The following is a 54,595-nucleotide window of genomic DNA, read 5'->3' on the forward strand; positions in this document are numbered from 1 at the left end:
CCATAGCGTTTTGGACCCACCTGATTTCCATGCCGAACTCAGAAGTGAAACGAAATAGCGCCGATGGTAGTGTGGGGTTTCCCCATGTGAGAGTAGGACATCGCCAGGCTTTAGTTTTATTTTCACTTTTTCGAAAAGTGAAGACAAAAGCGGACGCTTGCTTATTAAAGCGAGTGATACCACTGCGGAGTGGTAGTTCAGTTGGTTAGAATACCGGCCTGTCACGCCGGGGGTCGCGGGTTCGAGTCCCGTCCACTCCGCCACTTATTTGAGCGTCGTCTCAATAAACACGAATTACAGGGGTGTAGCTCCAATTGGCAGAGCAGCGGATTCCAAATCCGCGTGTTGGGAGTTCGAATCTCTCCACCCCTGCCATACTTTAAAGCCTCAGCAGTAATGCTGGGGCTTTTTTGCATCTGAAGAAAAGAGAAGCTGACTAGTTGGAAGAGTTGTCGATTCCTCTGATACCAAAGTATCGGGGGGATTGAAAGCTCATATCTCCGGGATATTGGTCCACTTCACCTATCCCCCCATATTCATAAGCTCTGGCTTAGGTCAGGGTCTCTTTTATTCCTAACGTATAGTTTCGATGTCAGGTGTATGTTTATCCAACGAATATGGCATACCTTTGCTTCAGATAGTTTTATTTTCTAGTAATGTAATTACTAAATGTTGATGTATCGCTTTGCTCTTTCTGTTTTACCTTCGAATTTCATAACACTTTTTCTTCGTTATCGAGCACATCTGATTCACAATCTATTGAAAGGTCAGTGGTTACATTGGCTTGGATGATTACTGACTTGGTTCCTGTTATCATCATGCATTAATGCTAATAATTAGGAAGTAAGTTTATGCCACATTTTCGATTCCGTGCTGTAGAGCCACAAGCTGTTCAGGCATTATCAAAACCTCTTACGGATGAACTTCAGCCTCTAATGGACTGTCCGCGTGAGGATTTTACTTTTGAGTATATCTACACTACGTTTTTCAATGAGGGTGAGGTGAGTGCTGCATATCCTTTTGTCGAAGTGCTTTGGTTCGACCGTGGCCAGGAAGTGCAAGATGAAGTTGCCAAGCTTATTACGCAACAAGTGCGCGGTATCGCTGGTGCCGATATTGATGTTGCGGTTATCTTTTCCGCCTTATCTCCTAAAGCTTATTACGATAATGGCGAACACTACTAAAGGTTAAAGGCTATGAGGCTGAGTTTCATTGTAACTTTGGGTTTATGTTTCTCAGCTTCAGTATGTTCTACTCCTTGGGAGTCTGCGGTTAATCCTACCCGAAACTCTTCCTCCTCTATTGGTAGTTATGCTAACGGTTGTTTAGATGGTGCATTACCCTTGCCTCTCGATGGCGTTGGTTATCAAGTCTTACGTAGTAAAACGAAGCGCTACTATGGGCACCCTAAAACGATAGAGTTTATTGAAAATCTGGCGCTTAAAGCTCATCAAAATCTCAACACCACTCTGCTAATTGGTGATTTGTCTTTACCTAGAGGTGGAAGGTTCTCCTCTGGTCATTCTAGTCATCAAACCGGGTTAGATATCGATATCTGGTTAAGACTTGCTGACCAACCGCTTTCTTATAACGAATTACAACTTCCTAAACCCATGAGTGTGGTGGATTTAAAAGGTTATTCCATACTTAATCATCGCTGGGAAGAACGGCACTTTAAGCTAATTCGGTACGCTTCAAAAAGTAAGGATGTTGCACGAATTTTTGTACATCCTGTTATTAAGGAGCAACTTTGCTTGCAAGAAAACGGCAAAGATCGTTCTTGGTTACGTAAAGTACGTCCATGGTGGGGGCATCATTACCACTTTCACGTCAGGTTATCTTGTCCTGATTCGAGCGACTATTGTGTTGATCAAGCACCACCTCCAGTAGGTGATGGTTGCGGTGCTGAGCTTGCAAGTTGGGCCCCAAAAGCAAAACCTACTGATACCCCTCAACGGGTAAAAACAACCTCTAAGCCCAAACGAAAAAAAGTCGTTCCACCTCAATGCTTGCCGCTTATCAATCCTAATTAGTGTTACTCTTCAGGTTTATCTGTACTTGGTGATCTCTTTTATGAAACTGGAGAAACATCATACTTTTGTCTACATTGAATAGTACCAATACAAAAACTAACCCAATCAGTTTTGGGGACATATTATAGAAATCTAAATTAAACAAAGAGTTGTAGTATGGGTAAGTTGTAACTTCTCTGTTTAGAAAAAGATCTTTCGTCACGATACTCTGGTTTCTTAGCAATATGTCTGTCAGTTGGCTAAAAAGCGATAACAACGCAGACAAGTGTGTAAGGCAGGGATATACCCTTTTCCTGTTAGAAGAGTAAATCAAGGACAAAACCATGACTATGATTTGTGCAAAAGAATTTGCAGAGTGGTTAAGACACAGATTTAGCAGTGATACTAAAGGAGTCTCTTTGACTCGAGAGGATGTGAATCACCTGACTGGGCGTCAACGCCTTGATCCGGGTTTTGTTAATGATGTGCATTATGAGCTGATGCAATATGGAATGGCTTTCGTTACTGATACGAGCCGAGAAAACTTTTATTTAATACCTGTTTCTCAAGCGGAAAATTGGCGTGAGAGACTAGAGTATCATTTTGAAAAAGAGCTGTTCTGCAATATTATCCCTATTGAAAAATCAGGTTGAGAAAAGGTTCAACTTTGATGTCAAAGTTGAACCTAATTGCTCTTATGCTAACCCTTGAATAATCACGAATTTTTCAAGCAACTGCTCTTCAGTTTCGACATGGTTCGGATCAGTGATTATGCATTTTGTAATTGGACACACTGACTGACAGGTCGGCTTTTCGTAATGCCCCTTACACTCTGTACATAGCGCTGGATCAATTTCGAAAATGCTCTCTCCCATACTGATTGCCCCATTGGGGCATTCGGGATCACACATGTCGCAGTTGATGCATTTGTCAGTAATGAGCAAGGCCATGATTACTTACCAGTCGGGTTACGGGTGTCCTGCCCTGAGTTCAAGTTACGCATCAATAGACCGTATTCTAAATCTAGATCTGCTGGTACTGGAATGAAGACGAAGTGACCATTCCCTTTGGCATCCTCAATAGACTCTGACTTACGGTTTTCCATCGCTTCTAGCGTGAAAACAACATTACCTTTTGGCGTCATTAGCTCAAGACTATCACCGACAAGGAATTTGTTTTTCACTTCTACTTCAGCCATATCGCCACGACGTTTACCAGTGAACTCACCAACAAACTGTTGAGCATCAGAGACTGAGTAACCGTAATCGTAGTTTTGGTAAGTATCGTGTGTATGACGGCGTAGGAAGCCTTCAGTGTAGCCACGGTGAGCTAGGCTTTCTAGTGTACCCATTAGGCTTTCATCGAATGGTCGACCTGCTACAGCATCATCAATCGCTTTACGATAAACTTGAGCGGTACGTGCGCAGTAGTAGAACGATTTAGTACGACCTTCAATTTTCAATGAGTGAACACCCATCTTAGTTAAGCGTTCAACGTGCTGAACCGCTCGTAGGTCTTTAGAGTTCATGATGTAAGTACCATGCTCATCTTCGTAAGCCGCCATTTTTTCTTCTGGACGGTGCGCTTCAGAAAGCAGAACGACTTCATCTGTTGGTTTGCCGCGACCAATTGTGGTTTCAGGGCGCTCGTCTTGTACTTCGACAGGCTGTGCTTCAGTCGGGTCGAATTTCTCTACGATATCACCAGCGTCGTTTTCTTTACCCTCTTCAACTTTGTATTCCCAGCGGCATGCGTTAGTGCAAGTGCCTTGGTTAGGGTCACGTTTGTTGATATAGCCAGAAAGTAGGCAACGACCTGAGTAAGCCATGCATAATGCACCGTGAACGAATACTTCAAGCTCAGTTTCAGGGCAATGCTCACGAATTTCTTCGATTTCTTCTAGAGACAGCTCGCGAGAAACGATCACACGTTCCACGCCATTCGCTGCCCAGAACTTAACGGTCGCCCAGTTTACAGCGTTTGCTTGTACAGAAAGGTGAATTGGCATTTCTGGGAAAGCTTCACGAACCATCATAATTAGGCCTGGATCTGACATGATCAATGCGTCAGGACCCATCTCTACGATTGGCTTAAGATCACGGATGAACGTTTTTAGCTTCGAGTTGTGTGGTTGAATGTTACATACCACATAAAGCTTTTTGCCTAGGGCGTGGGCTTCATCGATACCGATTTTTAGGTTCTCGTGGTTAAACTCGTTGTTACGTACGCGAAGGCTGTAGCGAGGTTGGCCTGCGTAAACTGCATCTGCCCCGTAGGCGAATGCGTAACGCATGTTTTTCAGGCTGCCCGCTGGAGATAGTAGCTCAGGCACGAATGCTTTCTCAGTTGTCATTGCTCAATTCTCTTTTATCTGATCACAAGTCAGGCCAATTCCACCTAATGGAAATGGGGCGCAAATTTTACGTCAAAATGTGAACTGTGACTAGGGTAATTGTGCTTCAGATAGAAAAACGCCCTCAAAAAAAGTGAGGGCGTTATGGTTAACCTTTATACAAAATTAAGCGTTAGGATTCGGTAAGCCGCCTAGCGCATCGTATAGGTTGGGAAGGAAAGCACTGAACTCTCCACACATTAGAGAGAAGTCTGCATCAAATCGAGCTGCTTGATCTTCACGTGGAATATCATCGTTTTGATCTTTCAATTCATCAGAGAATTTTAGACGTTTGATGCCTGCATCTTCCGTCATAATGAACTCAATACGATCTTGCCAATTAAGCGCAAGTTTCGTCACGACTTTATCCGCAGCGATGTGGTTGCGGATTTCATCAGTGGTTAGCTCTTGCTTCTTACAGCGAATCACACCACCTTCTTCAAGTACGGATTTTAGCTCAGCTTCGTCCATCATGCTGATACCTTGAGGTGTGTCACCGCTTTTCACCCACTCGGTTAGCGTAGTTTCAATCGCCACTTCTGGAATAGCAGGAACAACAGGTAAACTACCCATGGTTTTACGAAGCAATGCTAATACATCTTCTGCTTTTTTATAGCTGCTTGCATCAACAAGGATAAAACCTTCTTTTGGCATGATGAGCACGTGAGTGTGGCTGCTGCGGCTGAATGCGCGCGGCAGTAAATCCATTACGATGTCATCTTTCAGGTTGTCTTTCTCTTTCTTCTTCAGAGGACGACCTTCTTGCGCTTCCATTGCTTCTACTTTTGCATTCAATGATTCTTTGATCACAGAGGCAGGTAGCATTTTCTCTTCTTTCTTGGCGCAAATCAGAATGCGGTTTTCTGACACGTGAGTCATCATATCGCCATGTCTACCCATTGCACTGACCCAGCCAAATTTCTGTTTGTCTTGACTGCCACACGGGGTGAATTGGAATTCAGACAGCTGAGTTTCTAGTTGTTCGGCGTTAAAAGTAACCTCGCGGTTAACGCGGTATACCAGACAGTTTTTAAACCACATAAATCTTCTCTAGGCTTGATGACAAGGGACTAATCATAGGGAATTTTTGTGCTGATGTCTTAATAGAAATGAAAAATATCCGAATGAACCTCAAAAGAAAGTTATATGAAAATTTGTTTTCAAAGGTCACAAAAGTGTCATAATTGGTAGTGATAATGCTTATGCAAAGAGAGGCACTTTGTCTCTTAAATTCATTAGCTCAACGAACATAAGGTTACTCAATTATGTCTAGAAGGATTCTGGTTGTTGAAGACGAAGCTCCTATTCGCGAAATGCTGTGCTTCGTACTTGAGCAGAAAGGTTACCAAGCGGTAGAAGCGGAAGATTACGATACTGCAGTAACCAAACTGGCTGAACCCTTCCCTGATTTAGTTTTACTGGATTGGATGTTACCAGGCGGTAGTGGCATTAACTTCATCAAACATATGAAGCGAGAGGAATTAACGCGCAACATTCCAGTTGTGATGCTTACCGCTCGTGGTGAAGAAGAAGATAAAGTGCGTGGTTTAGAAGTTGGTGCGGATGACTACATTACTAAGCCATTCTCTCCTAAAGAGTTGGTTGCACGCTTAAAAGCGGTCATTCGTCGCGTTACTCCGACTGCACTAGAAGATGTAATTGATGTACAGGGATTGAAGCTTGACCCTGTATCGCACCGTGTTACGGCTAATGATGCGCCATTAGACATGGGCCCTACAGAATTTAAGATGCTTCATTTTTTCATGACGCATCAAGAACGCGTATACAGCCGTGAGCAGCTATTAAACAATGTTTGGGGCACCAACGTGTATGTCGAAGACCGTACAGTCGATGTTCACATTCGCCGCCTGCGTAAAGCATTGGAAGCTGCAGGGCATGATAAGCTGATCCAAACTGTTCGTGGTGCTGGATACCGCTTCTCGACGAAGGCATAAATTAACACGCAGCTTATCGGTACCATTTCTGGAGTTATGAGTGGTTGAAAGATTAACGTGGAAAAAGCTGGCCTGGGAGCTGGCTTTTTTTTACACCCCATGGGTGATAGTAGGTTGGATATTCGGTTATATGCCGTGGTTGCTTTTGGCTGCTACGGCATTGCAGCTTGTGTGGCATTTGCATAACCAAGTACGTTTATCTTCTTGGTTATGGGATGAAAAACGCCTCACGCCACCATCTGGTAGCGGTAATTGGGAATCTTTGTTCAATGGGTTGTATCGCTTACAACAGCGCCAACGCCGCAAACGAAAAGAGCTTACTAATCTTATTCGTCGATTCCGAAATGGTGCAGAATCGCTACCCGATGCGGTAGTGGTATTCCGTGCTGAAGGCAATATTGTTTGGTGCAACAAGCTGGCTCAGCACTTACTGGGCTTCCATTGGCCAGAAGATTCAGGTCAACCTATCTCCAATCTCATTCGTACACCTGATTTTATCAAGTACCTCAACAAGAAAGACTTTTCAGAGCCATTAGAAATGCGTTCACCACTCAATGTCGAACGCATGCTAGAACTACGTATCGTACCGTATACCGAAGGTGAACATTTGATGGTGGTGCGTGATGTTAGCCAGTTAAAACAACTTGAGGGAATGCGTCGCAACTTCTTTGCCAACGTATCTCATGAACTGCGTACACCAATGACGGTGCTACAAGGTTATCTTGAGATGACAGAAGATCCTGATATGGTCGTGGGTCCTATGTGGAGCAAAGCTCATGGTGTCATGACGGAGCAGCTTAACCGCATGAACAGTTTGGTGAACCAACTACTGACACTATCTAAAATTGAAGCGGCACCTATGCATGAGCTTGAGGAAGTCGTGAATGTGCCCGCGATGCTTGAAGTGTTAGAAAAAGAGGCGGTTAGCCTTAGTGGGGACAACCAACATAAATTGAAATTTGATGTTGATGCTAGCCTACGCGTGCTGGGCGATGATGACCAGTTACGTAGTGCTATCTCTAACCTCGTTTATAATGCCGTCAAATACACACCGCCTGGTGCGAACATTAATGTTCGTTGGTTCCAGACCTCTCAAGGCGCATGCTTAGAGGTGGAAGATAGTGGTGATGGTATTGAACCTCAGCACCTCCATCGACTTACTGAGCGTTTTTATCGAGTGGATAAAGCAAGATCACGTGATACTGGTGGAAGTGGTTTAGGGCTTGCCATTGTAAAACACGCGCTGAGTCACCATGACTCTCATTTAGAAATTCACAGTGAAGTAGGCGTGGGTAGTAAGTTTTCTTTCGTATTGCCTGAGCGTTTGGTGGTGAAATAATGGCTTTACGATTAGCAAAAACATTCAGTTTATTCGCGCTTGTTTGTTCTTTTATGGCTGCCGCTCAAGATAAACCATTGCCGAGTTATCATAAAACGACGGGGATTGTCGGGAACTTGCTCTCTGTTGGCTCCGATACACTTGCGGGTATGACAACGCTTTGGGTTGAAGAGTTTAAATCCATTTACCCGAATATTAATGCGCAAGTCCAAGCGTCTGGCTCTTCTACTGCCCCTCCAGCATTGACCGAACAAACAGCTCAGTTTGGTCCCATGAGCCGCCCTATGCGTTTAAGAGAGGTTGAAGCGTTTGAACGTGAACATGGCTACAAGCCAACTGCGCTCAGGGTCGCCATCGATGCAATCGGTATTTTTGTTCATCAAGATAATCCAATTCAAGGGCTTAACTTTAGTCAGTTAGATGCTTTGTTTTCTGCCACGCTGCGCTGTGGTGAAAGTCAATTTGTCACAAACTGGCAGCAACTCGGTCTTGAATCACAGTGGGCAAAGCGAAACGTCCAGTTGTTTGGTCGTAACTCCGTTTCTGGAACTTACGGTTACTTCAAAAGCAATGCTTTGTGTGGCGGGGATTTCAAGACCCGAGTTAACGAGCAGCCAGGCTCCGCGTCAGTTGTGCAAGCTGTAGCGTCAACCATCAGTGGAATTGGTTATTCCGGTGTCGGTTATCGAGTGGCAGGCGTGCGCTTAGTCCCTGTGGCTAAAATGGGAAATGACTACGTGACTCCAACGCGAGAACATATTGTTAGTGGTAAGTACCCACTATCACGTTACTTATATGTTTACGTGAATAAGCACCCTGATTACCCATTAACACCAATTGAAGCTGAATTTATTCGCTTTATCTTTTCTGCTCAGGGACAAGCGTTGGTTGAGAAAGATGGTTATGTGCCCATTACGGCAGACTTTGCAGAAGAAGAGTTAAAAAAAGTCGGCCTGTAAGCCGACTTTTTATTTAGGTATGGACAGTACGAGATCAGAAAGTGAGTGTCCACTTCGCGATGTCCCAACGTTCTTGTTCTTCCTGTAAATCCGCGTGAAGTAATTTATTGTTTTCTAGCCATGCTTCATCTGTGCAGGTGAGAATCCATTCGTCATTTTTGATAGATAAGGTGATATCAGGCAATGGATCTTCATTACGCTGCCCATTTAATACGATAGAAAGTCGTAATATTTTGATGAGGCTTATAACGTCACTCTGTTTATAGAGGTTGAAATCTGGTAGTTCTTGCAATTTGAGCGCTTTACGCTGGAAGCGAGCTAATGTTGCAAGCACTAATTGCTGCTCACGGTTGAAGCCTTGTAGGGTGGAGTGCAACAGAATATAAAAAGAGTGGCGATGGAAACTACGCAAGTTGATACTTAATCCGACTTCATGAAGCAACGCTGCCCACTCTAGTAAGTCAAATAATTCACTCTTTTTCTTAATGCCTAGTTCAGAGCGTACCTGACATAACATCTCACGTGCATGCCCCTTAACACGAGCGGCATGCTCTAAGTCGACTCGGTGCTTGTTGGCTAAATTTTCTGTGGTGCGCATGCGAATATCGGAGCGTGCAAAACGTTCTTCCATTTCGTACAACAGGCCTTCGCGTAGAGCACCATCGGAGAAAAACATTTGCTCAATGCGAAGCGCTTTGAAAATCGCGGACAAAATCGCTACGCCTGCTGCGAATACGGGTTTACGTTCTTCTGTTAGACCCGCCAGCTCAATATCTTCAATGGAATCAAATTTACACAGAGTTTCGATAAGTGTATCTAGTCGACTCGCTGTGATCAGGCCATCTTCAAAACCTAATCCTACTAGCACTTCTTGAATCGCTTTGATGGTTCCTGATGAGCCGAGAGCAATATCCCAGCCCTTTTTACGATATGTTGAAGCAATGGACTCGAGTTTTTGTTCGGCCGCTAACATCGCCTTACTGAAGTTTTTGCCTGATAGTTTGCCGTTTTTAAAGTACTGTTCTGTAAAACTGACGCATCCCATCTGTTTACTGTTGAGAAGCTCAGGCTCAAATTCTTGTCCAATAATCATCTCGGTACTGCCGCCTCCGATATCGATGACTAGTTTGGAGTTGGATTCTACTTGAGTGTGCGCGACGCCTAAGTAAATCAGGCGGGCTTCTTCTTCTCCAGGGATAATTTCTATTGGGAAAGGCATCACTTCTTTCGCACGCTCGATGAAAAGGTGGGCATTTTTAGCGCGTCTTAGTGTGTGTGTGGCGGCGATACGTACATTTGACTCATCAAGCCCTTGCAGCCTCTCAGCGAACATGGCTAAGCATTCTAGCGCACGCTCCATTGCGGCGTGACTTAAGTTCAATTCACTGTCGAGTCCTGATGCTAAGCGAACACGTTGTTTATGACGACTAACCAGTTGTAGGTCACTGCCAACAACTTTGGCCACCACCATATGGAAACTGTTTGAGCCGAGGTCTATCGCGGCAATGTAGCGAGTATCTTGTTCAAGTATTTGAGGCATCTGAATTTTGTTTTCTAGTTTGCTTTTCTATATTTTTAAGATAGTCATAGATAGCGATTTGAGAGCGAACTTTTTTGCGATTACCTCGTGGTACGTAAGCGTTACTCATTTCTTTATCTATTAAACGAGCCTTTACTGTATCGGTAAAATGGATATTCGTTATATCAATAATTCTCTGTTTCAAACGTGGATCACGGACTGGTACTGCTACCTCGATACGGTGATCAATATTTCTTGTCATCCAGTCTGCGGAGGAGATATAAACTTGCGGATCGCCATCATTGTGGGTGATCACCACGCGAGGGTGCTCAAGAAAGCGGTCAACAATACTGATGATGCGAATATTGTCGCTGATCCCCTCAATGCCCGGTACTAATGAGCACATGCCTCGAATGATCATGTTTATTTTTACACCGGAAGTACTTGCTCCATAAAGCTTATTGACGATGCCTTTATCGACTAGGTTATTGACCTTGATCGTAAGAGCGGCTTTTTTCCCTAGCTTGGCATTCGCAATTTCATTATCAATTAAGCGGTAGATTTGGGTTCGAGAATTACGAGGAGATACCATAAGGTGATTGAACTTCACTGGTCGGTATGGATTCTCAATGTAACCGAAGACATTACGGACTTCATTAGTAATTTCTTGATCTGCCGTAAGTAGGGAGAAGTCGGTATAAATTCGTGCCGTCTTCTCATGGAAGTTGCCTGTGCCGATGTGTGCGTAACGAATAATTTCTTCACCTTCGCGGCGGCTAATCATCAATAGCTTTGAGTGAATCTTAAGGCCAGGCGCACCAAAGATGACGTGCACACCCGCTTCGGTTAATACTTTTGACCATTCGATATTGGCTTCTTCATCAAAGCGAGCTTGCAGTTCGACGACCACAGTGACATTTTTGCCGTTGTGCACCGCATCAATTAAAGAGTTCATCAAGCGAGAATCTTTCGCGACGCGATAAATGTTAATCTTGATACTAAGTACTTTGGGATCGAAGGAGGCTTGGCGCACTAACTCACTAATGTGGTCAAAAGTGTGGTAGGGATAATAGAGCAGAATATCTTTCGCTTTAATCGCGTCAAAGCTGTTGGCATAACCTTCGAAATCGGCACATTTCATTGGCGGGAGAGGTTTATTTTCAAGATATTCTCGTCCAACATTTGGAAAGCCGATGAAGTCTTTAAAGTTGTGATAGCGTCCGCCGGGGATAAGGTTATCGTAGTTAGAGATATTAAGTTTGTTACACAGAAACTCTAACATTTGAGGCGGCATATCGCGTTCGTAGACGAAGCGAACGGGCTTTGCTGTCAGTCGCTGATTTACACCCTCTGACATTTGTTCAAGCAAGCTGTACTCGATTTCATTGCGTAAATCGTATTCAGCGTCACGCGTCATTTTCATCGCATAGCCGCTAAGCTCATCATAATCAAAAAAGCCTTTGAACAGCTCGTCCAAACAGTGGCGGATAATATTATCAAGTAAGATGATGGTTTTTCGACGCTTTCCTTTCTGTTCTGGTACCATCACAAAGCGGGGAAGGTGATCGGTTGGAATTTCGATCAGAGCGTATTGGTAATGTTCTTCTTTACGCAGCTCTACGGCGATGTAAGCGTACTCGTCTTTGAGAAATTGCAGAACATCGATCTCGTCTTTCATTAGGAGGGGAGTGATATGCGGCATTACCTCTCTACGGAAGTATTTTGCGATCCACTTTTGTTGCGATTCATCCAGTTGTTGTTCGTTGACCAAGAAAATGCGACGTCGCGCCATTTCTCGAATCAATTCGCTGTAAAGCTCATCAAATTGTTCGTTAAGCTTTAGTGCTTTCGACTGCATTTTGGTTAACAGTCGTTTAGGGCTATCACTGCCACCGCGCTCTTGGCTGATTAGGATTCTGCGCTTCACGTCCGCAAAGCGTACTTTGTAAAATTCATCTAAATTGTTGGAAAAGATCCCAAGAAAGCGAATACGTTCGATCAAAGGGACGGTTTTATCGGCAGCTTCTTGTAATACTCGTTCGTTGAAAGACAACCAACTCAGTTCTTTTTCTATATAGAGTTTTTCTGCGCTCATAACCTTACCTAGCCAAAAGTGAAGTAATACGTACTCATCTTGGAAAAATGGATGAGTGAGAACATTATGAGATTTTCATTACAGATTTATTTCATACCACGCATTGCATAAGAGTTGTATTCTTTTCAGGTGTTTAATGTGATCTGTAATATAATTGTCATCTTAACGACATATTCTAGTACTAAGTCAAAAAAGGTAGAGATTTAAATGGCACAAGCCGAGTTTTCATTGCAGGAAAAAGATAAGAAACGACTGATAAAAGATCGTTTAGTTCGACTTGCAGTGACATCCGGTGGTGTCGGCGTACTCGCGGCGCTTATTTTGATCTTTGTCTACCTCGCTATGGTGATCATTCCGCTTTTTTCTGATGCGGAGATCAAAACCAACCAAGCCATTCGAGCTACTCATATTGAAACACCACTTGCGATTTCAGTGGATGATTACGCTCAGCTCGCGTTCGTTCTAACCCAGAGTGGTGAGATTCAATATTTGTCGATGGACGATCCTACGAAACCTGCGGTGTATACACAGCAAATCGTCCAGAAACCCGTTGCTTTCTCTCAATCTGCTCCTGGGCTAGGTTGGTATGGATTTGTTGATGGGCAGGGTAAAGCGAACCTTTTCAAGCCAGAATTTAATGCCACATTGAGAGAAAATACACGTCCTCCGGAAGTGATTGAGCTAGACACCAGCATGGATCTGACACTAAGTATGCCTCAAGATCCTGTGACTCAGTTTGTATTTGCAGCTTCGACGCCCTTACCAACGGTTGTTTGGCAGACGCAAAGCGGTGAAGTGAAAGCTCGCTGGCAAGTGGCTTCGTCTTTGGGTACGTCTCCTACAACGATCGATTTTACGTTCTCTTCAGGCTTTAATACGCCTCAGCAAATGTTGTTGACACCTGACGGTGAAACGCTTTATTTGCGCGATGGCTCTGAGTTGATAGTGTTAAAGAAAACCGCACGTAAATTTGCTGTACGGGAGGTGGTCGATCTCACTCAAGGTGATAAGAAGCATTCCGTTCGTACGATAGACTTATTGGCTGGTGCTTACTCGCTTTTGGTGACGCACAACGATGGTCGGGTGTCGCAATGGTTTGATACGCTGCAAGAAGAAAAACGCACGTTAACGCATATTCGTGATTTTAAATTGGCATCAGAGCTTAAGTATTTGTTGCCGGATTCTCATCGAAAAGGATTTTATAGCTTTTACACCAACGGCACGTTGCAAAGCCATTATACAACCAGTGAAAAACTGGTGTTGTTTAAGCGTGCGTACAATCAAGCGCCCGCAATCGCAGCAATGTCTAACAATGAACGCTACTTAATCACTTGGCAAAATAATGCGTTAAATGTTGCGGAAGTGGACAATGCCTATCCGGAAATTTCATTGTCTTCATTATGGCAAGAAGTGTGGTACGAAGGGTATCCTGAGCCTGAATTTGTGTGGCAATCGACTTCGGCGAGCGATAACTTTGAGGCTAAGTTCAGCCTAGTACCTATTGCGTTTGGAACGATAAAAGCGGCGATGTTTGCGATGCTGTTTTCAGTACCGCTCGCAGTGCTAGGTGCTATTTATACGGCTTACTTTATGTCGCCACGCATGCGTCGTGTCGTAAAACCGTCGATTGAGCTAATGGAAGCACTGCCGACGGTGATCATTGGTTTCCTCGCGGGATTGTGGTTCGCGCCTATTGTCGAAGATCACCTGATTACGATCGTCGTTATGCTGTTTGTTTTGCCCTTGAGCACCATGATTATGGGCGGGCTATGGGCATTAATACCGCAACCTTTGCGGAATCGTCTGCCTAATGGTTGGCATGCTTTAGTGCTCATGCCTGTCATATTGGTACTGATTGGGCTTGGAGTGTGGATTTCGCCTACGATTGAGCAGACGTTCTTTGGTGGCGATATGCGCTTATTCTTAACCGAGCATGGTATTGGTTACGATCAACGCAATGCATTGGTGGTGGGGTTAGCGATGGGGTTTGCTGTTATCCCGACGATTTTTACCATTGCCGAAGATGCCATTTTCTCTGTACCGAAGCATTTATCGGATGGCTCTTTGGCATTAGGGGCCACGCCTTGGCAAACTTTAATCTATGTTGTCTTGCTTACTGCAAGCCCAGGTATTTTTTCTGCCATTATGATGGGCCTGGGACGCGCTGTTGGCGAAACCATGATTGTGTTAATGGCAACGGGCAATACGCCATTAATGGATTGGAATATTTTGGAAGGATTGCGCAGCCTGTCGGCGACCATCGCCGTTGAGTTGCCAGAGTCGGAAGTTGGAAGTTCGCATTATCGCCTGCTGTTCCTAGCTGCATTGATTTTGTTTGTGTTTACGTTTGCAGTAAACGCGCTTGCGGAGTGGGTTCGTCAGAGACTGAGAGATAAGTACCGTGCGTTGTAATAATGGTTTGAATAAAGAGCGAGTAATAACGTGTTAAATTGGATTCGTTCTGGCGCACCGTGGATATGGCTAACAGGCGGTGCAGTCAGCATCAGTTTGTTGTCGGTATTAGGGTTGTTACTCCTTATCGGCTGGAAAGGCCTGACTTACTTTTGGCCAGCGCCCTTGTATCAGTGGAATGTTGCAGCGCTGACTCCTGTACAAGGTGAAGTGCTACATGAAAATACTATTCTGATTGGTCAAGTGTATGAGCGCAGCTTTGTACCGAAGAGTTATTTGCCTGAAAGCGCAGCACAACAGTTAGAAGACGATGAAGATTTTGCCACGCGACTCAGTATCAAAATCGCCAACCGAGAGTTGTATCCCGCCGATTTTATCTCCGTATTGCAAATGCAGTTGGATGAGCCCACGACGCCAGAAGAGTGGGCGGTGATAGAGCGCAGTAGCGGTGGTTATTTCTTTGGTAAGCTGGTGGCGTTTCAAGATGGCGATAATATATACACCAGTGATATTCAATCGGTACTAAATAAAAAGCTTGATGATGCAGAAACTCTGCGCCATGAGATTGATTCTTTGGTGGTCGATCAGCTTAAAGAGCTTGGTTGGAAGCTAGAGCAGTTGCGATTAGAAAAGCGCAAGCATGAATTGAATGACACGCTGACAGAAAGCTTCTTAAAGGAAAATCAGACGAAAAAAGAGCAGATAGAAAAAGCGCTTGCGACGTTAGATTTACAACTTGATGGTTTACGACTTCAGCTCTCTGACTATGCCTTGATTGTCGAGGATATGACGGGGTCACAAGTATCGATTCCGCTCGAAGACATTTTGGACTACTGGTATCCAAACCAAATGTCACTGCCTGATAAAGTCATGCATTGGGGAAAACAGGTTTGGAAGTTTTTATCTGAAGATCCAAGAGAGTCTAACTCCGAAGGAGGCGTATTCCCTGCGATATTTGGTACGGTTTTCTTAGTACTCATCATGTCGATCATTGTGATGCCACTCGGGGTGATCGCCGCTATCTATCTACATGAATACGCTAAGAATAACGCTCTAACCAGAGTTATTCGTATTGCGGTTATAAACCTAGCGGGTGTTCCATCGATTGTTTATGGCGTGTTTGGTTTAGGCTTCTTCGTTTATACGATTGGTGCCTCTATCGACAACGTATTCTATGCGGAGAAGCTACCGGCACCAACCTTTGGTACGCCGGGTTTGTTATGGTCTGCACTAACTCTTGCCGTGCTGACGCTTCCAGTTGTGATTGTGACGACGGAAGAAGGTTTAACTCGTATTCCGAGTTCAGTACGACATGGCTCTCTGGCACTTGGTGCAACTCAGTTCGAAACACTATGGCGTGTGGTTTTACCTATGGCGACGCCAGCTATTATCACAGGTTTGATCCTTGCGATTGCACGTGCAGCTGGCGAAGTAGCGCCACTGATGTTGGTGGGGGTCGTGAAATTGGCATCCAGTTTACCGGTTGACGGACAATTCCCTTATGTGCATTTGGATAGAAAGTTCATGCATTTAGGTTTTCACATTTACGATGTTGGCTTTCAAACCTCCAACATCGAAGCGGCGCGACCATTAGTTTATGCTACCTCTTTCTTACTCGTGACAGTGATTGTCGGGCTAAACTTAACAGCAATCAGTATTCGCAATAATTTACGAGAAAAATACAGAACGTTAGGACAAGATTAAGTATGTTTAATTTTGATAGTACATTAGGTTATGAGCCACCATTGGATGTTCATAATTTAAAGGATGAACAAACAGCCATCTCAATCGAGAACCTTAATCTGTTCTATGGTCAAACTCAGGCGCTGCATGATATTTCGATGCGAATTCCCAAAGGGCGAGTCACCGCTTTTATCGGTCCTTCAGGGTGTGGAAAGTCGACGTTATTACGTTGCATCAATCGCATGAACGACTTAGTGGAAGGGTGTCGAGTCACAGGTAAAGTGCGTCTCCATGGCAAGAATGTTTATCATCCTAATGTCGATGTTGCGACACTTCGACGCCGAGTGGGGATGGTGTTTCAAAGACCCAATCCATTTCCTAAGTCTATTTATGAAAACGTAGTTTATGGCTTACGCTTACAAGGTGTAAAAAACAGCCGTAGTTTAGATGACGCAGTGGAGCGATCCTTGCGCTCAGCGGCGTTGTGGGATGAGGTAAAAGACCGCTTGCATGAGAACGCATTTGGCTTATCTGGGGGGCAGCAACAGCGCTTGGTCATTGCGCGGGCGGTGGCGATTGAGCCGGAAGTCCTGTTATTGGACGAGCCAACATCAGCGTTGGATCCAATCTCAACTTTAACTATTGAAGAGCTTATCAATGAGCTGAAGACTCAATATACTGTCGTTATCGTTACCCATAACATGCAACAAGCGGCGAGAGTGAGCGATCATACTGCTTTCATTCATATGGGTAAGTTAATTGAATATTCTGACGCGGACTCGATCTTCACCTCGCCAATGAAGAAGCAGACCGAAGATTACATTACGGGTCGCTACGGTTAAGTCGCGACTCTATACGGAATAAGGAACATCATGCACTTTGGACGTCATATTTCAGGACAGTTTAACGTAGAGCTAGAATCGATTCGTACTCATGTATTAACCATGGGTGGCTTGGTAGAACAGCAGCTTTCGTATGCTATTCAAGCCTTGCATAAAGAAGACATCGAACTGGCGCGTAAGGTTGTGCGTGACGATCATAAAGTGAATGCGATGGAAGTCTCGATCGATGACGCCTGTACACGCATTATTGCTAAGCGTCAGCCAACGGCAAAAGACTTGCGCTTAATCATGGCTATCATCAAAACGATCACTGATTTAGAACGCATCGGTGATGTGGCGACACGCATTGCTTACGTTGCCATCGAAAGCCCATCATCAAAAGAACGACAATTCCAAGTGTCGTTAGAGCCTCTCTGCCGTCAGGCAATTAACATGCTGCATCAGGTTTTAGATGCGTTTGCCCGCATGGATGTAGAAGCGGCAGCAGAGGTGCATAAACAAGATGACAAACTAGACGCCGAGTATGAAGCGGTGATTCGTCAGTTGATGACTTACATGATGGAAGATCCAAAAAATATCCCTAATATTCTGCAAGTGATGTGGTCGGCACGCGCGATTGAACGCGTGGGGGACCGCTGCCAGAACATCTGTGAATACATTATTTACTTTGTGAAAGGGAAAGATGTACGCCACCTAGGTGATCAAAGTATTGATGACGTACTGAAGTAACTGACTTCAACAAATAGACCAGCTTTTAGGCTGGCCTATTTATTAGAGAGAAGGAAAGCACGTTAATATTTATCAGGAACGAAGGTCTGATCATCAATGGGCGCTCTGACGTAACCTTCTTTATTGAGTTCAGGCAATTCGATAGGTGAGTACTCAAGTGCTTTGTAATCAATCTGGCTTAGTAAATGACTGATACAGTTCAAGCGCGCTTTCTTTTTGTCATCAGAAGGGACGACCCACCAAGGGCAGTTTTTCGTGTCTGTATAGGCAAACATCTTATCTTTTGCTTCCGAATACTCCGCCCAGCGATGACGTGACTCTAAATCCATTGGGCTGAATTTCCAACGTTTGATCGGCGTATTAATTCGACCTAGAAAACGTTTTTCCTGCTCTTCGTCTGAAACCGAAAACCAATACTTAATCAGAATAATCCCAGAGCGTTGCAACATTCTCTCGAATTCAGGGCAAGAGCGTAAAAACTCCTCGTATTCGTCTGGAGTACAGAACCCCATGACTTTTTCGACACCTGCTCGGTTATACCAACTTCGGTCAAATAAAACGATTTCACCAGCAGATGGTAAATGAGCGACGTAACGTTGGAAGTACCATTGCGTTTTTTCTTTTTCTGTCGGTGCAGGCAGAGCCACTACGCGACAAACACGCGGGTTTAGCTTTTCTGTAATTCGCTTTATCACTCCGCCTTTGCCCGCAGCATCACGTCCTTCAAACAGAACCACCACTTTTAACCCTTTGTGTTTGACCCACTCTTGAAGTTTTACGAGCTCAACTTGAAGGTTTTTGAGCTCCTTTTCGTATTCCTTTTTCTTCAATTTAGACATACACCTTTCCTCACTCCTTGATAAACAATATGTTAGCACTCAAAAGCTATGCGCGTGAGGTTACGGTCGTCTATTTGAGAGCTGCTACGACATCGGTAATGGCTTGTGTACTTGTGATGGGGATTAAAAAATCATCGACATCGGATACGCCCATTTTGCTTTGTTCAGCAACAAAGGTCATTTGGCTAGGGCGTGTGGTTTTGCCTGACAGATGGATTTCAGGAACTTGAGTGTCTTCTACTAACGCACGTGCGTTACTCGCATTAACGCCAGCCCCCGCCATGATTGCTATGCGTCCTTGGGCTTGCTTAACCAAAGCTCTAAGCACATTGTTCCCTTGTGGTGCTGAAGGCGAAAGACCGGAGGTTAAAATACGTTCACAACCTAAGCTGATCACTTCTTCCAAAGCTTTTTCAGCGTCACGACACTGGTCAAAGGCACGATGGAAGGTCACGCCTAAGCCAAGCGCTTGAGCAAATTCACACAGCGTAGCCGCGTAAGGCATATGAATATCACCGTCTTGAGTGAGCACGCCGAATACGACACCGTTCAAGCCTGATTGGTGAGCTGCTTCAATATCCCAACGCATCATTTCGATCTCTTCTTCATTGTAGAAGAAGTCACCTTGGCGTGGGCGGATCATGGCATAAACTGGAACACTCGAAAGCTTAGCCGCTTGCTGCATAAAGCCATAACTGGGTGTTAGTCCGCCTAAAGCCAAAGAGGAGCAAAGTTCAATCCGAGTGGCGCCGCCAGCAATGGCGTAGTGCAGAGATTCAATATTATCAATACAGACTTCTAGGTGAGTAACCACGTTCATTCATCCTGCTAACGTTACAAATAGGTGTTGTGGCTAAGATATTAACAGGGCAAGTAAGCAGAATCTGTATGGAGGGGATGATAAATAGAGGTAAAGTTTACGCCAAAGCGTTACCTCATTTTGGCGGTTTATCTGAAGGAAAAAGAAAGCCCAGAGCAGAGGCTCTGGGCTTTGATAGGACTTTACTTAGACTGATTGGCGTTTGCGGTTTTCCGCATTAGCTTATTGCTTTATATACATCCAACCATCACACCCGTTGAGCTAGGGTGAAGGTCTATTATTTTTTGCCTAGGTCAGCTGCGTGCTCAGATAGGAACGCTGCAACACCTTTTGGAGATGCGTCCATACCTGCTTTACCTTCTTCCCATTGTGCAGGACATACTTCGCCGTGCTTCTGGTGGAAGTTAAGAGCGTCAACCATGCGTAGCATTTCGTCGATGTTACGGCCTAGTGGTAGGTCGTTAACTACTTGGTGACGTACAACACCTTCTTCGTCGATTAGGAAAGAACCACGGAAAGCAACGCCTGCTTCTGGGTGCTCAACGTCGTAAGCTTTACAGATTTCGTGCTTAACGTCAGCAACTAGTGGGTACTTAACTTGACCGATACCGCCATCTTCGATAGCAGTGTTACGCCATGCGTTGTGAGAGAACTGAGAATCGATAGAAACACCGATTACTTCAACACCTTTAGCTTGGAAGTCAGCTAGACGGTTGTCGAATGCGATTAGCTCAGATGGGCAAACGAAAGTGAAATCTAGTGGGTAGAAGAATACTACTGCTTTCTTACCTTTAGTGAACTCTGCAAAGTTGAAGTTTTCAACGATTTCACCGTTACCTAGAACAGCTGCTGCAGTAAAATCAGGGGCTTGACGACCTACTAGTACCATTTTTTTGCTCCTAAAAAGTATGGTTAGCTCCAAACCGAATTCAGTTGTGTCGGTTTGGTTCGTGTTTGTACGAGACAAACTATAGTACAGATTGTAGTATTGAAAAAAGCGAAATAAATAGATTGAGTTAATCGAAAAAAACGATAATAACAAAACTCTTAACTCGATCACTGGAACGGCGGTAGATACAAATACAATTATGAATAAATGGCCCAGTTTGAAGCAGTTACACTATTTAGTCACACTGCATGAAACAAGACATTTTAGTGACGCTGCAGAGCGTTGTTTTGTCAGTCAGTCGACTTTAAGTAAGGGTATTCAAAACTTAGAGGAGTTGATTGGCTGTCCGTTATATGAAAAGAAAGACAAGAAAAGTCCACTGGTTTTTACCCAAACAGGAGAAATGGTAGTAAAGCAGGGGCGAGAGCTGTTAGCAAAAGGGCAAGATTTGGTCGAGCTTGGACGTATGTGCCAAGGCGACGATATGCAAGGCCAGCTAAAAGTAGGATGCATACCAACAATTGCTCCGTTTTTACTGTGTGATTTGGTACAAGAGGTGAACTACCGTTTCCCACAACTGAACCTTTTATTAAGAGAAGACACGACGACAAACTTACTTCAAGCGCTCAGACATGGTGAGCTGGATGTGCTTATTTTAGCGTTACCAGTCGAAATTGATGGGATGGAAAGCCGAGTAGTGGGTAAGGATCCGTTTCGAATGGTTATAAGCGCTAATCAAGCCCAATCGGTCCCTGTGCCGATTCGTTACGCGGATTTACCTGACGAATCCGTCTTTCTACTAGAGAAAGAACATTGCTTAACAGAACATGCGGTATCAGCGTGTAAATTAACAGACAAAGAAAAAATCAATCCGTTTACGGCAACCAGCCTCCATACACTGGTGCAAATGGTTGCGAATGGTTTGGGAACAACGTTCATTCCTCAAATGGCTATCGACCATGGCTTGCTGCATAACCAGAATTTAGTCGTGATCGATCCTCCAGGTAAACAAGCTTATCGCGAAATCGGCTTAGTTTGGCGTCCGAGCTCGTCAAGAACGAAAACATTTAATCAACTTGCAGAAGTCGTTTCAGAGCTGCTTTAGCTATTAGTATTAGCCCTTACTTCTCCATTATTTATCTAAAAGCGCACTGGAAACAGTGCGCTTTCTAGTATTTTATTCTGTTGGTAAACTTTGACTTGTAAAATTTTACAGCTCTTCTTTGATGAAGCTTTCATAAAATAGTGAAATTTCACAATGTTAATTTTACACAAAGCCCTGCATGTCTTGTTTGACCCCTGTTTAAATCCATCTCTTCAGCCCTTGTGAATACAAGGTGTTTGTTTATCAGTCTATATTCATACGCTTGTTTGAAATGATAAAACGACTTTAAATTTAATGTAATTTTATTACGTAATAACTTACAAAATAAGGTGCTTGATAGATGGTTTTTACCTTGCGGAATAAAACTTTGAATTTTCTGTTTTGTTTATATTGGGGGTTTCACTAAACCCTTTGTTGATATAGCTTATTTAAAGGCGATACGACTTATGTCTAGATTGAAAATACACGTAGCATTACGCAATCTATCGACATAGCTAGACGAGTTGAACACAAAGTTAAAGGATGTAATTTGTTGTTCATAACTTACAAATGTAGCTTTACGCTGACTGCCCAAGATTGATAAAGCACGTTAAGGATGAATGATTATGCTTGCTCAGACAGAACAAAAAACACAACAACTAAAGCAAACCCAAGGCATGTTTGAGGTGAATGGAGTCGTTGCTCCAGAACATCAAGCAATTTTCCCTGTTGAAGCCCAAACCTTTTTATCTCTACTGTGTGAAAAATTTGCCGGACGTGTTGAACAGTTGCTGGAAGCAAGAGAAGAGAAGCAAGCACGTATTGATGCTGGTGAGCTACCAGATTTTCTACCAGAGACACAAGACATCCGTGAAGGAAGTTGGAAGATCCTAGGAATCCCACAAGATCTGCAAGATCGCCGTGTGGAGATTACCGGACCAACTGACCGCAAGATGGTGATTAACGCACTGAATGCGAATGTAAAAGTGTTCATGGCAGACTTCGAAGATTCAATGTCTCCTGCATGGAGTAAAGTGCTAGATGGTCAAATTAACTTGCGCGATGCTGTTAATGGCACCATCAGTTACACCAATCCTGGCAATGGCAAACATTATCAGCTGGAAGATGACCCAGCGGTGTTGATCTGCCGTGTTCGCGGCCTTCATTTAAAAGAAAAACACGTTACGTGGCACGGTCAGATCATTCCAGGTGCGCTATTCGATTTCGCTCTGTATTTCTATAACAACTACAAAGCGTTACTTCAAAAAGGCAGCGGCCCTTATTTCTACCTTCCAAAACTGCAATCGCATCACGAAGCGAAGTGGTGGAGCGAAGTGTTCCATTTCACGGAAGACTATTTCGGTTTGGATACAGGCACCATCAAAGCGACTGTGCTGATTGAAACCTTACCAGCGGTATTTGAAATGGACGAGATTCTGTTCTCGCTTAAAGAACACATCGTTGGTTTGAACTGTGGTCGCTGGGATTACATCTTTAGCTACATCAAAACATTGAAAAAACACTCAGACCGAGTACTGCCAGATCGCCAAGTGGTAACGATGGACAAGCCATTCTTAAACGCTTACTCGCGATTATTGGTACGTACTTGCCATAAACGAGGTGCTTTCGCGATGGGAGGAATGGCCGCATTTATCCCAGCTAAAGACCCGAAAGAGAATCAAAAAGTATTAGACAAGATCCAGACTGACAAATCGTTAGAAGCAAACAACGGCCACGACGGTACTTGGGTGGCTCATCCAGGTTTGGCTGACACTGCTATGGAAGTCTTTAGTGCTGTGCTGGGTGAACGCACCAACCAGTTGGATGTGAGCCGTGCAGAGGATGCGCCTATTACAGCAGCTGAACTGCTTGAGCCTTGTGAAGGCGAGCGCACTGAAGGCGGAATGCGCCACAATATTCGCGTTGCGCTGCAATACATCGAAGCTTGGATTTCTGGCAATGGTTGTGTGCCGATTTACGGACTGATGGAAGACGCAGCAACGGCAGAAATCTCACGCGCCTCTATCTGGCAATGGATTCAACACGGCAAGTCGCTAGACAACGGATTAAAGGTCACTAAAGAGCTGTTCGAGCTCTATCTCAAAGAGGAGATTGAAGTCGTGAAGCAAGAAATTGGCGAGCAGCGCTACCATGCGGGGCGATTTGAAGAAGCAGCAGACTTAATGGCAAGGCTCACGACGAGCGATGAACTAACCAACTTTTTGACAGTTCCTGGTTATGACTACCTAGATTAATAAAGAATAACTGTAACACCAATAACGTGAAGGATTTTCAAGGCAGATAGGGAAGTACTGCCTGAGAACGGAAACTCAACGCACACGCATAAAGTGCAAATTATAAAGAGGGATAGACCAATGACTAACTTAACTCGCCGCCAACAAATTGAAGCTCTGGAAAAAGACTGGGCAACTAACCCACGCTGGAAAAATGTGAAGCGTACTTACACTGCCGAGGAAGTGGTGGAACTGCGTGGCTCTATGGTGCCTGCAAACACAATTGCACAACGTGGTGCAGACAAACTTTGGTCACTGGTCAACGGTAGTGCGAAAAAAGGTTACGTAAACTGTCTTGGTGCGCTAACGGGTGGTCAAGCGGTTCAACAAGCTAAAGCAGGTATTGAAGCGATTTACTTGTCAGGCTGGCAGGTAGCGGCGGATAACAACACCGCCTCGACGATGTATCCAGACCAATCTCTTTACCCAGTAGATTCTGTACCGTCAGTAGTAAAACGCATCAACAACTCATTCCGTCGTGCAGACCAAATTCAGTGGGCTGCTGGTAAGACGCCTGAAGATGAAGGTGGTATTGATTACTTCCTACCTATCGTAGCGGATGCTGAAGCGGGCTTTGGTGGTGTGCTTAACGCTTACGAACTAATGAAATCGATGATCGAAGCCGGTGCCGCGGGCGTTCACTTTGAAGACCAGTTAGCATCGGTGAAAAAGTGTGGTCATATGGGTGGTAAGGTATTAGTTCCTACGCAAGAAGCGGTACAAAAGCTCGTTGCAGCTCGTTTGGCTGCTGACGTAGCGGGAACAACAACATTAGTTATTGCTCGTACTGATGCGAATGCGGCGGATCTCATTACTTCAGATTGCGACCCATATGATAAAGACTTTATTGAAGGTGAGCGTACTCAAGAAGGTTTCTACCGCGTTCGCGCGGGTATCGACCAAGCGATTTCTCGCGGTCTGGCTTACGCACCATATGCAGACTTGATTTGGTGTGAAACGGCTACGCCATGTTTGGAAGAAGCACGTAAGTTTGCAGAAGCAATTCACGCTGAATACCCAGATCAATTGTTGGCGTACAACTGCTCGCCTTCATTCAACTGGGAGAAAAACCTAGATGCAGAAACCATTGCTAAGTTCCAACAAGAGCTTGCAGACATGGGCTACAAGTACCAATTCATCACGCTAGCAGGCATTCACAACATGTGGTTCAACATGTTTGAACTGGCACACGCTTACGCTCAAGGTGAAGGTATGCGTCATTATGTTGAGAAAGTTCAGCGTCCTGAATTCCAAGCGGCTGAAAAAGGTTATACGTTTGTTGCGCACCAACAAGAAGTAGGTACAGGTTACTTCGATAGAATGACCAATACTATCCAAGGTGGTAACTCTTCAGTGACGGCATTGACAGGTTCGACCGAAGAAGACCAATTCTAATTGGCAGAGAAACACTTCCTTAATCAGCGTCAGTAATGGCATTTTGAGCGGCAACCCTGCCGCTCTTTTTTCGTTTAACCGGTGTAAAAACGAAACTTACAACAAAGAGAATACGCTTGCGTACTACTCTTCCTGCTCGATTTCTTCAGGTTCCACTTCTTCTTGTAGTTCCAATAAGTTAATCGCAATCGTCACGAAGTCACTATCAGTAATAATGCCGACCAATCGACCTTTGGTGACAACAGGTAGACAGCCAACTTTATGCTTTTGCATATAGATAGCGCTCTCTTTGAGCCCCGCGATAGGCTCTGCCGTCATGATGTTGGTGTGCATCATTTCGTAGAGCGGTGTGTCTAAAGTAAAAGATTGTTCAGCCTCATCTGGGTGCAAGCTCGATTCTTGAGCAGCAAGAATGTCGCGTTGAGTCACCAAGCCTTGTAAGTGGTTATTGGCATCAACAACCGGAATGTGTCGAATATCAAGCGCATCCATCATGCTTTTTGCATCACGCAAGGTGTGCGTGCGCAGTAAGGTATGAGGATTACGAGTCATCATGTCTTCAACCTTGATCATAGAGACCTCCAGCGGCATTGTCCTTCTCTTAAATATAGAGAATATTTTTCTGTATATCTGGGAGCTAACTCGTTTTTCATCAATTAAATAGCACAATGCTGATGGGCTGCGTAATCTGTGTTTTATTGGTGTTTTTATTAATTTGAATAAGTCGGTTTGTGTGCGAGTCAATTGGCATTTTTAGTTGATATTGAATGTGTTCCCAAGGTAATCCAATGAATTGAATCGCACATTTTTATTCGCTGGATTTTCCAAGATTCTTCTCTCGAAGAAGATACGTCCAGGCTTACCAAATTGAAGACAGCGACCTAGATGAAACGAACAACGTGTAACAAACTTATTGCGCTGGCAGTGGCGGCATTCAGTGTGCCATCAACACAGGCGATTGTGTTAGGAGATGAACAAACCGATCCTGTTGACCGCGTTACTTTGCGAGCAAGTAATATGGCAGAGTTTCCGCTGTGTGGTGGAACGATGCTGACAGAGCAATGGGTACTGACTGCGGCGCACTGTGTGGTGATGGGACAAGGAACCAATGAAGCAACCTACTATGTGACCCCGCCGGGTGAGCTGTCGGTGAATGCGAATGTGTATGAACTTAATTCTGCAGGGCTTGATAACTTCTATCCGGTGTCTCACGTTGTGGTTCATCCGGATTACACCCGGATTTCAAAAGCTGAGACCGACAGTAATGGCAACGTGAAACCTATCCAAACCGGTTTAGATTCAGACATCGCGTTGCTGTATCTCACGCGCCCAGTGGCAAACGCGAGCTTTGCTGACCTAGCGAGTAAAGTTGACATGGAGAGTATCGAAGCACGTTTGGTGGCGGATTGGAACGATAATTACCTGACCAATCAACGTGTCGAAAATGTGCAAGTGTTTGGATGGGGGGCTACTCAGCCGGATGCTTCTGAACCTTCTAATACGCTCAAAACCACCATTAGCACATTTTTACCCATCGACAAATGTTATGAGCGTTTAGAAATTGGCAGCAGTTTTCCGGGGATCATTGATTCAAGAGACAACCAAACCAAAATTTGTACGCTACCAACACAAAACCATGTATTGGAGCCAGATAGCCATACTCAATATGGCAACTCTGCATGTAAAGGTGACAGTGGTGGCCCGTTGGTCGATGTGGCGACCGGCAAACAAATTGGTATTGTTAGTGGCGGCCCCCTTATTCTACCAACGTGTGGCTCTTTGACGATCCCAAGTTTCTACACCAACGTGAGCCACTATTACGACTGGGTACAGTCTTACATCACTGCCGATGCGCCACCAAGTCGTTACATCATTGCGCCGAATTTTATCAAAAGTGCTAACAATGAAAGTGGTGACAATAAAGAGTGTCACGATGGCATTGCGACCAATAACTGTGATTTCAAAGGCTCAGATGATGAAGGTGGCAGTCTAGGGTTTTGGTTATTGGGTTTATTCGTGCCGTTATTCTTGTGGCGAAAGCGTGAGGTTTGATAGGGCGATTGGAATGCCAAACTAATAAGCAGCGGTATACGTTGCTTTGCTTTTTTCATGTTCTCTCTTTGGGGCTCAAATTAAAAATAGTGCCAAGTAATCGAGGCTTTTCACGTTTTATTACACTCTTCACCATGGCTTTTACTGCTATATTCTGGTGATTTGCTTGCTATTGCAGCATGTAAACATATACTAGTCTGCTGCGAAAAACTCGTCGCAATTTTATCGTCGCCTAGACGTGATTTGACCAATAGATAAGACAAGTAACATGCAAGTATCAGATTTCCATTTCGACCTTCCAGATGAACTCATCGCTCGCTACCCTCAACCAGAGCGTACCGCTAGCCGACTGCTGCAAATGGACGGCAATACCGGAGAGCTCATTGATGGCACATTTACTGATGTATTGGGCCAAGTTCAACCCGGTGACTTAGTGGTGTTTAATAATACTCGTGTTATTCCTGCTCGTCTTTTTGGCCGCAAGGAATCGGGCGGTAAATTAGAAGTGCTGGTGGAGCGCATGTTGGATGAGAAAAGCATCCTCGCGCACGTTCGTTGCTCTAAATCACCAAAACCAGGTACAACTATTATTGTTGGCGAGAATGATGAATATTCAGCAGAAATGGTTGCACGCCATGATGCTTTATTTGAACTGAAATTTAGTTCTGATAAGACGGTACTAGAAATTCTGGAAGAAATCGGCCATATGCCTCTTCCTCCTTACATCGATCGTCCAGACGAAGATGCAGATAAAGAGCGTTACCAAACGGTATATAATCAAAAGCCAGGTGCGGTTGCGGCACCTACAGCAGGCCTTCACTTTGATGATGTTCTCTTGGAGAAAATCAAAGCGAAAGGTGCAGAGTTTGCTTACGTTACTTTGCACGTTGGGGCGGGTACATTCCAGCCGGTAAAAGTGGAAAATATCAACGATCACCACATGCATGCCGAGTACGTAGAAGTACCACAAGAAGTCGTCGAAGCAATTAAAGCGACGAAAGCGCGTGGCGGACGAATTATTGCTGTTGGTACCACATCTGTGCGTTCACTTGAAAGTGCAGCGCAAGACGCATTGCAAAAAGGGACTGAGCTGGCCCCATTCTTTGGCGATACTGAAATCTTTATTTTCCCTGGTTACGAATATCAGCTAGTGGATTGCTTGATCACAAACTTCCACTTGCCTGAATCAACACTGATCATGTTGGTGAGTGCATTTGCTGGATACGAGAACACCATGAATGCTTACAAACATGCGGTGGAAAACAAATACCGTTTCTTCTCGTATGGCGATTCAATGTTCATCAAGAAGAAAACAGCGTAGTTAAAAATAGATTTACGAGTGCTAGCATTAAGCTAGGAAATAAAGCATCCATTGCTTTGTCTCTCGCAAGGAAAAGCGACCGCTCCTTAAAGTAGGGTAGAGCCCTAAACACTCAGTCAGACTGTTTCTCTGACACCCGGAGGCATCGTGAAATTAAAATTCGATCTTAAGAAGAAAAACGGCAATGCACGTCGTGGTCAACTGACTTTCGAACGCGGCACTGTTCAAACTCCTGCGTTCATGCCAGTAGGTACTTACGGTACCGTTAAAGGTATGACACCAGAAGAAGTAAAAGGTACTGGTGCAGAAATTCTGCTAGGTAATACGTTCCACCTGTGGCTACGTCCTGGTCAAGAAGTGATGAAAATGCACGGTGACCTGCACGATTTTATGAACTGGCACGGTCCTATTCTTACTGATTCAGGCGGCTTTCAAGTATTCAGCCTTGGTAAGATGCGTACGATCACTGAAGAAGGTGTTCACTTTCGTAACCCAGTAAACGGTGACAAGATTTTCATGGACGCAGAAAAGTCGATGGAAATTCAAAAAGACCTGGGCTCTGACATCGTTATGATTTTTGACGAGTGTACGCCTTACCCAGCGACACACGATGAAGCGAAGAAATCGATGGAAATGTCATTACGCTGGGCACAGCGTTCACGTGACCACTTCGAGAAGCTAGAAAACCCGAACAACCTATTTGGTATTGTCCAAGGTGGTGTTTACGAAGATTTACGTGATGTGTCGGTAAAAGGTCTAACGGAAATCGGTTTTGACGGTTACGCGGTTGGTGGTTTGGCAGTAGGTGAGCCTAAAGAAGACATGCACCGTATTCTTGAGCATACTTGTCCTCAACTTCCTGAAGACAAACCTCGCTACTTGATGGGCGTAGGTAAGCCAGAAGACTTGGTTGAAGGTGTTCGTCGTGGTATCGACATGTTTGACTGTGTAATGCCAACGCGTAACGCACGTAATGGTCACTTATTTGTGACTGGTGGTGTGATCAAGATCCGTAATGCGAAACATAAAACGGATACAACACCATTGGATCCGCATTGTGACTGTTACACTTGTCAAAACTACAGCAAGTCGTACCTTCACCATTTAGAGCGTTGTAATGAAATCTTAGGCGCTCGCTTGAATACAATCCATAACCTGCGTTACTACCAGCGTCTGATGGAAAGCATTCGTAAAGCAATTGATGAAGATCGCTTCGATGAATTTGTTAGTGAGTTCTATGAGCGTCGTGGCCGTGAAGTGCCACCACTAGCAAAAGAGCAGTAATTGAAAAACTAAAAGAATTAAAGCCTTTGGCATGTCGCCAGAGGCTTTTGCTAATAAAGTAGGCTAACGCACGTTATTTTTGAGAGAGCGATCTCTATTAGTTACTCTCAGACTTGAATCTAAAATGCGAAAGCCCAATTTGTTTGATTATCAATAAAATATAATGAGGATGTTTTAATGTTTATTTCTCAGGCTCACGCAGCAGCAGAAGGCGCGCCAGCAGGCGGTGGTTTTGAAATGCTAATCATGCTTGGCATGTTCGCAGTGATCTTTTACTTCATGATTTACCGCCCACAAGCGAAACGCGTAAAAGAACACAAAAACCTAATGGCTTCTATGGGCAAAGGCGACGAAGTTTTAACTAGCGGTGGCCTAGTAGGTAAAATCACTAAGATTGCTGAAGACAATGACTACATTTCAATTGAGCTTAACGCGAACAATGAAGTAGTAATCAAGAAAGACTTCATCACTGCAGTGCTACCAAAAGGTACGCTTAAGTCTCTATAAAACAGCTAAAGGATCCTCGCTGTGCTAAACCGTTATCCATTATGGAAGTACTTGATGGTGCTTTTTGCCATCATCACCGCTGCGTTATACGCACTTCCAAATATCTACGGTGAAGATCCGGCTATTCAAGTTACAGGGGCGCGTGGCGCCTCTGTAGATATGTCAACGCTGGATGCTGTCACTACTGCTCTTAACAAAGAGCAACTTTCTCATAAATCCATTGCTCTCGAAGATGGATCAATTCTTGTTCGTTTTAACGACACTGACACACAAATCAGTGCTCGTGATGTCATCAGCGAAGCGCTAGGCAAAGACACAATTGTTGCACTTAACCTTGCACCTTCTACACCCGATTGGCTAGAAGCGATTGGCGCGTCACCATTGAAGCTAGGTCTTGACCTTCGCGGTGGTGTTCACTTCTTAATGGAAGTGGATATGGATGCAGCGATGGAAAAGCTTGTTGGTCAACAAGAAGAAGCTTTCCGTAGCGAACTTCGTGACGCCAAGATTCGTTACCGTGCAATCCGCCCTTCTGGAAAAGAAGCGGTAGAAGTGTTGTTGCGTAACGAAGAGCAATTAGCAGAAGCGAAAGCAACGCTAGAAAAGAATCACCCGGACATGATTTTTGTCGATTCTGATTCAAATGGCCGTTACGCTCTTACTGCAACCTTTACTGAGCAACGTTTACAAGAGATCCGTAACTATGCTGTTGAGCAAAACATTACGATTTTACGTAATCGTGTCAACGAACTAGGTGTTGCGGAACCATTGGTTCAACGTCAAGGTGCTAGTCGCATTGTAGTTGAACTGCCTGGTGTTCAAGACACTGCTCGTGCAAAAGAAATTCTCGGAGCTACGGCAACGCTTGAATTCCGTGAAGTTGATGATAAAGCTGACCTATCAGCAGCGGCAAATGGTCGTGCGCCAGCAGGTAGTGAAATCAAGATGGACCGTGATGGTCGCCCAGTTGTGCTTAAGAAGCGCGTTATTCTTGGCGGTCAAAGCATCACAGATGCAAGCTCAAGTGTTGATGAATATGGTCGTCCACAAGTTAACATCTCGCTAGACAGCGAAGGTGGTAATAAAATGTCTGCGTTCTCTAAGAAGAACATTGGTAAGCTAATGGCTACCGTGTTTGCAGAATACAAAGACAGTGGCCGTCGTACGCCTGAAGGCAAAGTTATTCTGGATAAGCATGAAGAAGTCATCAACCAAGCAACGATTCAATCGGCTCTTGGTCGTAACTTCCGTATCACAGGTATCGACTCTGCTGCAGAAGCACACAATCTAGCACTTCTACTACGTGCTGGTGCACTGATTGCACCTATCTCTATCGTTGAAGAACGTACCATTGGTCCATCAATGGGCCAGCAAAACATCGATATGGGTATCCAAGCATGTATCTGGGGTATGGTTGCCGTAATGCTATTTACGCTGCTTTACTACCGCGGCTTTGGTTTGATTGCAAACATTGCTCTAATGGCAAACTTAGTGCTTATCATTGGTGTTATGTCGATGATTCCAGGCGCTACCATGACGCTTCCGGGGATAGCCGGTATCGTGTTAACCGTCGGTATGGCAGTTGATGCGAACGTACTGATCTTCGAGCGTATCCGTGAAGAGATTCGTGATGGACGCAGTCCGCAACAAGCGATTCACCAAGGTTACGCTAACGCATTCAGTACCATTGCCGATGCGAACATCACAACACTTATCACTGCAATCATTCTATTTGCAGTGGGTACAGGTGCGGTGAAAGGTTTCGCGGTAACACTATCTATCGGTATCTTAACTTCAATGTTCACCGCTATTGTGGGTACACGTTGTATCGTGAACCTGATTTACGGTGGCAAACGCGTTGATAAATTGTCGATCTAAGGCTGGGAATTAATATGTTTCAAATTCTAAAAGCAGAAAACACGATCGGCTTTATGCGTTGGTCGAAAGTCGCGTTCGTATTCTCTATCGTTATGATCGCTGCTTCTATCTTCACGCTATCAACCAAATGGTTGAACTGGGGCCTAGACTTTACTGGCGGTACGCTTATCGAGGTGGGTTTTGAACAACCAGCAAACCTTGAAGAGATTCGTGCAGCGCTAGATTCAAAAGGCTTCGGCGATGCGACAGTACAAAACTTTGGTAGTGCTCGTGATGTAATGGTTCGTCTTCGTCCTCGTGACGATATGTCTGGTGAAACACTAGGTAACCAAATCATTGGTGCAATCAAAGAAGGTACGGGCGAAAGCGTAGAAATGCGTCGTATTGAGTTCGTAGGTCCCAACGTTGGTGATGAGCTAACAGAAGCTGGTGGTCTAGCGATCTTGGTATCGCTGATCTGTATCCTGCTTTATGTATCGATGCGATTTGAATGGCGTCTAGCGGCTGGTGCGGTAATGGCATTGGCTCACGATATAATTATCACGCTAGGTGTCTTCTCGTTTCTACAAATTGAAGTTGACCTGACCATCGTAGCTGCGCTACTGACGGTTGTGGGCTACTCACTCAACGATACCATCGTTGTATTTGACCGGATTCGTGAAAACTTCCGTAAGATGCGTAAGGGTGAACCTTCGGACATCATGGATGCTTCAATCACTCAAACATTGAGCCGTACATTGATTACATCTGGTACGACGCTGTTCGTGGTAATTGCACTGTTCATGCAAGGTGGTGCGATGATTCACGGCTTTGCAACCGCACTTTTACTCGGTATCACTGTAGGTACTTACTCTTCTATCTACGTAGCATCAGCACTGGCTCTAAAACTGGGTATCCAGAAAGAGCACTTGATGCCACCTCAAGTAGAAAAAGAAGGTGCAGAGTTCGACGAAATGCCATAAGGCAGATTGAGAACCGAAAACAATAACCGCTGAAAAATCAGCGGTTTTTTTGTATCTGAATAGAGTAGTGAGCTTGTAGAGCCTCTCTGTATGAAGAGCCTTCAGCTACAGCTAAGTCGATACGGAGCAGTAGATACAAAAAAGCCCCGCTCAATGAGCGGGGCTTTCTAAAGTCATCAGCGTGACGGGCTATATATGACTTTCAAATCTTACTTAAGGATCGCGCTGTTACCGTTTTCGCGGATGTGCTTAAGGATAGATTTTACGCCACGAGCGCTTGAAGCAACGATGTTACCAGACTTCATGTAGTCAGTGCCGCCAGCAAAGTCTGTTAGGATTGCGCCAGCTTCACGAGCAATAAGCTCACCTGCTGCCATATCCCAAGGTTTTAGGCCTAGCTCGAAGTAACCATCAACACGGCCAGCAGCCACGTAACAAAGGTCAAGAGCAGCAGAGCCGCTACGACGGAAATCAGCACATTCAGTGAATAGCGCACCAACGATCTTGATGTAAGACTCAGCGTGTTGTTTCTGCTTGAATGGGAAGCCTGTTGCTAGAACAGTACCTTGAAGGTCTTTTAGTTGAGCAACACGAATACGTGCACTGTTTAGTTGAGCGCCGGCACCGCGTTGTGCAGTGAATAGCTCGTTTTGCATTGGATCGTAAACACAAGCAACTTCAGTTTTGCCCTTAATACGAACAGCGATAGAAACCGCGAAAGTTGGGTAACCTTTTACAAAGTTAGTGGTGCCATCCAGTGGGTCGATGATCCATTGTACGTCTTTATCTTTACCTTCGATAAGACCTTGTTCTTCAGCAACGATACAGTGCTCAGGGTAAGACTGCTTGATAGTATCGATGATGATGTATTCTGCTTCTTTGTCTACGTTAGTGACAAAGTCATTAGTGCCTTTAAGAGTAGATTCTACTTTATCAGTGTTTTCTAATGATTTAGCAATATGATTGCCTGCCTTTCGCGCAGCGCGAATAGCAATGTTTAGCATTGGATGCATACGAATTTCCCAACGGATGTTAAAGAACAAATGAAAGCGGCGGCGAGTATACCAGAGATAATCAAAAAGGGAAGTGGTTATTTTTTGCTCTAATTGCGGACGACTGAGTGTACAGATCATACTGCGGACGAGAACAATAACCAAGAATGAGAAGAGAGGTCTGCTTGCCTCTAGGGTGTCTTAAAAAACTATGATAACATTCTGCGGTTTTAATTTAGGTAGCAAACACAGATGTTGGATCAAGTAAAAATTGTACTCGTAGGTACCTCTCATTCAGGCAATATTGGCTCAGCAGCTCGAGCAATGAAAGTGATGGGTTTAAACCAACTAGTATTAGTCGATCCACAATGTGAAGTGGATGAACAAACTCTTGCTTTAGCTGCGGGTGCTGGTGATATTGCTCAAAATGCAAAGATTGTCGGCACATTAGAAGAAGCGGTTGAAGATTGTGGCCTTGTTGTGGGTTCTAGCGCCCGCTCTCGTACATTAGAATGGCCAATGCTCGAGCCACGTGAATGCGGTGAGAAATTTGCAGTTGAAGGCCGAAAGCATCCGGTTGCGCTCGTGTTTGGCCGAGAAAGAACTGGTTTGACAAACGAAGAGCTACAAAAGTGCCACTACCATGTTTGTATTCCCGCTAATCCTGAGTACAGCTCGCTTAACCTAGCGATGGCTGTACAAACTCTCAGTTACGAAGTGCGAGTTGCACACTTGAACTTAGAGCAAAGCCAGTTTTCCCCAAATGAATCGGAAGAATACCCGCGTCATCGAGAACTCGAAATGTTCTTCGAGCATCTTGAAAAGGTGATGGTTGAGACCCAGTTTATTAACAAAGAGCAACCTGGACAGGTGATGAATAAGTTGCGCCGTTTGTTCTCTCGTGCTCGACCAGAAACCCAAGAACTTAATATTCTACGAGGCGTTTTGACTTCGATAGAAAAGAAGTTCTGAGTGAATAATAACCACTTTAGGTGTGAGGATGAATACCTGAGTAAAATGGTCAAATAAATACTTGACCAAATTACTCAGGTATGGAAAAATCTTAACCATTACAAACCATGTGGATACGGTGTGGTATGAAACTTACATCTAAAGGAAGATATGCGGTGACAGCCATGCTGGATGTGGCACTGCATTCGCAACAAAACCCTGTACCTCTGGCTGATATTTCAGAGCGTCAAGGGATCTCGCTCTCTTACTTAGAGCAGCTATTTTCAAAATTGCGTAAAGCAGGTCTCGTTGCCAGCGTTCGTGGTCCTGGTGGTGGTTACCGACTTGGTGCCGACGCTCACAGTATCGCTATTGGTACCGTGATTGCTGCCGTTGATGAGTCAGTAGATGCAACCAAATGCCAAGGTAAAGGAGATTGCCAAGGTGGAACACGTTGCCTTACTCACACGCTGTGGCGTGACCTAAGCTCTCGCATTAGTGACTTTTTGAATAACATCACTCTTGGTGAGTTGATGACAGACAATGAAGTACTCGAAATTTCTGATCGTCAGGACATTGATCTGGCGGTAACCCATGGGCTATCAAACAAAAATACAACCGCCGCGCCCATCGGTGTAAACGTCCGCTCTTAGCGGTCAGCTTTTTACATTGGAGTAGAGAATGAAACTGCCGATTTATCTTGATTATTCCGCTACATGTCCAGTTGATCCACGTGTTGCTGAAAAAATGGTTCAGTACATGACAATGGATGGCACATTTGGCAACCCAGCGTCACGTTCGCACCGTTACGGCTGGCAGGCAGAAGAAGCGGTCGATACTGCTCGTGAGCAAATTGCTGACCTTCTAAATGCAGATCCTCGCGAAATCGTATTTACATCTGGTGCGACAGAATCAGACAACCTTGCGATTAAAGGTGCAGCGCACTTTTACTCGAAGAAAGGCAAGCACGTAATCACTTGTAAAACAGAGCACAAAGCCGTTCTTGACCCATGTCGTCAACTTGAGCGTGAAGGCTTTGAAGTGACTTACCTTGAGCCAGAATCAAATGGCTTGATCGATCTAGAGAAGCTTAGAGCAGCCATGCGTGATGACACCGTGCTTGTGTCTATTATGCATGTAAACAACGAGATTGGTGTGGTTCAAGACATTACAGCGATCGGCGAACTGTGCCGTGAGCGTAAAATTGTTTTCCACGTGGACGCTGCGCAATCTGCAGGTAAATTACCAATCGACGTTCAAGAGATGAAAGTTGATCTAATTTCACTTTCTGCTCACAAAGTTTACGGTCCTAAAGGTATCGGTGCACTTTACGTACGTCGTAAGCCTCGTATTCGTCTTGAAGCGCAAATGCACGGTGGCGGTCATGAGCGTGGTTTCCGCTCTGGTACACTACCTACTCACCAAATCGTAGGCATGGGTGAAGCATTCCGCATTGCAAAAGAAGACATGCAAAAAGATTATGATCATGCTTTAGCGCTTCGTAACCGTCTTTTTGATGGCGTGAAAGACTTAGAAGCAGTGACGGTAAACGGTGACTTTGAGCAGCGTGTACCACACAACCTAAACATCAGTTTCGCATTCGTAGAAGGTGAATCACTACTAATGTCGCTTAAAGATCTAGCGGTATCTTCTGGTAGTGCTTGTACGTCTGCAAGCCTTGAGCCTTCTTACGTTCTTCGTGCCCTAGGCATGGATGACGAATTGGCTCACAGCTCGGTTCGTTTCTCGTTTGGTCGTTTCACGACTGAAGAAGAAATTGATTACGCAATTGAACAAATCCGCGTTGCAGTGACTAAGCTACGCGACATGTCTCCTCTATGGGATATGTACAAAGAAGGGATTGATTTGAGCACTGTTGAATGGGCTCACCATTAATCTCAGGGATTGAAATAGAGGATTCGAGGTAATTTATCATGGCATACAGCGAAAAAGTAATTGATCACTACGAGAACCCACGTAACGTTGGTTCATTCGATAAAGAAGATCCATCAGTAGGTAGCGGCATGGTTGGCGCTCCTGCGTGTGGTGACGTAATGAAGCTTCAAATCAAAGTGACACCTGAAGGTATCATCGAAGATGCGAAGTTCAAAACATACGGTTGTGGTAGTGCAATCGCATCAAGCTCACTAGTAACTGAGTGGGTAAAAGGTAAGTCAGTTGATGAAGCGGCAGCAATTAAAAACTCTGAGATTGCTGAAGAGCTAGAGCTTCCACCAGTGAAAGTTCACTGTTCTATTCTTGCTGAAGATGCAATCAAAGCAGCGGTTGCTGACTACAAGAAAAAACACCAAGAATAATTATTCCGTAATATAATGGGAGCTTTGACGCTCCCATTCCAATCGAAATTTAGACAGACTAAGGTGCAGTATGGCCATCACAATGACAGAATCAGCGGCAAGTCGCGTAAGAGCATTCCTAGATAACCGAGGCAAAGGTATCGGTTTACGTCTTGGAGTGAAGACGACTGGCTGTTCCGGCATGGCATACGTACTTGAGTTTGTTGATGAGCTCAATGAAGAAGACGAAGTATTTGAACTCTCTGGAGTGAAAATTATCATCGATCAAAAGAGCTTAGTGTACCTAGATGGTACTGAATTGGATTACGTGAAAGAAGGGTTGAATGAAGGTTTTGAATTCAACAACCCTAACGCGAAAAGTGAATGTGGTTGTGGTGAAAGCTTCAACGTCTAATTGATTGTCCTTCTGGGCAAACGAGTCCGGAAGGCTTTACTAGGACCCGAACTTAATGAATCACTTTGAATTATTTGGGCTACCAAGTCAGTTTAAGCTGGATGGTAGCCTTCTTTCTTCTCAGTTCCGAGAACTACAAAAACGCTTCCACCCGGATAACTTTGCAACGGGCTCAGAACGTGACCGTTTGATGGCGGTGCAAAAGGCGGCGCAAATCAACGATGCCTATCAAGTTCTGAAAAATCCTATTTCTCGCGCCGAGTATATCCTCGCAGAGCAAGGTGTTGAGATCCGAGGTGAACAGCAAACAATGCAAGATCCGATGTTCTTAATGGAGCAAATGGAACTGCGCGAAGAACTGGAAGAGATTGCTGACAAGTCCGATCCTGAATCGGCGCTTTTTGACTTCGACTCTAAGGTCAGCAAAATGTACAAACAGCATCTGGCAAGCGTCGAGCAAGAGCTTGATGATGGTCTATGGGCTGAAGCCGCAGACCGAGTTCGTAAGCTAAAATTCATTGCCAAACTAAAGAACGAAATTGAGCTAGTCGAAGACAAACTCCTCGGCTAGTAAGCGTGACAAGGACCTATCATGGCACTACTTCAAATCGCAGAACCGGGCCAAAGCTCGGCACCTCATGAGCATAAGTTAGCAGCGGGTATCGACTTAGGTACTACCAACTCTTTGGTTGCTTCTGTACGTAGCGGCGATGCAACTCCACTTGCGGACGAGCAGGGCCGTACTATTTTACCTTCAGTCGTTAATTACGCTGAGGAAACGTTAACGGTCGGCCACGAAGCCAAAGCCAAAGCAGAGTTTGAACCAGAGAACACGATTATCTCTGTAAAACGTTTGATCGGTCGTTCATTAAAGGACATTCAGTCCCGTTACTCTTCACTTCCTTATCGTTTTAAAGAGAGTGAAAACGGCCTGCCAATTCTGCAAACACCTCAAGGTGACAAAAACCCGATTGAAGTATCTGCGGACATCCTAAAAGTATTGGGTAAGCGAGCTGAAGATACGTTAGGTGGTGAGTTAGCTGGTGTAGTTATTACCGTTCCTGCTTACTTTGATGACGCGCAACGTGCAGGTACAAAAGATGCGGCGAAATTAGCTGGTCTTCATGTTCTCCGTCTACTTAACGAACCAACCGCTGCGGCAATTGCTTATGGCCTAGACTCTGGTCAAGAAGGTGTGATTGCGGTTTACGATCTAGGTGGCGGTACTTTTGATATCTCTATCCTACGTTTATCGAAAGGCGTATTTGAAGTATTAGCAACAGGTGGCGATTCTGCATTAGGCGGTGACGACTTCGACCATCTATTTGCCGATTATTTAATGGAGCAAGCGGGTCTAGAAGCGCCGCTTTCTGCAGAAAAGAACCGTATACTGTTGAACATTGCTACTGAAGCTAAGATTGCTTTCTCTGAGCAAGACAGTGTTGACGTTGACGTTTTTGGCTGGAAAGGCACCGTGACTCGCGAGCAGTTCGAAGATCTGATTCGTCCGCTAGTGAAGAAAACACTGATGTCTTGTCGCCGTGCGCTGAAAGATGCGGATGTAGATGCGGAAGATGTACTTGAAGTAGTCATGGTCGGTGGCTCAACACGCACATTGCTTGTACGAGAAATGGTTGGCGAATTCTTTGGCCGTACACCACTGACAAGCATTAACCCAGATGAAGTCGTCGCAATCGGTGCGGGTATTCAAGCTGATATTCTCGCGGGTAACAAACCTGACTCTGAAATGTTGCTTCTTGATGTGATTCCACTGTCGCTCGGTATTGAAACCATGGGTGGTTTGGTCGAGAAGATCATCCCCCGCAACACTACGATTCCCGTTGCGCGTGCGCAAGAATTTACCACATTCAAAGATGGCCAAACGGCGATGAGTGTTCATGTGGTACAAGGTGAACGTGAAATGGTTGATGACTGTCGTTCACTTGCTCGCTTCTCGTTAAAAGGTATTCCTCCGATGGCAGCGGGTGCGGCACATATTCGCGTGACTTACCAAGTTGACGCTGATGGCCTTCTTTCTGTTACGGCAATGGAGAAGAGCACTGGTGTTCAATCAGAGATTCAAGTAAAACCTTCTTACGGCTTAAGTGACAATGAAGTGGCGGATATGTTGCGTGATTCAATGACGCACGCAAAAGAAGACATGCAAGCTCGTGCCTTAGCTGAACAGCGTGTTGAAGCCGACCGAGTGATAGAAGGTTTGATTGCAGCGATGCAAGCTGATGGTGATGACTTACTATCAGAACAAGAGAAACAAAACTTGATTAAAGCCATCGAAGCCTTGATTGAGCTGCGTAATGGTGATGATGCAGATGCGATAGAGCAGGGCATTAAAGATACCGATAAAGCGAGCCAAGATTTCGCATCACGCCGTATGGATAAATCGATTCGAGCTGCGTTGTCAGGTCAATCAGTAGACGATATATAAGAGATAAGTAGTTATGCCTAAGATTATTGTATTACCACACGACGATTTGTGCCCAGAAGGTGCAGTGTTGGAAGCAAACTCTGGTGACACCGTTCTAGACGTAGCGCTAAAAAACGGTATCGGTATTGAACATGCGTGTGAGAAGTCATGTGCGTGTACTACCTGCCACGTAATCATCCGTGAAGGTTTTGATTCACTAGAAGAAAGTGAAGAACTAGAAGACGACATGCTAGATAAAGCGTGGGGTCTAGAGCCTGAGTCACGCCTAGGGTGTCAGGCGAGAATTGCTGATGAAGACTTGGTAGTAGAAATTCCTAAATACACACTCAACCACGCTTCAGAAGATCACTAAAACTATCTTCCCAATATAGGGAAGAAGCAAAAGGAAGATGAGCAATGAAATGGACAGATTCTCGCGATATCGCGATTGAACTTTGTGACAAGTTTCCAGATGTCGATCCAAAAACAGTGCGTTTTACCGATCTTCATCAATGGATCATGGAGTTAGATGAGTTTGACGATGAGCCAAACCGTTCTAATGAAAAGATTCTAGAAGCCGTTATCATGTGCTGGATGGACGAAGCAGACTAAGTCTGTAAAACACAGCCTAGTTAACAATTCTTACTAAAAAAAGCGGACCTTTAGGTCCGTTTTTTTATCCAATTGACATTTTTGCCCTACATAATGCTAACATCCGTGAGTTATTAAAAAGAAGCAGCGTAGGCAACGCTGCTATAAGACAAGGAGAAACCATGTCTACACAGATGTCTGTATTTTTAAGTCAAGAGTCGGCAGCACCACATTGGGGTGAAAAAGCACTGCTTTCATTCGCTGAAAACGGCGCAACTATTCACTTAGGTGAAGGTCATGATCTCGGCGCAGTTCAACGTGCAGCTCGTCAGCTAGATGGCCAAGGAATTCGTTCTATTTTTCTTTCTGGTGATAACTGGGATCTAGAGAGCGTATGGGCTTTCCACCAAGGGTTCCGTAACCCTAAAAAACATGGCTCAGTTGAGTGGGCAGCATTGTCTGATGAAGAGCAAGCAGAGCTTCAAGCTCGTATTACTTCGACTGATTTTACCCGCGATATTATCAACAAAACGGCAGAAGAAGTTGCTCCTCGTCAGCTAGCGACAATGGCTGCTGAATTCATCAAATCTGTTGCGCCGAAAGGCACGGTGACAGCTCGTATCGTCAAAGACAAAGACTTGTTGGCAGAAGGTTGGGAAGGTATTTACGCAGTAGGCCGTGGTTCTGAGCGTACTTCTGCGATGCTTCAGTTAGACTACAACCCAACTGGTGACGAAAACGCACCTGTATTCGCATGTCTTGTGGGTAAAGGCATCACCTTTGATTCCGGTGGTTACAGCTTGAAGCCTTCTACCTTCATGAGTGCAATGAAAGCAGATATGGGTGGCTCGGGTACTATAACTGGTGGCCTAGGATTAGCTATCTTGCGCGGTTTAAACAAGCGCGTAAAGCTGATCTTGTGTTGTGCTGAGAACATGGTTTCTGGCCGTGCCCTTAAGCTTGGCGACATCATCACTTACAAAAACGGCAAAACCGTTGAGATTATGAATACCGACGCGGAAGGTCGCTTGGTGCTTGCAGACGGTCTTATCTACGCCAGTGAGCAAAAGCCTGAGTTAATCATTGACTGCGCGACGCTAACAGGCGCAGCGAAGAATGCGTTAGGTAACGATTACCATGCGCTAATGAGCTTTGATGATGAGCTATCGCATCAAGCGCTTACGGCGGCAAACCAGGAAAAAGAAGGCTTGTGGCCGCTACCACTTGCTGATTTCCATCGAGAAATGCTGCCATCTAATTTTGCCGATTTATCGAATATCAGCTCTGGTGATTATTCTCCGGGTGCAAGTACTGCAGCTGCATTCTTGTCTTACTTCGTTGAGGACTACAAAAAAGGCTGGTTACATTTCGACTGTGCGGGTACGTATCGTAAAGCCGCTTCTGATAAATGGGCTGCGGGAGCAACGGGTATGGGTGTTCGTACACTTGCTCGTTTCCTCAATGAGCAAGCTGGAAAATAAGATTGATTGCAGCACTCTCTTGTTTGAGTGCTGCTCTTACCCAGTAAGTCACTTTAAAAGCACAACTATTATTACAAGTACAGAAAGGAAATTTTATGGCTCTAGAAAGAACATTTTCAATCATTAAGCCTGATGCTGTAGAGCGAAACCTAATTGGTGAAATCTACAATCGTATTGAAAAGGCTGGCCTACGTATCATCGCTGCCAAAATGGTTCACCTGACAGAAGATCAGGCAAGCGGCTTTTATGCAGAGCATGAAGGTAAAGAGTTTTTCCCTCCTCTAAAAGAGTTCATGACATCTGGTCCTATTATGGTTCAGGTATTGGAAGGCGAAAATGCGATTGCACGTTACCGCGAGCTAATGGGTAAAACCAACCCAGAGGACGCGGCATGTGGCACTTTGCGTGCTGATTACGCACTCAGCATGCGTCACAATTCAGTTCATGGTTCAGATAGCCCTGAGTCTGCCGCTCGTGAAATTGAGTTTTTCTTCCCTGAATCAGAAGTTTTCTCTCGCTAACTCGTTCATGCATCACTTTTGCGTGATGATCTAGTTCGTAATAACCTCGGAATTGTCCGAGGTTTTTTATTCCGCGTTCTCCATTTCACCTGCGAGTTCATTCGTAATTATTCGCGAAGATGTTGGCTAATCTGAGCATCTTACAGGGGTGAAAGCTTAGTTACGTGTGTTTGTTCTCACTGTTTTCTCTGTACCACTTCTACGCTTTTGTTGTCGGTTGTCTAATCATTATTCTCACCGTAAAGTCTGATTAAAATTTAATCGTTTTTATTTTAATGCCTTAGCAAACTCAGGGTCTTACACCCCTTGTTGTAGCTGCATAAAGGCTGTACAATTCGCGCCCTTATTCTTGTTTCAGTCATTGAGAGGCAACATGACCACTGAAAAAATCAATCTACTCGACTTTGATCGCAAAGGCATGCGTCAGTTTTTCGCGGAAGAACTTGGCGAGAAAGCGTTTCGTGCCGATCAGGTTATGAAGTGGATCTACCATTTCGGTGTAGATGACTTCGAAAAAATGACAAACATCAACAAGAAGCTGCGCGAAAAGCTTTTACACAAGTGTGAAATTAAAGCACCAACTGTAGTAGAAGCTCAGCATTCTTCAGACGGCACGATCAAGTGGGCAATGAAGGTTGGTGATCAGGATGTAGAAACGGTTTACATTCCAGAAGATGATCGCGCAACGCTTTGTGTATCTTCTCAAGTAGGTTGTGCATTGGAATGTAAGTTCTGCTCAACAGCACAGCAGGGCTTTAACCGTAACTTGAAAGTTTCAGAGATCATCGGTCAGGTGTGGCGTGCTGCACGTGAAATTGGTCTTGAGAAAGAAACAGGCCGTCGCCCAATTACGAACGTCGTGATGATGGGCATGGGTGAGCCGCTTCTTAATATGAAGAACTTGATTCCTGCATTGGAGTTAATGCTGGATGACCTTGGCTTTGGTTTGTCGAAGCGTCGCGTAACCGTATCAACATCAGGTGTCGTTTCTGGTCTTGATCAGATGACGGGCAAAATCGACGTTGCGTTAGCGATCTCTCTTCATGCGCCAAACGATAAGCTGCGTAGTGAAATCATGCCAATTAACGATCGTTGGGATATTCAAGATTTCCTAGCATCCGTTCGTCGTTACATTGCTTCATCGAATGCAAACCGTGGCAAGGTAACAGTCGAGTACGTGTTGCTTGATCATGTGAACGATGACATGGACCATGCTCGTGAACTGGCTGAATTGATGAAAGACACACCATGTAAGATTAACTTGATTCCGTTTAACCCGTACCCAGGTTCACCTTACAAGAAACCAAGTAACTCACGTATTGATCGCTTCCAAAAAACATTGATGCAATACGAGCACACAGTTACGGTTCGTAAAACACGTGGTGATGACATTGATGCCGCATGTGGTCAGTTGGTCGGTGATGTAATTGACCGAACTAAACGTACGGCAATGCTGAAAGCGTCACGCGGTGCCGATACCATTGAAGTGAAAGCTGTATAAACGACCGGAATTCAAAAATAGCCAGAGCCATTCGCTCTGGCTATTTTGTTTATTGTTTAGGACATTTTCGCCAAGATTTGGGACTATCACTCTTCAACCTAAGGTTATTTGGGTATAATTTCGAATTCCTTTGTCAAAGTTTGGACAAAAGCTTGAGCTATCTGTTAGTTTGAGTGTAAAGAGTTTTTGTCTTCGTTGCGCATTCGCTTATCATGATATGTAACACTAACGATGACACCGATAATTCTCAGCACTTTCTCACATACGTTTTGCTGATTTTTGCAAAACGGGTATTCGCACTCAGATCGCTGAGAGTTTCTTAAAATTATTATTTTTGGTTAACGCGTTTAGGCTAGCTATCTTTAAAGAGGCTTAAGAACAATAACGAAAATACATGACCACGTTAGCCACTAAAACAGATTAAATACCGCCATTATGACAGAACACGAAAATACGAATGAAGTGCCACTCTCTATTGAAGCTGGCACATTACTGAAAAACAAACGTGAATCCTTGGGAATGAGCCAAAAGCAAGTTGCCGACCGCCTGAGGCTTCGCATTTCTGTGATTGAAGATATTGAAAATAACCGATTTGAATCTCAACAAGTCGCGACATTTACGCGTGGTTACTTACGCTCTTACGCTAAATTCGTAGGTCTTGATGAGAAGGTGGTTTTGACGGCGTTAGAGCAGACTGCCGATGCTCAGCCTCAAGAGCAAGAAATTGAAATGCAAAGCTTCTCTCGTAAAACAAAAGACGAGAAGCACAATAGCCGTATTATGCTCCTTACTTGGGTTATCGGGCTAGTCATTATTGGCATTTCAGCTGCATGGTGGTGGCAAAACCAACAAGAGAATAGCCTAACTAAGGAAGTAACGGATTCAAGTGTTGAAGCGCCGCAGCCCACTGCTCAAGAATTAGCTGATATCGATTTGATGACGGCTGAAGAGTTAATCGCAAGCACTCCTGAAGAAGTTGCTTCAACTAATGAAGGTGTTGCTGAATTGACTGAAGCACCCGTTGAGCAAGGGGCGGATCCTTTGCTGACTGAAACTGAAAATACAACAAGCGTAGATTCTGAAGAACCTGTTGCCGTGATTGAAGCGGCGGAAGAGGAACAGCCTGCGCCAGTAGTACCTGAAGGCATGACACTTCTTACTATGAAGTTTAAAGCGGACTGTTGGATTCAAGTAAAAGACACCAATGGTAAAACGCTGGTAAGTGGTACTCATAAGCCAGGACAAGATGTAGAACTTACCGGAAAAGCGCCATTTAAAGTGATATTAGGCGCACCGGAAGGGGTTACAATGACATTTGCAAGTGAACCTGTCGACCTTTCTGGGTATACTTCAGGCAAAGTAGCTAGATTCACTCTACCGTTATAAAAAATTATGCAACACGAATCTCCAATTATTCGTCGTAAATCGACGCGTATTTATGTGGGTGATGTGCCAATTGGTGATGGTGCGCCAATTGCAGTACAGTCAATGACTAACACTCGCACGACTGACGTAGAAGCGACAGTCGCTCAAATCCGAGCACTAGAAAAAGTCGGCGCAGATATCGTTCGAGTTTCTGTACCTACGATGGACGCAGCAGAAGCTTTCAAACTGATTAAACAGCAAGTTTCTGTACCATTAGTGGCTGATATTCATTTCGACTATCGTATCGCGCTGAAAGTTGCGGAGTACGGAGTTGACTGTTTACGTATCAACCCAGGTAACATCGGCAATGAAGAGCGCATTCGCGCTGTTGTTGATTGCGCTCGCGATAAAAATATCCCGATCCGTATTGGTGTCAATGGTGGATCTTTGGAAAAAGATCTACAGATGAAATACGGTGAGCCTACGCCAGAAGCCTTGGTTGAATCGGCGATGCGTCACGTAGATCATCTCGATCGTCTTAACTTTGACCAATTTAAAGTTAGCGTGAAAGCTTCAGACGTTTTTCTTGCGGTGGATTCATATCGTCTGCTGGCGAAGAAAATCGATCAGCCTCTTCATTTAGGTATCACAGAGGCGGGTGGTGCTCGAGCTGGCGCTGTTAAGTCATCTGTTGGCTTAGGTATGCTGTTATCTGAAGGGATAGGAGATACGCTGCGTATCTCTTTGGCTGCCGATCCAGTTGAAGAAATCAAAGTCGGTTTCGACATCCTTAAATCTCTGCGCATTCGCTCTCGAGGCATCAACTTTATTGCGTGCCCAAGCTGCTCACGCCAAGAATTCGATGTGATTGGTACGGTGAATGCACTGGAGCAACGTTTAGAAGACATCATCACGCCAATGGATGTGTCTATCATCGGTTGTGTGGTAAACGGCCCTGGTGAAGCAGAAGTTTCTCACTTAGGTCTAGCAGGTAGTAACAAGAAGAGCGCATTCTACGAAGATGGTAAACGCCAGAAAGAGCGCTTTGATAACGATGACCTTGTGAATAAGCTAGAAGCTAAGATCCGTGCGAAAGCAGCTATGATGAATGGCGAAAACCGCATCGAAGTTAAAGTACAAGATTAATCTCAACGAGAATTACGGTAAGTATTGTGGCAAAAACAATTCAAGCAATTCGAGGCATGAACGATTGCCTCCCAACTCAGTCGCCACTGTGGCAAAAATTAGAAAACACAGTGAAAAATGTAATTAGCGCATACGGTTATAACGAAGTGCGCATGCCAATCGTTGAAGAAACAAACCTATTCAGCCGCGCTGTTGGTGAAGAGACAGACGTCGTTTCAAAAGAAATGTACACCTTTGATGACCGTAACGGTGACAGCCTAACACTTCGCCCTGAAGGTACGGCGGGCTGTGTACGTTCATGTATCCAAAACAGCCTGATCAACCGTGATGAACAGCGTCTGTGGTACATGGGGCCTATGTTCCGCCATGAACGTCCGCAGAAAGGTCGTTACCGTCAATTCCACCAGTGTGGTGTTGAGGTGTTTGGTCTAAATGGTCCAGATGTTGATGCAGAGCTTATCATGATGACGGCGCGTCTATGGCGTGAGCTAGGTATCAATGAACATGTTCGTCTTGAGCTGAACTCTATCGGTTCTCAAGAAGACCGCGCAGACTACCGTACTGCACTGGTTGCATTCCTTGAGCAACATATTGATGTGCTAGATGAAGATTGTAAGCGTCGCATGCACACGAACCCACTGCGTGTTCTGGATACGAAGAACCCAGACGTTCAAGCTATTTTAGGTGATGCGCCTCGCCTTTCAGATTACTTGGGTGAAGAATCTAAAGCACACTTCGCAGGTCTATGTGAACTTTTAGACGCCGCAGGTATCAAATACACAGTTAACGAACGTCTAGTTCGTGGTCTGGATTACTACAATCGCACGGTATTTGAGTGGATCACTGAGAGCCTAGGTGCTCAAGGCACTGTATGTGGCGGTGGTCGTTACGATGGCCTTGTAGAGCAATTAGGTGGTAAACCAACACCAGCGGTTGGCTTTGCAATGGGCCTAGAGCGTCTAGTACTGATGCTAGAAACGTTGGAACTGACAGACGTTCGTCGCAGTGTTGACGTGTACGTAGTCACAGCGGGTGAAGGCACCATGATGGCAGGAATGAAGCTAGCAGAACAGCTTCGCGAGTCTGTTCCAGGCGTTCGTGTGATGAATCACTTCGGTGGCGGTAACTTCAAGAAACAGTTTAAACGCGCAGACAAAGTTGGTGCTGTTGTAGCATTGGTTCTGGGCGAAAACGAAGTTGCGGATAATACCGTAGTACTGAAAGACTTAGCTGGTGGTGAGCAAGAGACTTACAACCAAGCAGAAGTTGCAGAAAAGATCGCAGCACTGATTTAAGTCTTTTAGTAATCTAACAAAATTACATCCTAGTTCGTAAGCTAAGGCTCCCAAATGTGGAGCCTTTAAACGAAATAGGAACAATGGCAGCTAAGCTGCCATTTACATGTTTTAAGAGGACAGGAAGTGGAACTTTACGATACTGAAGAACAACAAGTTGAAGCCATTAAAGACTGGTGGAAGGAAAACGGCAAAGCCGTCATCATCGGTGCGGTTGTTGGTTTAGGTGGTCTATTTGGCTGGCGTTACTACCAGGATTCTGTGATTCAGGCGAGTGAAGCAGCTTCTCAAAGCTACACGACAGCAATGAATGCTTTGCAAGACAAAGGCACTGATGCTCAAGCTGACGTGAAAGCTTTCATTGAGTCAAATGAAGTAAAAGAATATTCAGTATTGGCTGCACTACAACTTGCTAAAGCACAAGTTGAAGCTCAAGACCTTTCTGCTGCATTGGAGCAACTGAAGTGGGCGCAAAGCAACACTCAAGATGCTGCGTTGTTACCATTGATTAGTTACCGCATTGCGCGTATTGAGACGGAAATGGGTAACTTCGACGCTGCAACGGCAGAGCTAAGTAACGTCACTGATACAGCATGGACAGGTCGTATTGCTGAACTTCGTGGCGATATTGCGATTCGCCAAGGTGACAAAGATGCTGCGTACGCTGCGTATACTGATGCTCAGCAAGCGGCAGATGCAAGCCCGACACTACAAATGAAATTGGACGATCTGGCGAAATAAGGACCGCATTGGATGAAAAGAGTCTTTAAGAAAGCCTTGCTAGGGGCGTTAACAATGGGAGTACTTGCCGGTTGTGCAGGTGAGAAAGACACCATTGTAATGGCGCCACTACCTCAGGTAGACAGTCAGTTTACAACCAGTAGTGAGTGGAGCACATCGGTTGGCGATGGTGTTGGTCATTACTTTTCAAAACTATCCCCTGTATTTGCGAATGATACATTGTTCGTGGCAAGTCGTGATGGCTTAGTAAAAGCGCTGGATCCTGAGAATGGTAAACAACGTTGGCAAACGGACCTAGAAGAAGATGTCATTGCTCGTCTCTCTGGTGGTATCACAGCGGCATACGGAAACCTTTACATTGGCTCTGAGAATGGTGAAGTCATCTCTCTTGACCAAGAAACAGGTGAAATTGTTTGGCGTGTAAAAGTTGGTGGTGAGGTACTGGCGAAGCCAGTTGCAGATTCAGGCCTTATTATCATCAATACTAGCCGAGGCATGCTGATTGCCCTTAATGAGAGTACAGGTGAGCAACGCTGGGCATTGAGCACAGAAGTGCCGAACTTAACTTTACGTGGCGACAGTACTCCGACTGCAATTGGCGGCGGTGTATTTTGGGGAACGGCAAATGGCCGACTCGCAGCTGCTATCGTTGAGCGTGGTCAGTTGATTTGGCAACAGCCTGTTGGTACGCCAAAAGGCGCGACAGAAATTGATCGTTTGGTTGACGTTGATTCATCGCCAATTGTGCTAGGCGGTACTCTTTTCACCATTGGATACAATGGTCAACTTATCGCCATTGACTTACGTTCAGCGAACCCGATTTGGAAGCGTAATTACTCATCTGCGACAGACATTTCTACAGATGGTAGTCGCATCTTTGTGATAACGGAAAAAGATCATGTTGTTGCCGTTGATTCACGAAGCGGGACTGAGTTGTGGGAAAACAGCTTGCTTGAGCACCGACAACTTACAGCGCCAGTTATTGTTGGCAATTATCTCGTTGTCGGTGACACGCTTGGTTACCTTCACTGGATGGATCGTTCAACGGGCGAATTTGTTGCGCAGCAGTTTGTCGATGATAGTGGCTTGGCAGTTGGCCCGACGTTATTGTCGGATGGTTATGTGATTACAACTCGCAACGGCGATGTAAAGAAACTAACCATTAACGAATAATATCGTGATATAATTCACATTCGGCTCCTGGCTGGTGACAGCTAGGAGCCGTTTTGTTGTTTGAATTTATTAACCCTGACGTGGTTATAGGTAAAAAGCTGGTTTGATTTGGCATCGAGCAAGTCGTTACCTATAACTACAGAAGAAAGATTATTGTAGAGGTTGTTATGGTACCTGTTGTAGCTCTAGTAGGGCGTCCGAACGTAGGTAAATCTACACTATTTAACCGATTGACTCGCACTCGTGACGCGTTGGTTGCGGACTTTCCAGGCCTAACGCGAGACCGTAAATATGGCCAGGCGAGACTTGGTGAAGAGCACGAATTCATTGTGATTGATACTGGTGGTATCGATGGCACAGAAGAAGGCGTGGAAACAAAGATGGCAGAACAGTCATTAGCCGCGATTGATGAGGCTGATGTTGTATTGTTCCTTGTTGACGGTCGTGCTGGTCTGACACCTTCAGATGAAGCAATTGCTGCGCATCTGCGTAAAATTGAAAAGCCAGCGATGCTGGTAGTAAACAAAATCGATGGTATTGATGCCGATGCGGCGTGTGCTGATTTTTGGCAGCTCGGCGTGGATGATATGTACCAGATTGCGGCTGCTCATGGCCGTGGTGTGACCGCTTTGCTTGAGCGTGCTTTATCTCCATTCTTTGATGATCTACTAACAAGTGAATCTGAAGAAGGTGAGCTTGAAGACCTGACTGGATTCGAAGACGAAGAGCCTCTTGTTGAAGATTACACTGAAGAAGACGCAGAAGCTGAATTCAAACGCCTTCAAGAGCAGCCGATTAAGTTGGCGATCATCGGTCGTCCTAACGTAGGCAAATCGACACTGACTAACCGTATTCTGGGTGAAGAACGTGTGGTTGTATACGATATGCCTGGTACAACGCGCGATTCTATCTACATCCCGATGGAGCGTGATGGACGCGAATACGTACTAATTGATACCGCAGGTGTTCGTCGTCGTGGTCGTATCAATGAAACGGTTGAAAAGTTCTCTGTTGTTAAGACGCTGAAAGCGGTAGAAGATGCAAACGTCGTTCTACTGGTGATTGATGCACGTGAAAATATTTCAGACCAAGACCTAAGCTTGCTTGGTTTTGCACTGAATGCTGGCCGCTCAATTGTCATCGCCGTTAACAAGTGGGATGGTCTAGACAGTGACGTGAAAGAAAGCGTGAAGAAAGAACTGGACCGCCGTCTAGGATTCGTCGACTTCGCGCGTATCCACTTTATCTCTGCGCTGCACGGTACTGGCGTTGGTCACTTGTTTGAATCTATTCAAGAAGCATATAACTCGGCGACAACGCGTGTGGGTACGTCAGTACTGACGCGTATCATGAAGATGGCTGTGGATGATCACCAACCGCCAATGGTTCGTGGTCGTCGTATCAAACTCAAATACGCACACGCAGGTGGTTACAACCCACCGATCGTTGTTATCCACGGTAACATGGTTCGTGAATTGCCAGATTCGTATAAACGTTATCTGATGAACTACTTCCGTAAGTCTCTGGAAATTATGGGAACACCGATTCGCATTAACTTCCACAACAGTGATAACCCATACGAGAACCGTACGAATAAGCTTACGCTATCACAAGAGCGTAAACGCAAACGTATGATGTCGATGGTGAAAAACCGCAATAAATAATGAAATTCGAATACCCAAGTTTCTACTTGGGTATTTTTTTATCAAAAGTAATCGTAAAAATGACTATCACAGCAACAAAGACTCGTTTTTGTCATCAAACATGGCAATTAGAAGCACAAATACAGCTCGTTCAATCTACGGAAGAAGTGACTTACGTTATTACAGATGTCACGCCGTTCCATCCCGTTAGTCACATGTGGCCGGATCACCCTGCAGATAAAGGAACGTTGAAGGTGAATGGGTCTGAGCATGACGTAGTAGATTGCCAAGTTGGAGCAGTGGAGCAGGAGAGTGGTGCTTTGTATGTGGGTAGTGACATCCCTGTAAAGCGTGATGCTGAAGGTTGGGTGTTTGTCGTTGTGCATGTTTTATCACGTACGGAATCACTTGTTACTGATGATTTGGTGACATTGGCGGTAGATAAGGATTACCAACGCGCTTTGAGTCGAGGCCACACTGCAGGACACTTAGCGTATTTGGCGTTGAATAAAGTACTAGCGGAAGACTATTGGCGAAAAGACGCAGACCGCAAAGACCCACATGGTTATTATGACTTTAATAGCTATGCACAAGTTACGAGTTATGTTACTCCAGACAAGTGCCTCGATACGTACCGTTTAGGCAAAACACTCCGTAAAAGAGGATTAAACAGTGCAGATATGCTGAATGACCTCCAGGCGATTGCAAAAAAAGTGAATAGCCAACTTGTGGAATGGCTTCGACGAGATGCGATGATCACCATGGAATGCCACGGTGACAGATTAACGGATTCTCGCTATTGGAAGTGCGATTTAGGGGAAGGTCAATTAGCGGTAATCCCTTGTGGTGGAACGCATGCGAGCCATTTAAATGAGTTTGCTTTTATCCAAGTTAAACTCGTTAAGCTCGACGCTCAAACTATCGAAATGCACACCAATGTAAACACTGCTTTTTGAATAAGATCTTTTTATTAAATTCTGATTTTTCGTTTAATTAAATCTTTTTAAGGTTTTTTATTCTTCCTTAAATTGGAATGCAGAATATGTAACTTATGCTTTCGGTGTGTGGTTATATAAATATTCTTTTAAGGGGTGATCGCTGATCAAGGAGTAAATATCAGACGATCAGTATAAGATCCTACGTATCAAGTATGGTTAACGCCTCGTGAAACTTGTTGGGGCGGTGATGAAGATCAACATACTTGTTCGCTATTTTGAGTAGCATGCGTTACTCGAAATTGCTTAGTTTAGAGAGAGGAACGGGATATGCAGCAGAACATTTGCCCGACTTGCAATGTCGAACTGGAATGGACAGGACAATACCATTGTGCACAGTGTGAATCGGATTTTAAAAAAGTAGGTTTTTGCCCTGATTGTGAGGCGGAGCTGGAGAAGCTGCAAGCATGCGGTGCTGCGAGTTACTTTTGTAATGTGTGTAATGAACTCAAATCAAAATCACGTGTCCGATTTGAGTTCCAGAAAATCAGTTAACCAGAGTTTGTATTCAGTTAACGGTAGAGCGAACGTCGCCTTCGGCTAATCGAGTAATCAATATATCTCCCGATTTTACATCTGAAGATTGAGTAATCACTTTACCTTGCTCAGTTTGAGTAATTGAGTAACCTCGTTTCAATGTCGCTAGTGGGCTGACGGTGTCTAACTTCTCTGCAGCAATCGCGAGTTGATGGCGCATAGTCAGTAATTTGCGATCCATTGCATCCATGAGCTTTTGCTCAACACGTTCTAGCTTCGACTTCTGCTCGGCAAGGCGTGTTACAGGAGAATTTAATTGCAGCCGATAATGTTGACGCTCGATTCGCTGTTGACGCAAGGCAATAAAACGACTCATCGCTCGCTGTAAGCGCATGTCCAACTCATCTAACTGTTGCGTCTGACGTTGCAAGCGATAGCTTGGGTGCTGTCTCTCTAGACGGTGCACTAATTGAGCAGATTGCTGCTTTTGTTGTGCTAGGTAGTAACGCATCGCACTCGCTAACTTATGCTGGCGGGTAACTAAAGCTTGATCTTTGTGGCTGTTATCACGGCTTACTAGCTCAGCGGCTGCTGATGGAGTAGGCGCGCGTACGTCGGCGACAAAATCAGCTATTGTCACGTCAACTTCATGTCCAACGGCGCTAATAATAGGAATTTGGCTTGCTGCAATCGTGCGAGCTAATATCTCGTTGTTAAAGCACCATAAGTCTTCTAATGAACCACCACCTCGGCCCACAATTAGTACATCACATTCATCACGGCTGTTAGCGCGACCAATGGCTTGTGCAATTTGAATGGCTGCGTCCTCACCTTGTACCACTGTCGGATAAATCACAACAGGTAGGGAAGGATCACGACGTTTCAATACGTCTAAGATATCGTAAAGCGCGGCACCAGTTTTCGATGTGATGACGCCAACACGTTTAGGGTGCTCAGGCAAAGATTGCTTATTGATTTGCGCGAACAACCCTTCTGCTGCAAGCTTCATTTTCAGCTCTTCAAACTCTTGTTGAAGACGGCCATCACCTTCCGGTTGCATGCTTTCGATGATCAATTGGTAGTCACCGCGAGGCTCATAAAGAGACAGACGAGCTTTTACTAGGACTTGATTACCGTTAGCGGGTTTGAAAGTAACGCGGCGATTGTTACCACGAAACATGGCACATTTAACTTGAGCGCGAGAGTCTTTAAGAGTGAGGTACCAGTGACCAGAGACAGGAGCTGAAAAGTTGGATATCTCTCCGACGAGCCAAACGATCCCCATTTCGTTTTCAAGGAGTAAACGAACTTCTGCGTTGAGACG

Annotated in this window: 49 protein-coding genes, 2 tRNA genes, 1 rRNA gene and 2 pseudogenes; 43 read left to right on the forward strand and 11 right to left on the reverse strand. The window is 44.8% G+C overall.

Annotation, left to right across the window (positions count from 1 at the left end; translation table 11 throughout):
* From rrf to R8N28_RS18805, 6 genes are all read left to right on the forward strand, one after another.
* A 5S ribosomal RNA gene (gene rrf / locus R8N28_RS18780) occupies nucleotides 1–109 on the forward strand; the annotation flags it as partial.
* Between the two features lie 77 nt (nucleotides 110–186).
* Nucleotides 187–263 (forward strand) — tRNA-Asp (locus tag R8N28_RS18785).
* 35 nt (nucleotides 264–298) lie between these two features.
* Nucleotides 299–375, forward strand: a tRNA-Trp gene (locus R8N28_RS18790).
* Nucleotides 376–851: 476 nt separating this feature from the next.
* Nucleotides 852–1,184, forward strand: coding sequence for a DUF1904 domain-containing protein (locus R8N28_RS18795; protein WP_005381768.1), 333 nt, complete (start codon nucleotides 852–854; stop codon nucleotides 1,182–1,184).
* 12 nt (nucleotides 1,185–1,196) lie between these two features.
* Nucleotides 1,197–2,033 carry a penicillin-insensitive murein endopeptidase gene (gene mepA / locus R8N28_RS18800; protein WP_005381766.1) on the forward strand — a complete coding sequence of 279 codons (837 nt, stop codon included), beginning with the start codon at nucleotides 1,197–1,199 and terminating at the stop codon, nucleotides 2,031–2,033.
* 323 nt (nucleotides 2,034–2,356) lie between these two features.
* Nucleotides 2,357–2,665: a hypothetical protein gene (locus R8N28_RS18805; RefSeq protein WP_005381765.1), complete on the forward strand. Its 309-nt coding sequence runs from the start codon at nucleotides 2,357–2,359 to the stop codon at nucleotides 2,663–2,665.
* Between the two features lie 42 nt (nucleotides 2,666–2,707).
* Here the strand turns inward: R8N28_RS18805 and R8N28_RS18810 are convergent, their stop codons facing one another.
* The 3 genes from R8N28_RS18810 to rdgC form a co-directional block, all read right to left on the reverse strand.
* Nucleotides 2,708–2,962, reverse strand: coding sequence for a YfhL family 4Fe-4S dicluster ferredoxin (locus R8N28_RS18810; RefSeq protein ID WP_005381763.1), 255 nt, complete (start codon nucleotides 2,960–2,962; stop codon nucleotides 2,708–2,710).
* Between the two features lie 2 nt (nucleotides 2,963–2,964).
* Nucleotides 2,965–4,365, reverse strand: coding sequence for a tRNA 5-hydroxyuridine modification protein YegQ (gene yegQ, locus R8N28_RS18815; RefSeq protein WP_025768851.1), 1,401 nt, complete (start codon nucleotides 4,363–4,365; stop codon nucleotides 2,965–2,967).
* A 165-nt stretch (nucleotides 4,366–4,530) separates the two neighbouring features.
* Nucleotides 4,531–5,445 (reverse strand): recombination-associated protein RdgC, encoded by a 915-nt coding sequence (rdgC, locus tag R8N28_RS18820; protein ID WP_017633930.1) that lies wholly within the window; start codon nucleotides 5,443–5,445, stop codon nucleotides 4,531–4,533.
* Nucleotides 5,446–5,669: 224 nt separating this feature from the next.
* On the opposite strand from rdgC, the gene phoB reads away from it, so the two are divergent.
* Genes phoB through R8N28_RS18835 form a run of 3 tightly spaced genes read left to right on the forward strand, consistent with a single transcriptional unit; the run spans nucleotide 5,670 to nucleotide 8,657 of the window.
* Nucleotides 5,670–6,359 (forward strand): phosphate regulon transcriptional regulator PhoB, encoded by a 690-nt coding sequence (gene phoB, locus R8N28_RS18825; protein WP_005381752.1) that lies wholly within the window; start codon nucleotides 5,670–5,672, stop codon nucleotides 6,357–6,359.
* A gap of 40 nt (nucleotides 6,360–6,399) precedes the next feature.
* Nucleotides 6,400–7,698 (forward strand): phosphate regulon sensor histidine kinase PhoR, encoded by a 1,299-nt coding sequence (gene phoR, locus R8N28_RS18830; RefSeq protein WP_005383667.1) that lies wholly within the window; start codon nucleotides 6,400–6,402, stop codon nucleotides 7,696–7,698.
* Nucleotides 7,698–8,657, forward strand: coding sequence for a PstS family phosphate ABC transporter substrate-binding protein (locus tag R8N28_RS18835; protein ID WP_025768852.1), 960 nt, complete (start codon nucleotides 7,698–7,700; stop codon nucleotides 8,655–8,657). The genes phoR and R8N28_RS18835 overlap by 1 nt, the downstream gene beginning before the upstream one ends.
* Nucleotides 8,658–8,691: 34 nt before the next feature.
* Here R8N28_RS18835 and ppx read toward each other — a convergent pair whose 3' ends face one another.
* Nucleotides 8,692–10,197, reverse strand: coding sequence for an exopolyphosphatase (ppx, locus tag R8N28_RS18840; protein WP_065274198.1), 1,506 nt, complete (start codon nucleotides 10,195–10,197; stop codon nucleotides 8,692–8,694).
* Nucleotides 10,181–12,271 (reverse strand): polyphosphate kinase 1, encoded by a 2,091-nt coding sequence (ppk1, locus tag R8N28_RS18845; RefSeq protein WP_005381748.1) that lies wholly within the window; start codon nucleotides 12,269–12,271, stop codon nucleotides 10,181–10,183. Before ppk1 ends, ppx begins: the two co-directional genes overlap by 17 nt.
* 207 nt (nucleotides 12,272–12,478) lie before the next feature.
* Between ppk1 and R8N28_RS18850 the strand changes: the two genes are divergently transcribed.
* The 5 genes and pseudogenes from R8N28_RS18850 to phoU all read left to right on the forward strand — a co-directional run bounded on the left by R8N28_RS18850 (nucleotide 12,479) and on the right by phoU (nucleotide 17,937).
* Nucleotides 12,479–14,683, forward strand: coding sequence for an ABC transporter permease subunit (locus tag R8N28_RS18850; RefSeq protein WP_065274199.1), 2,205 nt, complete (start codon nucleotides 12,479–12,481; stop codon nucleotides 14,681–14,683).
* A 30-nt stretch (nucleotides 14,684–14,713) separates the two neighbouring features.
* Nucleotides 14,714–14,945, forward strand: a pseudogene (locus tag R8N28_RS27470) (phosphate ABC transporter, permease protein PstA); the annotation flags it as partial.
* Between the two features lie 65 nt (nucleotides 14,946–15,010).
* Nucleotides 15,011–16,387, forward strand: a pseudogene (gene pstA, locus R8N28_RS18855) (phosphate ABC transporter permease PstA); the annotation flags it as partial.
* Between the two features lie 2 nt (nucleotides 16,388–16,389).
* Nucleotides 16,390–17,208 (forward strand): phosphate ABC transporter ATP-binding protein PstB, encoded by an 819-nt coding sequence (gene pstB / locus R8N28_RS18860; protein ID WP_065274201.1) that lies wholly within the window; start codon nucleotides 16,390–16,392, stop codon nucleotides 17,206–17,208.
* Nucleotides 17,209–17,238: 30 nt separating this feature from the next.
* Complete coding sequence (phoU, locus tag R8N28_RS18865) at nucleotides 17,239–17,937, forward strand: phosphate signaling complex protein PhoU (protein WP_005381744.1); 699 nt, start codon at nucleotides 17,239–17,241, stop codon at nucleotides 17,935–17,937.
* Nucleotides 17,938–17,999: 62 nt separating this feature from the next.
* Here the strand turns inward: phoU and ppk2 are convergent, their stop codons facing one another.
* The 3 genes from ppk2 to R8N28_RS18880 form a co-directional block, all read right to left on the reverse strand.
* Nucleotides 18,000–18,776, reverse strand: a complete 777-nt coding sequence (gene ppk2, locus R8N28_RS18870) for a polyphosphate kinase 2 (protein ID WP_005381743.1) — start codon at nucleotides 18,774–18,776, stop codon at nucleotides 18,000–18,002.
* A gap of 70 nt (nucleotides 18,777–18,846) precedes the next feature.
* Entirely contained in the window at nucleotides 18,847–19,590 is a 744-nt protein-coding gene (locus R8N28_RS18875; RefSeq protein ID WP_114139498.1) for a copper homeostasis protein CutC, read from the reverse strand.
* Between the two features lie 283 nt (nucleotides 19,591–19,873).
* Nucleotides 19,874–20,485: a peroxiredoxin C gene (locus R8N28_RS18880; RefSeq protein WP_005381738.1), complete on the reverse strand. Its 612-nt coding sequence runs from the start codon at nucleotides 20,483–20,485 to the stop codon at nucleotides 19,874–19,876.
* 199 nt (nucleotides 20,486–20,684) lie between these two features.
* Between R8N28_RS18880 and R8N28_RS18885 the strand changes: the two genes are divergently transcribed.
* From R8N28_RS18885 to aceA, 3 genes are all read left to right on the forward strand, one after another.
* Nucleotides 20,685–21,590: a hydrogen peroxide-inducible genes activator gene (locus tag R8N28_RS18885; RefSeq protein WP_005383681.1), complete on the forward strand. Its 906-nt coding sequence runs from the start codon at nucleotides 20,685–20,687 to the stop codon at nucleotides 21,588–21,590.
* Between the two features lie 605 nt (nucleotides 21,591–22,195).
* Complete coding sequence (gene aceB / locus R8N28_RS18890) at nucleotides 22,196–23,824, forward strand: malate synthase A (RefSeq protein ID WP_065274203.1); 1,629 nt, start codon at nucleotides 22,196–22,198, stop codon at nucleotides 23,822–23,824.
* A gap of 120 nt (nucleotides 23,825–23,944) precedes the next feature.
* A complete protein-coding gene (aceA, locus tag R8N28_RS18895) occupies nucleotides 23,945–25,258 on the forward strand; it encodes an isocitrate lyase (RefSeq protein ID WP_005381733.1) in 1,314 nt (437 codons plus the stop codon).
* Nucleotides 25,259–25,381: 123 nt separating this feature from the next.
* On the opposite strand, the gene R8N28_RS18900 is transcribed toward aceA, so the two are convergent.
* Complete coding sequence (locus R8N28_RS18900; RefSeq protein WP_017820562.1) at nucleotides 25,382–25,831, reverse strand: CBS domain-containing protein; 450 nt, start codon at nucleotides 25,829–25,831, stop codon at nucleotides 25,382–25,384.
* Nucleotides 25,832–26,143: 312 nt separating this feature from the next.
* Here R8N28_RS18900 and R8N28_RS18905 point away from each other — a divergent pair, with 312 nt between their 5' ends.
* The 6 genes from R8N28_RS18905 (at nucleotide 26,144) to secF (ending at nucleotide 33,262) form a co-directional block, all read left to right on the forward strand.
* Nucleotides 26,144–27,310 (forward strand): trypsin-like serine protease, encoded by a 1,167-nt coding sequence (locus R8N28_RS18905; RefSeq protein ID WP_065274204.1) that lies wholly within the window; start codon nucleotides 26,144–26,146, stop codon nucleotides 27,308–27,310.
* A 268-nt stretch (nucleotides 27,311–27,578) separates the two neighbouring features.
* On the forward strand, nucleotides 27,579–28,631 hold the full coding sequence (gene queA, locus R8N28_RS18910; protein ID WP_005381728.1) for a tRNA preQ1(34) S-adenosylmethionine ribosyltransferase-isomerase QueA: 1,053 nt from the start codon (nucleotides 27,579–27,581) through the stop codon (nucleotides 28,629–28,631).
* A gap of 147 nt (nucleotides 28,632–28,778) precedes the next feature.
* Nucleotides 28,779–29,915: a tRNA guanosine(34) transglycosylase Tgt gene (gene tgt, locus R8N28_RS18915; RefSeq protein WP_065274205.1), complete on the forward strand. Its 1,137-nt coding sequence runs from the start codon at nucleotides 28,779–28,781 to the stop codon at nucleotides 29,913–29,915.
* A 177-nt stretch (nucleotides 29,916–30,092) separates the two neighbouring features.
* Nucleotides 30,093–30,422, forward strand: a complete 330-nt coding sequence (gene yajC, locus R8N28_RS18920) for a preprotein translocase subunit YajC (protein ID WP_005381725.1) — start codon at nucleotides 30,093–30,095, stop codon at nucleotides 30,420–30,422.
* Nucleotides 30,423–30,443: 21 nt separating this feature from the next.
* Nucleotides 30,444–32,300: a protein translocase subunit SecD gene (secD, locus tag R8N28_RS18925; RefSeq protein WP_082240137.1), complete on the forward strand. Its 1,857-nt coding sequence runs from the start codon at nucleotides 30,444–30,446 to the stop codon at nucleotides 32,298–32,300.
* Nucleotides 32,301–32,314: 14 nt separating this feature from the next.
* Entirely contained in the window at nucleotides 32,315–33,262 is a 948-nt protein-coding gene (gene secF / locus R8N28_RS18930; protein WP_065274207.1) for a protein translocase subunit SecF, read from the forward strand.
* A gap of 209 nt (nucleotides 33,263–33,471) precedes the next feature.
* Here the strand turns inward: secF and suhB are convergent, their stop codons facing one another.
* Nucleotides 33,472–34,275 carry an inositol-1-monophosphatase gene (gene suhB, locus R8N28_RS18935; protein WP_005381722.1) on the reverse strand — a complete coding sequence of 268 codons (804 nt, stop codon included), beginning with the start codon at nucleotides 34,273–34,275 and terminating at the stop codon, nucleotides 33,472–33,474.
* A gap of 231 nt (nucleotides 34,276–34,506) precedes the next feature.
* Between suhB and trmJ the strand changes: the two genes are divergently transcribed.
* The 20 genes from trmJ to R8N28_RS19035 all read left to right on the forward strand — a co-directional run bounded on the left by trmJ (nucleotide 34,507) and on the right by R8N28_RS19035 (nucleotide 53,289).
* Nucleotides 34,507–35,226 carry a tRNA (cytosine(32)/uridine(32)-2'-O)-methyltransferase TrmJ gene (gene trmJ / locus R8N28_RS18940; protein WP_005383693.1) on the forward strand — a complete coding sequence of 240 codons (720 nt, stop codon included), beginning with the start codon at nucleotides 34,507–34,509 and terminating at the stop codon, nucleotides 35,224–35,226.
* A gap of 125 nt (nucleotides 35,227–35,351) precedes the next feature.
* Nucleotides 35,352–35,858 carry a Fe-S cluster assembly transcriptional regulator IscR gene (gene iscR, locus R8N28_RS18945; RefSeq protein ID WP_005381720.1) on the forward strand — a complete coding sequence of 169 codons (507 nt, stop codon included), beginning with the start codon at nucleotides 35,352–35,354 and terminating at the stop codon, nucleotides 35,856–35,858.
* A 28-nt stretch (nucleotides 35,859–35,886) separates the two neighbouring features.
* Nucleotides 35,887–37,101: an IscS subfamily cysteine desulfurase gene (locus R8N28_RS18950; protein WP_005381719.1), complete on the forward strand. Its 1,215-nt coding sequence runs from the start codon at nucleotides 35,887–35,889 to the stop codon at nucleotides 37,099–37,101.
* Nucleotides 37,102–37,139: 38 nt separating this feature from the next.
* Complete coding sequence (gene iscU, locus R8N28_RS18955; protein WP_005381718.1) at nucleotides 37,140–37,523, forward strand: Fe-S cluster assembly scaffold IscU; 384 nt, start codon at nucleotides 37,140–37,142, stop codon at nucleotides 37,521–37,523.
* Between the two features lie 70 nt (nucleotides 37,524–37,593).
* On the forward strand, nucleotides 37,594–37,917 hold the full coding sequence (gene iscA, locus R8N28_RS18960; RefSeq protein WP_005381717.1) for an iron-sulfur cluster assembly protein IscA: 324 nt from the start codon (nucleotides 37,594–37,596) through the stop codon (nucleotides 37,915–37,917).
* Nucleotides 37,918–37,972: 55 nt separating this feature from the next.
* On the forward strand, nucleotides 37,973–38,488 hold the full coding sequence (hscB, locus tag R8N28_RS18965) for a co-chaperone HscB (RefSeq protein WP_033905803.1): 516 nt from the start codon (nucleotides 37,973–37,975) through the stop codon (nucleotides 38,486–38,488).
* A gap of 21 nt (nucleotides 38,489–38,509) precedes the next feature.
* Nucleotides 38,510–40,363 carry a Fe-S protein assembly chaperone HscA gene (gene hscA / locus R8N28_RS18970; RefSeq protein WP_065274208.1) on the forward strand — a complete coding sequence of 618 codons (1,854 nt, stop codon included), beginning with the start codon at nucleotides 38,510–38,512 and terminating at the stop codon, nucleotides 40,361–40,363.
* Nucleotides 40,364–40,376: 13 nt separating this feature from the next.
* Nucleotides 40,377–40,715, forward strand: a complete 339-nt coding sequence (gene fdx / locus R8N28_RS18975) for an ISC system 2Fe-2S type ferredoxin (protein WP_005381713.1) — start codon at nucleotides 40,377–40,379, stop codon at nucleotides 40,713–40,715.
* Nucleotides 40,716–40,759: 44 nt separating this feature from the next.
* A complete protein-coding gene (iscX, locus tag R8N28_RS18980; protein WP_005381711.1) occupies nucleotides 40,760–40,954 on the forward strand; it encodes a Fe-S cluster assembly protein IscX in 195 nt (64 codons plus the stop codon).
* Between the two features lie 161 nt (nucleotides 40,955–41,115).
* Nucleotides 41,116–42,414, forward strand: coding sequence for an aminopeptidase PepB (pepB, locus tag R8N28_RS18985; RefSeq protein ID WP_318183399.1), 1,299 nt, complete (start codon nucleotides 41,116–41,118; stop codon nucleotides 42,412–42,414).
* 95 nt (nucleotides 42,415–42,509) lie between these two features.
* Nucleotides 42,510–42,935: a nucleoside-diphosphate kinase gene (gene ndk, locus R8N28_RS18990; RefSeq protein ID WP_005381702.1), complete on the forward strand. Its 426-nt coding sequence runs from the start codon at nucleotides 42,510–42,512 to the stop codon at nucleotides 42,933–42,935.
* Nucleotides 42,936–43,308: 373 nt separating this feature from the next.
* Complete coding sequence (locus tag R8N28_RS18995; protein WP_065274209.1) at nucleotides 43,309–44,436, forward strand: bifunctional tRNA (adenosine(37)-C2)-methyltransferase TrmG/ribosomal RNA large subunit methyltransferase RlmN; 1,128 nt, start codon at nucleotides 43,309–43,311, stop codon at nucleotides 44,434–44,436.
* Between the two features lie 435 nt (nucleotides 44,437–44,871).
* Nucleotides 44,872–45,822, forward strand: a complete 951-nt coding sequence (gene rodZ / locus R8N28_RS19000) for a cytoskeleton protein RodZ (RefSeq protein ID WP_005383707.1) — start codon at nucleotides 44,872–44,874, stop codon at nucleotides 45,820–45,822.
* Nucleotides 45,823–45,828: 6 nt separating this feature from the next.
* On the forward strand, nucleotides 45,829–46,947 hold the full coding sequence (gene ispG, locus R8N28_RS19005; RefSeq protein ID WP_005381699.1) for a flavodoxin-dependent (E)-4-hydroxy-3-methylbut-2-enyl-diphosphate synthase: 1,119 nt from the start codon (nucleotides 45,829–45,831) through the stop codon (nucleotides 46,945–46,947).
* Between the two features lie 26 nt (nucleotides 46,948–46,973).
* Entirely contained in the window at nucleotides 46,974–48,242 is a 1,269-nt protein-coding gene (gene hisS / locus R8N28_RS19010; RefSeq protein WP_005381698.1) for a histidine--tRNA ligase, read from the forward strand.
* A gap of 126 nt (nucleotides 48,243–48,368) precedes the next feature.
* Nucleotides 48,369–48,983 (forward strand): YfgM family protein, encoded by a 615-nt coding sequence (locus R8N28_RS19015; RefSeq protein WP_065274210.1) that lies wholly within the window; start codon nucleotides 48,369–48,371, stop codon nucleotides 48,981–48,983.
* Nucleotides 48,984–48,995: 12 nt separating this feature from the next.
* Nucleotides 48,996–50,156: an outer membrane protein assembly factor BamB gene (gene bamB / locus R8N28_RS19020; RefSeq protein WP_005381696.1), complete on the forward strand. Its 1,161-nt coding sequence runs from the start codon at nucleotides 48,996–48,998 to the stop codon at nucleotides 50,154–50,156.
* A gap of 167 nt (nucleotides 50,157–50,323) precedes the next feature.
* Nucleotides 50,324–51,820 carry a ribosome biogenesis GTPase Der gene (gene der / locus R8N28_RS19025; protein ID WP_262635471.1) on the forward strand — a complete coding sequence of 499 codons (1,497 nt, stop codon included), beginning with the start codon at nucleotides 50,324–50,326 and terminating at the stop codon, nucleotides 51,818–51,820.
* A 59-nt stretch (nucleotides 51,821–51,879) separates the two neighbouring features.
* Nucleotides 51,880–52,755, forward strand: coding sequence for a metal-dependent hydrolase (locus R8N28_RS19030; protein ID WP_065275049.1), 876 nt, complete (start codon nucleotides 51,880–51,882; stop codon nucleotides 52,753–52,755).
* A 309-nt stretch (nucleotides 52,756–53,064) separates the two neighbouring features.
* Nucleotides 53,065–53,289 (forward strand): zinc ribbon domain-containing protein, encoded by a 225-nt coding sequence (locus R8N28_RS19035; RefSeq protein WP_012842112.1) that lies wholly within the window; start codon nucleotides 53,065–53,067, stop codon nucleotides 53,287–53,289.
* A 13-nt stretch (nucleotides 53,290–53,302) separates the two neighbouring features.
* Here the strand turns inward: R8N28_RS19035 and xseA are convergent.
* Nucleotides 53,303–54,595, reverse strand: a 1,293-nt coding sequence (gene xseA, locus R8N28_RS19040; RefSeq protein WP_318183400.1) for an exodeoxyribonuclease VII large subunit, incomplete at its 5' end; no start/stop codon positions are given.

It is taken from the genome of Vibrio sp. Vb1554 (assembly GCF_033344235.1).

Excerpts from the sequence above, each read along its gene's own strand:
- R8N28_RS18795 (WP_005381768.1), top strand. The coding sequence starts at position 852 with ATGCCACATTTTCGATTCCGTGCTGTAGAGCCACAAGCTGTTCAGGCA.
- hscA (WP_065274208.1), top strand. The coding sequence starts at position 38,510 with ATGGCACTACTTCAAATCGCAGAACCGGGCCAAAGCTCGGCACCTCAT.
- trmJ (WP_005383693.1), top strand. The coding sequence starts at position 34,507 with ATGTTGGATCAAGTAAAAATTGTACTCGTAGGTACCTCTCATTCAGGC.
- R8N28_RS18810 (WP_005381763.1), bottom strand. The coding sequence starts at position 2,962 with ATGGCCTTGCTCATTACTGACAAATGCATCAACTGCGACATGTGTGAT.
- R8N28_RS18880 (WP_005381738.1), bottom strand. The coding sequence starts at position 20,485 with ATGGTACTAGTAGGTCGTCAAGCCCCTGATTTTACTGCAGCAGCTGTT.
- bamB (WP_005381696.1), top strand. The coding sequence starts at position 48,996 with ATGAAAAGAGTCTTTAAGAAAGCCTTGCTAGGGGCGTTAACAATGGGA.
- fdx (WP_005381713.1), top strand. The coding sequence starts at position 40,377 with ATGCCTAAGATTATTGTATTACCACACGACGATTTGTGCCCAGAAGGT.
- pstB (WP_065274201.1), top strand. The coding sequence starts at position 16,390 with ATGTTTAATTTTGATAGTACATTAGGTTATGAGCCACCATTGGATGTT.
- ispG (WP_005381699.1), top strand. The coding sequence starts at position 45,829 with ATGCAACACGAATCTCCAATTATTCGTCGTAAATCGACGCGTATTTAT.
- suhB (WP_005381722.1), bottom strand. The coding sequence starts at position 34,275 with ATGCATCCAATGCTAAACATTGCTATTCGCGCTGCGCGAAAGGCAGGC.
- pepB (WP_318183399.1), top strand. The coding sequence starts at position 41,116 with ATGTCTACACAGATGTCTGTATTTTTAAGTCAAGAGTCGGCAGCACCA.
- R8N28_RS18850 (WP_065274199.1), top strand. The coding sequence starts at position 12,479 with ATGGCACAAGCCGAGTTTTCATTGCAGGAAAAAGATAAGAAACGACTG.
- R8N28_RS18835 (WP_025768852.1), top strand. The coding sequence starts at position 7,698 with ATGGCTTTACGATTAGCAAAAACATTCAGTTTATTCGCGCTTGTTTGT.
- R8N28_RS19035 (WP_012842112.1), top strand. The coding sequence starts at position 53,065 with ATGCAGCAGAACATTTGCCCGACTTGCAATGTCGAACTGGAATGGACA.
- mepA (WP_005381766.1), top strand. The coding sequence starts at position 1,197 with ATGAGGCTGAGTTTCATTGTAACTTTGGGTTTATGTTTCTCAGCTTCA.
- hscB (WP_033905803.1), top strand. The coding sequence starts at position 37,973 with ATGAATCACTTTGAATTATTTGGGCTACCAAGTCAGTTTAAGCTGGAT.
- queA (WP_005381728.1), top strand. The coding sequence starts at position 27,579 with ATGCAAGTATCAGATTTCCATTTCGACCTTCCAGATGAACTCATCGCT.
- ppk2 (WP_005381743.1), bottom strand. The coding sequence starts at position 18,776 with ATGTCTAAATTGAAGAAAAAGGAATACGAAAAGGAGCTCAAAAACCTT.
- ppk1 (WP_005381748.1), bottom strand. The coding sequence starts at position 12,271 with ATGAGCGCAGAAAAACTCTATATAGAAAAAGAACTGAGTTGGTTGTCT.
- yajC (WP_005381725.1), top strand. The coding sequence starts at position 30,093 with ATGTTTATTTCTCAGGCTCACGCAGCAGCAGAAGGCGCGCCAGCAGGC.
- der (WP_262635471.1), top strand. The coding sequence starts at position 50,324 with ATGGTACCTGTTGTAGCTCTAGTAGGGCGTCCGAACGTAGGTAAATCT.
- phoB (WP_005381752.1), top strand. The coding sequence starts at position 5,670 with ATGTCTAGAAGGATTCTGGTTGTTGAAGACGAAGCTCCTATTCGCGAA.
- R8N28_RS18905 (WP_065274204.1), top strand. The coding sequence starts at position 26,144 with ATGAAACGAACAACGTGTAACAAACTTATTGCGCTGGCAGTGGCGGCA.
- R8N28_RS18805 (WP_005381765.1), top strand. The coding sequence starts at position 2,357 with ATGACTATGATTTGTGCAAAAGAATTTGCAGAGTGGTTAAGACACAGA.
- ppx (WP_065274198.1), bottom strand. The coding sequence starts at position 10,197 with ATGCCTCAAATACTTGAACAAGATACTCGCTACATTGCCGCGATAGAC.
- aceA (WP_005381733.1), top strand. The coding sequence starts at position 23,945 with ATGACTAACTTAACTCGCCGCCAACAAATTGAAGCTCTGGAAAAAGAC.
- rodZ (WP_005383707.1), top strand. The coding sequence starts at position 44,872 with ATGACAGAACACGAAAATACGAATGAAGTGCCACTCTCTATTGAAGCT.
- R8N28_RS18995 (WP_065274209.1), top strand. The coding sequence starts at position 43,309 with ATGACCACTGAAAAAATCAATCTACTCGACTTTGATCGCAAAGGCATG.
- phoU (WP_005381744.1), top strand. The coding sequence starts at position 17,239 with ATGCACTTTGGACGTCATATTTCAGGACAGTTTAACGTAGAGCTAGAA.
- iscX (WP_005381711.1), top strand. The coding sequence starts at position 40,760 with ATGAAATGGACAGATTCTCGCGATATCGCGATTGAACTTTGTGACAAG.
- iscR (WP_005381720.1), top strand. The coding sequence starts at position 35,352 with ATGAAACTTACATCTAAAGGAAGATATGCGGTGACAGCCATGCTGGAT.
- R8N28_RS18950 (WP_005381719.1), top strand. The coding sequence starts at position 35,887 with ATGAAACTGCCGATTTATCTTGATTATTCCGCTACATGTCCAGTTGAT.
- R8N28_RS18885 (WP_005383681.1), top strand. The coding sequence starts at position 20,685 with ATGAATAAATGGCCCAGTTTGAAGCAGTTACACTATTTAGTCACACTG.
- rdgC (WP_017633930.1), bottom strand. The coding sequence starts at position 5,445 with ATGTGGTTTAAAAACTGTCTGGTATACCGCGTTAACCGCGAGGTTACT.
- R8N28_RS19030 (WP_065275049.1), top strand. The coding sequence starts at position 51,880 with ATGACTATCACAGCAACAAAGACTCGTTTTTGTCATCAAACATGGCAA.
- secF (WP_065274207.1), top strand. The coding sequence starts at position 32,315 with ATGTTTCAAATTCTAAAAGCAGAAAACACGATCGGCTTTATGCGTTGG.
- iscA (WP_005381717.1), top strand. The coding sequence starts at position 37,594 with ATGGCCATCACAATGACAGAATCAGCGGCAAGTCGCGTAAGAGCATTC.
- R8N28_RS18900 (WP_017820562.1), bottom strand. The coding sequence starts at position 25,831 with ATGATCAAGGTTGAAGACATGATGACTCGTAATCCTCATACCTTACTG.
- yegQ (WP_025768851.1), bottom strand. The coding sequence starts at position 4,365 with ATGACAACTGAGAAAGCATTCGTGCCTGAGCTACTATCTCCAGCGGGC.
- aceB (WP_065274203.1), top strand. The coding sequence starts at position 22,196 with ATGCTTGCTCAGACAGAACAAAAAACACAACAACTAAAGCAAACCCAA.
- ndk (WP_005381702.1), top strand. The coding sequence starts at position 42,510 with ATGGCTCTAGAAAGAACATTTTCAATCATTAAGCCTGATGCTGTAGAG.
- iscU (WP_005381718.1), top strand. The coding sequence starts at position 37,140 with ATGGCATACAGCGAAAAAGTAATTGATCACTACGAGAACCCACGTAAC.